Consider the following 56329-nt stretch of genomic DNA (forward strand, 5'->3'; position numbering starts at 1 on the left):
TGTCATCGACGCGATCCGCGCCGCCCAGCTGGAGACCGCCGAGGACTTCAACTTCACCCCGTACGTCGTCGCCGGCATCCTGTTCGTCGCGCTGACGATCCCACTGACCCGCCTGACCGACTGGGTCGCCCGCCGCCAAGGCTGGTACGGCGGGGGAGGAGGCCCGGTATGACCCTGCTGTCGCTGCGCGGCGTCCGCAAGACGTACGGCGCCAACGTGGTCCTCGACGACTTCGACCTGGACGTCGACGCCGGCCAGTGCGTGGTCCTGATCGGCGCCTCCGGCTCCGGCAAGTCCACGCTGCTGCGCTGCGTCAACCTCCTCGAAACCGTCGACGACGGCGTCATCGAGCTCGACGGCGAGGACATCACCGACCCCCGCGCCAACGCCGACCGCATCCGCGCCGGCATCGGCATCGTCTTCCAGTCCTACAACCTGTTCCCACACCTCTCGGTCCTCGACAACGTCACCCTCGCGCCCATCCGCGTCCACGGCGTCCCCAAATCCCAGGCCCGCACCCAGGCCCTCCAGATCCTCGACCGCGTAGGCCTGGCCGACAAAGCGAACGCCCGCCCCGACAACCTCTCCGGCGGCCAGCAACAACGCGCCGCCATCGCGCGAGCCTTGGTCAACAACCCCAAGCTCATGCTCCTCGACGAGGTCACCTCAGCCCTCGACCCCGAGCTGGTCGGCGAAGTCCTCGACCTCCTCAAGGACCTCAAGTCCGACGGCATCACCATGCTCATCTGCACCCACGAAATGACCTTCGCCCGCCAGGTCGCCGACCAAATCTGCTTCCTCGACCAAGGCCGCCTCCTCGAGTCCGGCCCACCCGCCCAAGTCCTCGGCAACCCCCGCGAACCCCGAACCCAGGAGTTCCTCAGCCGAATCACCGGCCGCCTGTGACCCGCGAGGCCAGTAGCTCCACCGGCCCACCGAACGGCACCAGCGTGCGGATCTCCGCTACGCCACCCGCCCCGACAGCAACACGAACGCCCGCTGAGACCGACACCAGCTGAGCCGACGCCGGAGCAGCACCGCGACGGCCAGCAGCGCGACGCACCCGCCCAGACCGGCTCTCGATTCAGCAGACGAGAAGCTCCGAGCGCGGACGATCAGGCAGTTGTGGACGAGCGCGTCACCGGCTGACCCGATCGTCGTCCGCAGTGGAAGCCAGCGGTCGGTCGCGAGCGTGGAGAGCCCGGTGCAGCGTGCGATGGTCGAGCACGATCGCCCGGATCGAGGAGCTGCCTGGGCGGCCGTCGTACGCCTAGGACTGCAGCGACGCCAAGTACTCCGTGACCCGGGACTGGATCTCCTCGCGGGGGACATCCCGTTCGCGCAGTTCCTGCATCCAGGCGGTGAGGATCGGGTACGGCGCCGTGAACTCCAGCGCGATCCCGTCGGGATCGCGGAAGTTCAGATGGTGCGAGAACTCCATGTCGCGAATCGGCGTGTACGTCACGCCGTACTCGTCGAAGCGGCGCTCCCACTCGACCAGTTCCTCGCGGGTCTCGGCGGTGAAACCAAGATGGTCGAGCCCGGTGCTGAGCTCACTGAACGCCCCACCGCCTGCCGCGTCATGCTGCACCACCGACAACATGAACCCACTCGCCCGGTCCACCAGCATCCGCGCGTACCCGAAGTCGAGCAACGGCATGAACCCCAGCACCTCGGCGTAGAACCGCTCACTACGCTCCAGATCAGTCACCGAGAAACTGACATGATCGACACCCCTGAACCCGAGCATCACCGCCCCCTTCCCCCGAGGGCAATGTAACCCCGGGGGACCACCACCGACAGCCCCAGCCTCAGCCCAGCGGGTTGAGCTCCTGGTAGTCGGCCTCCTCCATCACACGCCGTACGCCGATCGGCTGCTGCGTCGGCACCCCACCCGGCCCCGGCACCTGCGACACCAGCGCGGCGATCTCGATCGCCCGCTCCTCCGACTCCACGTCGATCACCTGAAAGCCGGCCAGCAGCTCCTTCGACTCCAGAAACGGCCCATCGGTGATCACCGGCGCCGACACCCCGTCCGACGTCACCGACTTCGCCAGCTCCGGCCCAGTCAGCGCCTCACCGCCGATCAGCTCCCCGGACTCCCGCAGCTCCGCGTTGAGCTTCTCGTAGTAGTCCATGTGCGCCTTCACATCCTCCGGCGCCCACTCCGTCATCGGCGTCGTGATCGCCCCACCGTTGTAGTCCACGATCAGCAGGAACTTGGTCATCGCAGTCTCCATCCGTTCAGCACCCCAGCGGTGCTCTCACCCGGGGGACGAAGCCGACGCTACGTCCTCGACATCCACGCGCGAAGTATTTTCAGGCGCGCCGTACTGGTGCTCCGAGCAGTGCGGTCAGCTCGTCCTCGACCTCGGTCAGCAGGTCGGCGCCGAAGACACACAGCGTGTGCTCCCACGGGTGACCGAAAGTGCCGAGCCGGAGATCCGCGGTGACGTTGAGGTAGTAGTCGCCGTCGGGATAGGCCAGGCCCTGCCAGTCCGGGTACTCCGGACGGCCCACTCGCGTGGGGTCGTACTCGAAGCCGGTGTGGTTCCAGTCCAGGAAGCGAAGCAGTTCACCGGGGCGGACCGCCGCGCGCAATCCACGCTCGACGATCTCCTCTAGCCTCTCCTCAGCCGCGGAGCCGATCCGGCGCGTCGGCTCACCGAGCGACCAGGTCACCGACGGGCTGGGATCGATCTTGCCCGGAAACCTCGTGGTGCTCGGCCTGAAGGCGAAGTGCGCGTCGACGGCGTCCCAGATCTCGCCGTACTCCGGCTGTGCGAGCAGCGTCCGGACCGGTCGAGTCTGCGGTCGCCAGTCGGGCGGAGACCAGTGGTAGGTCTGCACGCTCGACACCTCCTGGAACCCCGCTGATCGCAGCGCCTCGGCCGAGGGGCCGTCGACCTCGGCGACGAAGAACCGCGGGGTCGGACGCCGGCCGCCCGAGCGGCGGTGCGAAGGCCGAGGCGACCATGCGGACCAGTACGAGAGGAACTCGGGCGAGAACTCCCCGACCAGGCCCCCGATCGCGATGAACTCACCGAACTGCTGCGCCCAGCCGACATCGACGCGGTGGTCCTCGATGGCCGGCCCATCGGGGAGATCGTCGGTCCGGAGATGGTTGCGAGTGAGTACGCACAGATCGCCCGGCATTAGACCGTCCGCGTCGAGCTCGTCCAGCGGATCGCGGTGGGGGAGTGCGGTCCGCGCGATGCGCCGCGCAGCTGCGATCGCGGCGTGGGCCCCGGGGCCGGTGCGGAGATCGACGTCGGTGACGCCGCTCGAGACCGGCCCGCGAAAGCTCCCGGGCGCCGGCCCGGTCGTTCTCCCGCTCTCCGTCGGTGCGATCAGCAGCGGCCGTTCCCAGCCCGGCGAGAAACCGTGGTCGAGCAGCGTCGGTACCAGCGCGGGATCGTCGTGACCGTAGACGTTCCACTCGACGCGCTCACCGTGAGCGGTGAAGGCATCCTGGAGACGACGGATCAGCTGACCAGGATCAGCCCCGAGCGGTCCGACGAGCTTGACCTCACCGTGGGTTCCGGCGTGGACGCGGACCACCGGCCCGTCGGCGACCACTGTTTTGCCAACCCCCTCGTACGGCGGCCGGCGGCGTACGTGCTTCTCGTGTGCGGCCAGCAGGACGAGCGGGTCCATGACTAGCGCGACGACAAATACGTCAGGACGGCCATCACGCGGCGGTTGTCGTCTTCGGACGGGGGCAGGTCGAGCTTGGCGAAGATGTTGTTGGTGTGTTTGCTGACGGCCTTTTCGGTGACGAAGAGGGCGGCGGCGATGGCGGCGTTGCTGCGGCCTTCGGCCATCAGGCCGAGGACCTCGGACTCGCGGGGGGTGAGGCGGGTGACGGGGGAGTCGCGGGTGCTGCGGGCCAGGAGTTGGCCGATGACGTCGGGGTCCATGGCGGTGCCGCCGGCGGCGACGCGGCGGACGGAGTCGAGGAACTCGGCGACGTTGGAGACGCGGTCCTTGAGCAGGTAGCCGACGGCGCCGCCGCCTCCGGTGAGGAGCTCGCGGGCGTAGAGCTGCTCGACGTACTGGGACAGGACCAGGATCGGGAGGCCGGGGACCTGTTGGCGGGCCTCGATGGCGGCCTTGAGGCCCTCGTCGGTGAAAGTGGGTGGGAGCCGGACGTCGACGACGGCCACGTCCGGCCGGTGCTCGACGAGCGCCGGGACCAGGCGGGGGCCGTTGTCGACGGCTTCGACGACGGTGAAGTCGTGGGCTTCCAGCAGCCGGATCAGGCCGTCCCGGAGGAGGGCGTGATCTTCAGCGATGAGGACTCGCAAGGCAACTCCATGATCACGGTGGTCGGCCCGCCGGTCGGGCTGACCACCGTCAACGTACCGTCGAAGGCGGCCAGTCGCCGCTGGATTCCGTACAGCCCACCGCCCGGGGTCACCGCCGCCCCGCCGACGCCGTCGTCACCGACCAGGATGTGCAGCTTGTCCTGCTCGAAGCTGATCTGGACCCAGGCGTTCGTCGCCGCCGAGTACTTGACCGCGTTGGCCAGCGCCTCGGCGACCGCGAAGTACGCCGCGGACTCCACCGGGGCCGGCGGACGACCCGGTACGTCGTACGTGACGTCGACCGTGAACGGGCAGGTCAGTGCGAGCGCGCTCACCGCGCCGTCGAGTCCCCGGTCGGCGAGCACCGGCGGGTGGATGCCGCGGACCAGGTCGCGCAGCTCCGACAGCGCCGTACTGGCCGACTCGCGGGCCTCGGTGAGCAGCGCCGCGGCCTGCTCGGGGTCGCGGGCGACCATCTCCTCGGCCATCCCGAGGTTCATGCTCAGCGCGGCCAGCCGGGCCTGGGCCCCGTCGTGCAGGTCCCGCTCGATCCGGCGCAGCTCGGCGGCCTGGGTGTCGACGGTCTCCGCGCGGGACTCGGCCAGCTCGCGGACGCGGATCGCCAGCTTGGCGCTCTCGGTCGGGCCCAGCAGCGACTTGGCCAGGTACGCGTTGGCCTTGAGCAGCCGCTCGCCCGACGCCGACCAGATCAGGAACGCGACCAGCCCGAGCGGCACCATCACGAACGCGGTCACCGGGTTGAGCTGCATCCAGCCCCCGAACGGCCGGTCGAAGACACCGTCCGGCGTCACCCAGACCAGGAACGGGTAGATCAGGTAGAACACCGAAGCCAGGAACAGTACGGCGGACAGCAGCGTCAGCGTGAACCCGAGCACGGCGTTCACCAGCAGCCACGCGATGTCACGCCACGTGGCCGGGTCGGCCAGCGTGGTGCGCAGCCACATCAGCATCCCGCGCATGGGCGGCTTGCGGTACGGGCGCTCGATCGCGACGCCGAGGAAGCTGCCCATGATGGTGCGGTGGCAGTTGGCGAACCAGCGCACGCACGGCACGAAGACGAGCAGCATCGGGATCCCGACCCAGACCGCGATCAGCGGCACCGAGACCACGTTCAGCACGAAGAACGCGATCCCGATCTCGGCGAGGATCGCCAGCCCGAGCGCGACGAAGGGCTGCGCGAGCCGCGGGAACCGCAGCGGCGGCGCCTTGGCGGCGGTCTGGAGGGTCGTCATCGTGTCTCCCGTGGTGAGGTGGCCGGCCGGTGAAGGTCCGGTCCGTACTCCCACCATGATGACCGAGCGCCGGGTCCGGATCAGTGGTGCTAGACCCACCCTGACCAGCGGGTTAACCCCCAGGTCACTCGGGTGGTAGCCCGCGTGTGCCGGGCGCCCGCCGGCACCAGGGTTGATCGGGTAAGCATCCGCACCTGATGAGACGAGGAACCCGATGGCACAGCCGCTCGCAGTGGCCGACGCACCCAGACAGTCGAGGGGCAGCGATTTCGCGCCGCTGCTGCGCCAGGTCCGCGAGGCCGGCCTGCTGGAACGCCGTACGGCGTCGTACGCGGTCTCGATAGGGCTGAACGTCGCGCTGATCGCCGCCACCTGGATCGGGGTGCTGCTGCTCGGCAACTCCTGGCTGCAGCTGCTGCTGGCGGTGCCGCTCGCGATCTTCACCACCCGGGCCGCCTTCATCGGGCACGACGCCGGGCACCAGCAGATCGGCAGCTCCCGCAAGCTGCACGACCTGATCGGCCAGCTGCACGGCAACCTGGTCTGCGGGATGAGCTACGGCTGGTGGAACGACAAGCACAACCGGCACCACGCCAACCCGAACCACACCGACAAGGACCCGGACGTCGGCGAGGGCGTGTTCGTCTGGACGCTGGAGCAGGCCGAGGGCCGCAAGGGGCTGCACGGCTGGCTCACCCGGCACCAGGCCAAGGTCTTCTTCCCGCTGCTCACGCTGGAGGGCCTGAACCTGAAGGTGTCGAGCCTGAAGTTCCTGCTCTCCCGCCGGCAGCGGCACGACGCCCGGGTCGAGCTGGGCCTGATGGCCGCGCACGTCGTGCTCTACTTCAGCGCGCTGTTCCTGGTGATGTCGCCCGGTAAGGCGCTGGCCTTCGCCGCGCTGCACCACGCGCTGTTCGGCCTGCATCTGGGCAGTGTGTTCGCGCCGAACCACAAGGGCATGGAGATGCCCGACGACGACAGCAACTGGGGTCACCTGGAGAAGCAGGTGCTGACCTCGCGCAACGTCGACGGCGGCCTGGTCACCGACTGGATGATGGGCGGCCTGAACTACCAGATCGAGCACCACCTCTTCCCGAGCATGCCGCGCGCCAACCTGCGGTTCGCGCAGCCGATCGTGCGCGACTACTGCGCCAAGATCGGGATGCCGTACCTGAGCACGGGCCTGGTCGAGTCGTACCGGATGGGCCTCGGGCACATGCACGACGTCGGCAGCGAGCTGCGCGCCGCCGAGAAGTGAGCAACTCTCCACGAAGTACGGCGACCAGCGCGGGAATCGGTTAGGTTCCTGGTCTCGGGGCCGACCTTTCGCCCAAGGGAGACCTGCATGACCGAACTGAGTCGTCGAGGCCTGCTCGGAGCCGTCGCCGGTGCGACCGCCGCCTCCGCCCTGACCACAACCGCCCTGTCCACGCCCGCCTGGGCCGCTGACGACCAGCGGCCCGGTGCGGCCCGCCCACCCCAGCTGGACCGGTACGACCGGCAGATCGTCAACGGGCTCTCCTCGGAGCGGGCGCTGCAGCACCTGAAGGTCCTGTCCGAGCAGATCGGCCCGCGGATCGGCGGCACGGTCAGCGAGAAGCGGGCCGCGGACTACATCGCCGGCCAGCTGGACAGGTTCGGCTACCGGACCCGGCTGGAGCCGTTCCCGGTCGCGGACAAGTTCACCGCCCAGATTGGCGACCCGCGGAACCTGCTGCCGGACGACATCTGCTGGCAGGCGGGCGCGGCGCCGGGCGGCAAGCTCAACGTGACCGTGCAGGGTGTGGCGCGCGACGTCGGTGCTGCTGCGGCGCCGGTGTGGCCGGCGGATGTGGCGGGCGCCGTCGTACTGGCTGATGACCTGGCGGCTGCTCGGCCGGCATTCGTTGCCGAGGCTGCGGCGCGGGGTGCTGTGGCGGTGGTCCTGCTGCCGGCGGATCAGGTGTTCCCGCGGCGGGCTGCGGCGTTCCAGCCGAGCGGGCTGACGGATGCGCCGATCCCGGTGGTCGGGGTGGCGCAGGTGCAGAAGCGGTTGCTGCGGGAGGCGCTCGCGGTGGTGACGTCGCTGCCGTTGTCGATCGGTACGACGGCGCACCGCAGCCTCGTGTCGAACAACGTGATCGGCGAGCGGCGTGGGCGCGGCAGCAACTCGCCGATCGTGATGGTGTGTGGGCACTACGACACGGTGATCGGTGCGCCCGGCGCGAACGACGACGGATCCGGGACGGTGCTGACGCTCGAGCTTGCCCGGGTGCTGGCGAAGCTGCCGACCGATGCGACGCTGCGGTTCGCGCTGTGGGGGTCGGAGGAGCAGGGGCTGATCGGGTCGCGGTACCACGTGGCGCAGCTCGCGCAGGACCAGCGCGATCGGTACCGGGCGGTGTTCCAGAACGACATGGTGGCGACGAGCTGGGATCCGGCGATCGTGTACTGGTTGCTGTCGTTCGACGGGCTGGCGAACGCGGCGACCGACGCCGTACGGGCCTCCGGTCAGCGCCTCGGGTACGACGCGCAGCTGGTCGGGCCGGTGACGCGTGGGGCTTCGGACCACCAGTCGTTCCAGGAGGTCGGGATCGCGGCAGCGAACTTCTCGTGGCGTGGAGAGTCGTCGCCGGCGCTGCTCGAACCGCCGTACCACTCGCCGGAGGACACGATCGCGAAGAACGTGAGCCTGGAACGGTTGCAGGTGTCGATGGAGCTGATCGGTACCGCGGCGTACGCCGTGGCGCGGCGGCGCTGAGTCGGGCCGTGCGCGGAGGGTTGCCCGGCGGCGGATAGGCTTCAGGGCGACATGTCACCCCGTCGGCGCAAGCCCTCCAAGCACACGCGGCCCGTCAGCGACCGGCCGCTGCTCGGCGGTACTCAGGAGCGGCAGAGCCGCGGCGACGGCGACTGGATCGTCCGCCGCGTCAGCGGTACGGCGTCGACCAAGGCGTACCGCTGCCCGGGGTGCGACCAGACGATCCTGCCGAACACGCCGCACGTGGTGGTCTGGCCGGAGAACCCGAGCCTGCTCGCGGCGATCGGCGGCGCCCAGTCGCTCGACGAGCGCCGCCACTGGCACACCGCCTGCTGGCAACGCCGCCGCTAGAAAGGCCTTCCGCATGAAGCTTCCCGTCACGTCGTACGGCGAGAGTGGTACGCCGGTCGTGGTGATGCACGGCCTGTTCGGCTCCGGCCGGAACTGGATGACCGCGGCCCGCCGGCTCGCGGCGTCGCACCGGGTCTACGCGCTCGACCTGCGCAACCACGGCAACTCCGAGCACGTGCCGGCGATGAGCTACCCCGAGATGGCCGAGGACGTCCGCGAGACGGTCGAGTCGCTCGGCGTCGGCCCGGTCGCGCTGGTCGGGCACTCGATGGGCGGCAAGACCGCGATGCTGACCGCGCTCACCCACCCCGAGGTGGTCGAACGGCTGGTCGTCGTCGACGCGGCGCCGGTCTCGTACCCGCCGCAGTTCGAGCAGTACTCGCAGGCGATGCGGAACGCCGACCTGTCGAACATCCAGCGCCGCGCGGAGGTCGACGCGCAGCTGCAGGCCGCCGTACCGACGCCTGGGACGCGGGCGTTCCTGCTGCAGAACCTGATCCTCGACGAGGACGGCGCCCGCTGGCGGCCGAACCTCGAGGTGATCGAGGCGTCGCTGCCCGAGATCTCCGGCTGGCCCGACGGCATCACCGGCTCGTACGCCGGTCCGACGCTGTTCGTCTACGGCGGCAAGTCCGACTACGTCCAGCAGGATCACCGGGCCGCGATCGAGGCGCTGTTCCCGCAGGTCCGGTACGAGGTGGTCGCCGAGGCCGGGCACTGGGTGCACGCCGAGCGGCTCGACGACTTCCTCGCGGTGCTGACGCCCTTCCTGGCGTGATTCGTTGACCGCTCGCGTAGGGTCTAGGTAACTTTCTACCCAAGACGCGAGCGGGAGGTACCGGTGAACCGATCAGTCCTGGCCGTCGGTGGCCACATCGGGGACATGGACCTGTCGGCCGGGCCGACGCTGGCCAAGCTCGTGCTCGAGGGCGCGAACGCGACGATCGTCGCGCTGACGCCGGGGGAGCGCGGGCACCCGCGGCTGTCGCCGGCCGAGTACCGGCGGCAGAAGGTCGCCGAGGGCGAGGCGTTCGCGACCGCGATCGGCGCCGACTTCATGGTGCTCGGCTACAGCGAAGGCTTCCTGCCCGACACCGACGACGTCGCGCTGGAGCTGGCCACCATCATCCGCGACCAGCAGCCGGACACGGTGATCACGCACTGGCGGCACAGCTCGCAGCGCGACCACGAGCACACCGCGCGGATCACCGAACGGGCGATCTACCTGGCCGACCTGCCGATGGACCACGAGCTGCCGCGGCACGCCGTCCGGACGTTGCTGCACACCGAGCACGCCGAGGACCTGCGCAACTTCGCGCCGACGGCGTACGTGCCGATCCCCGACGACGCGTTCTACCGCTGGGTGAGCGCGATCCGGCACCAGGCGTTCGCGCGCGGCGAGACCGACGGGTTCCGGCACATCGACTACTACACCGCGCTGATGACGATGCGCGGGTGCCAGGCCGGATATCCGCGCGCGTGCGCTGTGCTCGACCCTTCCGGGCCTGAAGTGAGCAAGCTGTCTGCCTAGAGCGGGACCTGGAACCAGCCGCCGACGTCGATCCGCCCGGAGGCGTTGGCGGCCTCCAAAGCCGAGCGGTTGTCCGCGTGGATGACGCCGAGCAGGATCGGGCGGTCGTCCGGCAGAGCCTCGGCGAGCAGGGCCGGGAGGTGGCGGCCGTAGCCGCGGCCGCGGTACGCCGGGTCGAGGATGAACTCCTGGACGACGTACGCGGGCAGGCCGAGGGTCTCGTCGTTGACGTGCGCGCCGACGTAGCCGGCCCATTCGTTGTCGACCAGTACGTCGTACAGCAGGCCGGCCGCGACGGACTCGGCGAGGTCTTCGGCGGTCTCGATCTTGGCCTGGTCGGGGTGATCGGGATGTGCCGCATCGATGGCGGCATAGGCCGCGACAGCCCGCGGGTAGTTGTCGAGGTTCTTCGCGGTCGCGAAGCTCAGTTCGGGCGGGGTCTCGCGGCCGCGGAGGGATGCGGTCGGCGCCGCGAGGAAGCGGCGGTCGACCTGCGTGCCCTCGAAGGCGTTCAGCGGCTCAGCGCTCCACAGTCTGAGATACCTCGGCGCGAGTACGCCGTACGCCGCCCGCGCGGCCGTTGCCAGCGGCACCAGATCCTCCGCGCGCACCGCCCGCGTCAGCGGCGTCGCGTCCACGAACGGCTTCGTCGCGTCGCCGCCTTCGTACCGCATGCTCAGCATCGCGTGCAGGTCGCCGACCGGCGTCCAGCGGTTGAGCAGCAGCTCCGCCGGCTGACCCGGCGCGTACACCTCCGCCCGCTGGCGAGCGATCTCCAGGTCGTTCGCCAGCTTCACGTCCAGCTCGTGCTGCTCAGCCAGCAGCACGAGGCGGACGTCGTCGGCGACCCAGGAGCGCGTCAACGGGTGCTGCCGCAGCAGGCTGTACGCGGCCAGGTCGGTTGCCGTGGGCACCTTCAGGATGCGTCCGCCTTACGGACCCAGACCTCGCGGATGATCAGCAGCACCGCGGCCGCGGTCGGGATCGCCAGCAGCGCCCCGACCACACCGAGCAGCGCGCCGCCGAGCAGCGCCGCGATCACCGTCACCGCACCCGGGATGTCGACCGCGCGGCGCATGATCCGCGGCGCGACGACGTAGTTCTCGATCTGCTGGTAGATGATCCCGTAGGCCAGGCAGGCGACGCCGACCCACAGCCCGTCGGTGAACCCGATCGCCGCGACCAGCACCACACCGATCAGGCCACCGACCATCGGGATGAACGCGGTGAACATCACCACGATCGCCAGCGCCACGGCGTACTGGTTGAGCCCGACGATCTCCAGGAACACGAACATGAAGAACCCGGCGCACAGCGCGACCAGGAACTGACCGCTCACGTAACCGCCGACCCGGCCGAGGACCTCGTCGCCGAGGATCGAGACCCGCTTGCGGCGGCTCGACGGGACCAGGCTGTACGCCGCCCGCTTGACCGTCGGCAGCGAGGCGAGGAAGTACAGGGTCAGGATCAGGATCGTGAAGCCCGAGAACAGGGCGTTCGCGACGACCTTGCCGACCCCGAGAATCCCGCCGAACGCGCGCTGCGCGAGCGCCGGGTCCTGGATGTAGTCCTGGGCCTTCTGGATGAACTGGTAACGGTCGTTCAGCTCGTTCAGCGTCTTCGACTTGGTCAGCAGGTCGAGCCACTCGGGGGCGTTCTTGATCAGCCCGTTGATCTGGTCGGTGACCACCGGCACGATCGCGAACCCGACGCCGGCCACCGCGAGGATCATCAGGATGAAGACGACGCCGACCGACAGGCCGCGCTTCAGGCCGCGGCGCATGAACCACTCGACCAGCGGGTTCAGACCGACCGCGATGAACATCGAGACGACCAGCAGGATCAGGACGGACTTGGCCTGGCCGAGCGCGTTCCACAGCCCCCACGCGACCAGGACGCCGAGGGCGGCGAAGAAGCCGAACACGAAGGGATTCGAGCGGCGCAGGGGAGGGCCGGGGCGACCCATACCGTCGTCGGGGTGGCGCTCGTCCATCAGGAGCTGGCCGGCGAGGTTGTCGTCGGTGTCTGCTTCGGCGGCTGAGCGCTCGGCGACCGCTGCCGATTCGCGGGCCGCGTCGGCGGAGACCTCGGCCTCGTCGGCGGACTCGTCCGCTTCGTCGGCCGAGACGTCGGCTTTCTGCGCGGCGCGCTCGGCGTCAGCTGCCGCGGCCTTGGCTTCCGCGGCAGCAGCTTCTACCGCCGCGACCTGCTGGGGCTGCGTGCCCGACTCCGCTGCTACCTGCTCGGTGTCGGCGGGTTGCGCGTCGGGCGCGGCCTGCTCCGCGTCAGCGGATTGTGCGCGCGGCTCCGCGGGGACCTCTGTGGCCCCCGCGGTCTGTGCCTCTTGGTCCGGGCCGCCCTGCTGCGGGCGGCCCGGGGTCTTGCTGTCTTCGGTGGAGTTGTCGTCGCCGGCTGGCGTCACTTCTCATCCTTGTCGGCGGCGTCGTTCTTGCTGTTCTTCGGCGCGAACGGGCTCTCCCCGGTGATCCGGGTCTCCTCCGCGGCCAGGTCCTCGAGCCGGAACTCGTCGATCTTCGTCGAGTCCTTCGGCTCGTCCAGCTCCTTCTCCTTGGCCAGCACGTCCGGGTCGACCCGCAGCCCGGTGTCGATCCGCGTCTCGTCCACCCGCGCCGACCCCGCGTCCGGCCCCGAGAACGGGCTGCTGCCGGTGAACACCTCGTCCTTCGCGTCCACCGGGTAGTTGTTGTCGCCCGGAGCCGTGTACGACGAGTCCACCGGGTACGCCGTGTCGCCCGCCGGGACCGCGAACGGGTTGTTCTTCGCGTCGTCGGCGAACGGGTTCGCGGAAGCCTTCGCGTCGGAGGCGCTGTCGTCCTTCGCGAACGGGCTCGCGCTCGTGCTGCTCGCCGGAGCGTCGTACGAGCCCGAGCTCGCCTCGGTCTCCTTCGCGAACGGGCTGGCCGAGGAGCCGGCGTCCGTGCCGCTGTCCTTCGCGAACGGGCTCCCCGACGAGCCGACGTCCGTGCCGCTGTCCTTGGCGAACGGGCTGGCCGAGGCGTCGGAGTCCGTTCCGCCCTCGGTCGCGAACGGGCTGGTGCTCGCGGGCGCGTCGTACGAGTTGGTCGACTTCTCCGACTCGGTCGCGAACGGCCGGGCCGACGTGGTGCTCCCGCTCGGGGCGTCGCCCGACTCGGTCTCCTTCGCGAACGGGCTCGCGGCCGGGGCGTCGTACGAGTTGGCCTCAGCGCGCGGCGCGTCGTACGAACTCGGCTCGCTGCTCGGCGCGTCGAACGAGGGCGCCGGCGGCGAGTACGAGAACGGGCTCGCCGACGAACCGCCCGGCGCGCTCGACGGCGCCGAGAACGGGTTGTACGACGGCGCCGCCGTCTCCGAATCCAGCTCCGCCGCCTGCCGCGCGATGTTGCTCGCGATGTCGTTCAGCCCGGCGATCTGCGCCAGGATCCCGTCCCGCCGCTTCGCCAGCCGCTCGGTCTCACGCGCCACGATCGTCCGCGACCGCTCCGCCTCGTCGGCCGCGCTCGCCAGCTCCGCCTCGGCGCGCGTCCGCGCAGCCGTCAGCACCTGCTCCGCCTCGCGTCGCGCCCGGGTCAGCGTGCGCTCCGCCGACTCCTCCGCCTCCGCCCGGATCTTCCGCGCCTGCTCGGTCGCCTCCGCGACCCGCCGCTCGGAAGCCTCCGCGGCCTCCTTCATCTGCGTCGTCAGGTTCTCCGTGTCGGCCGCGATCTGCTGGTGCTTGTCCGCCAGCTCCTTCGCCTGCTGCTCCCGCTCGTCGGCCAGCCGCGCCCGCAGCGCCGCCGACTCCCGCTGGATCGCCGTCCGGATCTTCTCCGCCTCGTGCAGCGCACCGTTCTTCAACGTGCTCGACTGCGACTCCGCCGTCAGCTGCAGCTGCTCGGCCTTCCGCCGCGCCGCCGCCAGCACCTCGGCACCCTCGGTCTCCGCCGTACGGCGAATCTCCGCCGAATCACCCTCGGCCGTCCGGCGCATCGAGTCGGCCTCGTTCAACGCGACCGTACGGATGTCCTGCGCCTCGCGCTCACCCGTCGCCCGGGACGCCAAGGCCTCCTTGTTCGCCGTCGACCGCAGTTCCTCGGCCTCGCGCCGGGCCTCCTCGAGCGCCTCCGACGCCTGATCCTGGGCCAGCCGCAGGATCTGCGCGGCCCGGTCACCGAGCCCCGCGTACGACGGGTTCGCGCTCGCCTCCAGCTGCCGCTTCGCCTCGTCCAGCTGCTTCTGCAACGGCGCGGACCCGGCCTGCAACTCCTCGGCCTTGCTCCGCGCCTCGCCCAGCTGCGCCTCGAGCGCGCGGACGTAGTCGTCCACCGCGTGTTTGTCGTACCCACGGCGTGCGACGGGGAATCCCCCGGCCGCGGTCGCCGTACGGTCGAAGAACGGCAGGCTCGACTCGTCGCCCATCCCTGAGTGTCCCTTCTGGCGGAGCGGATGAAACCCCCAGCGTAAGCCTGTCAGAGACCGGCCTCACACACCTAACCGGCGGTGCTCCGGGCGGTGGTGCGGCCGGTTGGTGTCGCCCCCACGGCCGATTTGTGGGCTCCTTGTCTGGCCCACCCGCCCCCTCTGTGGTGAGGGGGTGAGGCGTTGGCGCCGGGTGGGGGTGGGGGCCGCTGGCGGGTTAGCTGGTGCTGCGGTGGTGGTTGGCGCCTGCTGACCCGGCTGGTAGTCGCCCGAACGGCCGATCCGTGCGCGGCCCGGCGCGGCCCACGAGCCCCCTCTGTGGGGAGGGGGCTCGCGGTGTCGGGTGGGACGAGGCCGAGCGCTGGGGCCAGGTGGCGTGGCCGGGTGGCCGGGTGGCCGACGGGTCGCCCGGGGTGGACGCGGTGGTGACGGCGGCTGTGTGGGGAGCGGTGGCTGCTGGCGGGTTCGGTGCTGCGGTGGGGTGGTTGTCGCCGGGGAGCCGGCTGGTGGTCGCCCGGAGTTTGGTGATGCTGCACTCGGCAGTTGTCCGTAACCTGGCAGCTGAAACCGCCCAGCCGCCACCGCCCCGCGAGAAGGGACCGCACCATCCCCAAGTCCCGTCGCCGCAAGCGGAAGCCGCCCTCCGGGCCGGCCTTCGAGGACCCCTCGGCCGCAGCCTGGCGCAGCCTTCCGTCCGGCATCCGTCGGGCGCCGGACCCTTACCCAGACCTCCCCTCGCTCGACGAGCTCAAGCATCAGACCGATCGCCCGCCCAGGACCACCGATCGCGCGCAGTTCAAGAGCGCCTGGAAGGTCGCGAGCAGACGCGCCGACGAGGCTCGGGACGAACTTCAGCCTGCCGTCGAGCGGCTGCGCAAAAGGTTGCGCTGGACTCTGAGGGGCACGGTCCGCGAGCAGGTTGGCTCGCCGGGGCCGGATCATCGCGACACCTACCTGGTCGTGCGGGAGTTCGACGTACCGGACGGCAAGTACCGCGGGCTGCGGCGGGTCAGTGAGTCCACGCCGGGGTACGTCTGGCTGGTGACCGATCGCGTTGGCGGCAACAGGTCGATCCAGCTCACCGTCGACGCGGAAGGGGTCGTCCAGCTCCGCAGTGAGGACAGGCGACTGACCGCGACCCCGGAGCACTGGACCCAGCTCGCGACCGAGCGGCCCGAGCGCTCCGAGCGGGCGCCGGGCGGCCGGACGAGAGAACTCGCCCGGCTGCCGCTCGGTGTGCTGCGGTTCCTCTTCTCCTACGACTTCCTGTTCCTCGCGCTGATCGTCTCGGTCGTCGTCGCGATCGTCCTGGCGATCCGCGGAACCTGACCTACTTGTCCCGGAAGCGGTTGATCGCCTCCAGGTGCCGCGCCCGCAGCTCTTCGTCGCGGACGCCGAGGCCTTCGGTCGGTGCCAGTGTCAGCACTCCGACCTTCCCCTGGTGCAGGTTCCGGTGTACGTCGTACGCCGCCTGCGCCGTCTCCTCCAGCGGGTACACCCGGCTCAGCGTGGGATGCACCATTCCCTTCGCGATCAGCCGGTTCGCTTCCCAGGCCTCGCGGTAGTTGGCGAAGTGCGAGCCGATGATCCGCTTCAGGTTCATCCACAGGTAGCGGTTGTCGTACTCGTGCATGTAGCCGGACGTCGACGCGCAGGTGACGATCGTGCCGCCGCGGCGGGCGACGTACGTGGAGGCTCCGAAGGTTTCGCGGCCGGGGTGCTCGAAGACGATGTCGGGGTCGTCGCCGCCGGTCAGTTCGCGGATTCGGGCGCCGAAGCGCTTCCACTCCTTCGGGTCCTGGGTGGTCGGGTCGGACCAGAAGCGGTAGCCCTCGGCGTTGCGGTCGATGATCAGCTCGGCGCCCATCGCGCGGCAGATCTCGGCCTTCTCGGGCGACGAGACGACGCAGACGGGGATCGCGCCGCCGTTCAGCGCGAACTGTGTCGCGTAGGAACCGAGCCCACCCGAAGCACCCCAGACCAGGACGACGTCGCCCTGTTTCATGTTCGCGCCGTTGGCGGAGACGAGCTGGCGGTACGCCGTACTGTTCACCAGCCCGGGCGATGCGGCCTCTTCCCAAGTGAGATGCGAGGGCTTCGGCATCAGCTGGTTCGACTTGACCAGTGCGAGTTCGGCGAGGCCACCGAAGTTGGTCTCGAAACCCCAGATGCGTTGCTGATCGTCGAGCATCGTGTCGTTGTGGCCGTCGGGGGACTCCAGCTCGACGGACAGGCAGTGCGCGACGACCTCGTCGCCGGGCTTCCAGGCGTTGACGCCGGGGCCGGTGCGCAGGACGACGCCGGCCAGGTCAGAGCCGACGACGTGGTACGGGAGGTCGTGGCGGGCGGTCAGCGGCGACAGCTTGCCGTAGCGCTTGAGGAACGAGAACGTCGAGACCGGCTCGAAGATCGACGTCCAGACCGTGTTGTAGTTGATCGCGCTGGCCATCACCGCGACCAGTGCCTCCCCGGGGCCGAGCTCCGGCGTCGGGACGTCGTCCAGGTGAAGGCTCTTCCGCGGATCCTTCTCCTTCGTCTCCAGGCCCTCGAACAGACCGGCCTCGTCGGCGTGCACGGTGATGCCCCGGTAGTGGTCCGGGACGTCCAGCCCGCCGACGGCTGCGCTGTCGCCGGCAAGGATCGCGTCGAGGATCTGCTTCACGTCATACCTCCTGGAGCGGCGGTCGGGTGAGCGGAACTTACCGTCGAGTATGCCCGGGTGGCTGTGCTGCGTGACACAGTTCGGGCCGGGTGAGACCACCGTCACTTTTCCAGTCCACCGGCGGCAGTGGTCTTATCGCCGCGCTGTCCTTCGATGTCAGTACGGCGTCAGCGGGCGCTGGTGTGCAGCCGGACCTGCGTACCGTCCGCGCCGGACCGGACCTGCACCAGGTCGCAGAGCTGGTTGGCCAGCCAGACGCCGCGGCCGCCGAGGCCGTCGACCGGCGGCAGCACCCGGCCGATCAGCAGGTTGTCGATGCGGCCGTCGTCGGCGACGTCGCAGATCAGCTGGTCGTCGGTGGTCCACCACGACAGGGTGCCGTGGCCGCCGCCGAAGCGGACGCTGTTGGTGCAGATCTCGTGCAGCGCCAGCTCGAGGTCGTCGAACCGGTCGTCGCTGAGGCCGAGCGACCCGGCCGCGCCGTTCAGGCGGCGGCGTACGGCGGTCAGGTCGCTGAGGCCGAACTTCTGCTGCTCCGCACCGGCCGGTACGGCGGACAGTGGGCGCCGGAACCGCGCGTCGGCTCCCTGCTCCGGCTGGGGTGGGTGCAGCGCCGCCGGGTCGACGCCGAGCTCGGCGGCGTACGGGCAGCGGAGTTGGAAGCGGCCGGCGTACCCGCCGAAGGCGACGCCGAGCAGGTGCTCGTGCAGGGCCGACTCGTCCAGCTCGGCGCCGGAGCGGCCCGGGTACGCCGGCTCGCCGAGGCCGCGCAGCGGGATGTCGGGGGCCTGGTCGAGGAGGCGCCGCCAGAGCGGGATGATCCGGGCCGGGTTGCGGCCGACCTGGGTCATGTCGAGCCAGATCACCTGGTCGGCGACGCCCTCGAGCGCTTTGCGCAGCAGGCTGTTGCGGTCCTCGGGAAGCAACGCGACCACGGTCTCGCCGGCGTTCAGGCCGTCGTGCACGTACGCGGCGGTCTGCCGGACGAAGTCTTCCTCATCGGTGTAGACGAAGGCGTCGTGCCGGAACCCCGCTGCGACGGGGCGATGTCGATCCGGAGCGCTGTCCATCAGCACCTCACCAGGCTAACTCCGTACTCACCGGTTGTGACCGTCGGGCGCGCGTCTTGAACAGAACTTCACGCAGCGTCAGCAGACGGAGACGATCGGGTCGGCGGACGGGCAGCACACAGGTCGGCGGACGGGCAGCACTCAGGTCGGCGGACGTGCAGCACTCAGTAAGTGTCGCGTCGCCGGTCGGCCCACGCTCAGGTGGGCGCGGATCAGCGGGGTGGACGGGGGTTGGTGAGTGGTGGAGTGACGCCGACCGACACCCACCACTGTCCAAGCAGCCGCAGGCGAACTCGGCCCCGCCTGGAGGAGGCGAATCCGTCGGGTGCGAAGGGGTTGATCAGTGGTGGGCGTCGGCCGCGGGCTCGACCAGCTCGACCAGGATGCCGCCGGCGGACTTCGGGTGGATGAAGTTGACCCGGGAACCGGCGGTGCCACGGCGCGGCTCGTCGTAGAGAAGCCGCGCGCCCCGCTCGCGCAGGATCGCGGAGACCTCGTCGATGTTCCCGACCCGGTAGGCGAGCTGCTGGATGCCGGGGCCGTTGCGGTCCAGGAACTTGGCGATCGGGGAGCTGTCCGACAGCGGTGCGAGCAGCTGGATCGACGAGCCCGAGTCGCCGACCGACAGCATCGCCTCGCGGACGCCCTGCTCCTCGTTGACCTCCTCGTGCGCGACCGTCATCCCGTAGGTGTCGGCGTAGAACCGGACGGCCTCGTCGAAGTCGGCGACCGCGACCCCCACGTGGTCGATCGCGTCGAACAGCGTCTTGGTCAAGGGCTCCATCCGACCACGATCGCCCGCGGATCGGCCCGCCGCCAACAAAAGGTGGCGGATGCGACACTGAATGATGGGTGTGATCCACGCCGGCTACCGGCTGCTGCTCGGCCCGTCCTGGTCGCGCGTCGCACCGGCCCGCCTCGAGGCCGCGGTCGGCGACCGGGTCGTGCTCATCACGGGCGCGTCGTCGGGGATCGGCGCCGGTACGGCGGAACTGCTGGCGGGCGCCGGGGCTCACGTGCTGATCGCCGCGCGGCGGCTGGATCGCCTGCAGGGGTTGGCGGATCGGATCACGGCGAGCGGCGGGCGGGCGACGGCGTACGGCGTGGATCTTGCGGATCCGGAGGCTGTGGATCGGTTGGTCGCGGACGTACTGGCCGATCACGGGCGGGTGGATGTCGTGGTCAGCAACGCGGGCAAGTCGATCCGGCGGTCGCTTTCGGCGACCGAGGGACGGTTCCATGATGTGACGCGGACGGACTCGGTGAACTACCTCGGGCCGGCGCGACTGCTGTCCGGGTTGTTGCCGGGGATGCGGGCTCGGGGGTCAGGGCATGTCGTGAACGTGAGCAGCCTGAACGTCGACCTGCCGGTCGCGCAGTGGGCGGGGTACAGCGCGTCGAAGGCGGCGTTCGAGACGTGGTTGCGGTGTGTCGCGCCGGAGATCCGGCGGGACGGGGTGCGGGTGACGTCGATTCATTTCCCGTTGGTGCACACGGAGATGAGTGCGCCGACGTACGACGCTCGGCTGCCGGGTTTGACTGTCGAGGCTGCGGCTGAGGTGATCGGGCGGGCGTTGGTGGACCGGCCGCGGTTGCTGGTGCCTTGGTGGGTGCGGCCGGTTGCGCTTGCGGCATCCGTTGCTCAGGGCCCCTGTGAGGCGGTGCAGGCGAAGGTGCTGCGATGGTCACGCTGATCGGGTTGGTGAGGTTGCTGCGGGCTGTTCCGTTCTGGCGGCCGCGGGTGGTGCGGGTGTTGTGGGTGCAGGGGCTGACGCTGGGTGCGTTGGTGAGGGTGGCGGCGCTAAAGGATCCGGGTGGGGTCGCGTTGGTCGACGAGGATGGTTCGCTGACGTATGCCGAGCTCGACCGCCTGGTTGAAGAGGCCGAGGTGCGCGGGGCGCGCGTTCATGTTCGGGAGCCGAATCACAGGAGCTTCGTCGTGGCTGTCGCGGCGGCGCTGCGCAGGGGCTCGGATGTGGTGTTGCACGCGCCGGTGCCTGCCGAGCCCGGGCTGCGGAGTGATCCCGGCGACGCCGGCGGCCCGGCCGGCGGACCAAGCACTCGGCGGCGGGGCCAGATCATCCTGCTGACCTCCGGCAGCACCGGCGTCCCGAAGGAGGTCGAGCGTGGGGGAGTACGGATCGCCCAGAGCCTGCCGATCGCCACGCTGCTCGGCCTCCTGCCGGTGCACGGGCCGGTGATGCTGACCGTGCCGCTCTTCCACGGGTTCGGTCTCGGGTTCCTCGCGCTCGGGCTGGCGTTCGGCATGCCGGTGGTGCTGTGGCGCAAGGTCGACGCCGATGCCGTCGCTGGGTTTCTCCAGGCGCACCCGGGATGCGTGCTCGTCGGCGTACCACCTGTCCTGGCTCGGATTGCCCGTGGACAAGGGCCTGCGCGCCCAGCCGCGGTGATCAGCGGCGCGGGGCAGCTGCACCCGGTCGTCGCCGAGCGCCTGCGCACGACGTACGGCGACGTCGTCCACAACCTCTACGGCTCCAGCGAGGAAGGCTGGTCGACGATCGCGACGCCCACCGACCTTCGAACAGCACCGGGGACGATCGGGCGGCCCGCCGCCGGCGTGAAGGTCGCGATCCTCGACGACGCGGGAAACCGCGTGCCGGACGGCGAGGCCGGGCATCTGTGCGTCGCCGGGCGGCTCGAGTTCCGGCAGTACGCCGACGGCGGGCGGCGCCGGCGGCTCGGTGGGATGAGCGACTCCGGCGACCTCGGGCACCGCGACGCGGCCGGGCGGTTCTTCGTCGACGGCCGCGCCGACGACATGGTGGTGACCGGTGGCGAGAACGTCTTCCCGGCCGAGGTGGAGAACGTGCTGCTCGAGCACCCGGCGGTCGCCGAGGTGCGCGTCGACGGCGTACCGGACGAGGAGTACGGGATGCGCCTGGAGGCGACCGTCGTACGACGTGCGCCGGCGTCGCGCGCGTCCGGCGTACCGACTGGAGAGTTGACGCCGGCGGAGCTGATCGCCTGGGCCCGTACCAGGCTGCCGAAGGCGAAAGTCCCACGGACAGTGCGATTCGCGACCGAACTACCGACCACCGCGAGCGGCAAGTACCGGCGGCGTGTGACCTGATCGACACCGTCGTACCAGTGTCCCCGCAGGTATCGTGACAATCATGTCTGACACCACCAGCGCGCAGAACGCCAGCGTCATCGTCGCCGGAGCCAGGACCCCGATCGGGCGGCTGCTGGGCGGCCTCAAGGGCTTCACCGGAGCCGACCTCGGTGGGTTCGCCATCAAGGGTGCGCTCGACAAGGCCGGGATCACCGGCGACCAGGTCGAGTACGTGATCATGGGCCAGGTGCTGCAGGCCGGCGCCGGCCAGATCGCTGCCCGGCAGGCCGCGGTCAAGGGCGGCATCCCGATGAACGTCCCGGCGATCACCATCAACAAGGTCTGCCTGTCCGGGCTGAACGCGATCGCGCTCGCCGCGCAGCTGATCAAGGCCGGCGAGTACGACGTCGTCGTCGCGGGCGGCATGGAGTCGATGACGAACGCGCCGCACCTGCTGCCGAAGTCCCGCGAGGGCTTCAAGTACGGCGACACGACGCTGGTCGACTCGATGGCCTACGACGGCCTCTGGGACGCGTTCACCGACCAGGCGATGGGTGCGCTGACCGAGCAGTGCAACACCGAGGGCCTCAAGCTGACCCGCGAGGAGCAGGACCAGTTCAGCGCCCGGTCGCACCAGCTGGCCGCGGAGAGCTGGAAGAACGGCGTCTTCGCCGACGAGGTGGTCCCGGTCGAGGTGCCGCAGCGCAAGGGCGACCCGCTGGTCGTCGACACCGACGAAGGTGTCCGCGGCGACACCACCGTCGAGACGCTGTCCCGGCTGCGCCCGGCGTTCGGCAAGGAAGGCACGATCACCGCGGGCTCGGCCTCGCAGATCTCCGACGGCGGCTGCGCGGTCGTCGTGATGAGCAAGCGCAAGGCCGAGGAGCTCGGCCTGACCTGGATCGCCGAGATCGGCGCCCACGGCTCGGTCGCCGGCCCGGACTCGACGCTGCAGAGCCAGCCGGCGAACGCGATCGCCAAGGCCTGCTCGAAGCAGGGCATCGACCCGGCGTCGCTCGACCTGATCGAGATCAACGAGGCCTTCGCCGCGGTCGGCATCGCCAGCGCCCGCGAGCTGAACGTCGACGTCGACAAGGTCAACGTCAACGGCGGCGCGATCGCTCTGGGGCACCCGATCGGGATGTCCGGCGCGCGTCTCGTCCTGCACTTGGCGCTGGAGCTCCAGCGCCGCGGCGGCGGCACGGGCGCTGCCGCCCTGTGCGGTGGTGGCGGCCAGGGTGACGCGCTGATCGTCAGCGCCCCGGTTGCTGGCTGACGTTCAACCGGTGAAACCAAGCCACGCGACGCTCCGCCTCGCGACGACCGGTTTGTCGTCGCGGGGTCGGGGCTCGGCTCAACCATCGGTAGTGCACTCGCCGACCCAAATACGCTTCGCCCTTCCGACTCAGCTGATACTGATCTGATGCCACGACGTACGCCGCCTGTCTCCGAACTGGTCGAACGTGCTCGCGCCGGGGAGTCCCGCGCGGTCGCGCGGCTCATCTCGCTGGTCGAGGACGAGTCGCCGTTGCTGCGGGAGGTGATGGCGGCGCTGGCGCCGCACGCCGGGCAGGCGCACATCGTCGGGATCACCGGGTCGCCGGGCGTCGGCAAGTCGACGTCGACCTCGGCGCTCGTCTCGGCGTACCGGGCGACCGGCAAGCGGGTCGGCGTACTGGCGGTGGATCCGTCGTCGCCGTTCTCCGGCGGCGCGCTGCTCGGCGACCGGGTGCGGATGCAGGACCACGCGACGGACTCCGGGGTGTTCATCCGCTCGATGGCGTCGCGCGGGCATCTCGGCGGGCTCGCCTGGTCGACGCCGCAGGCGCTGCGCGTGCTCGACGCGGCGGGCTTCGACGTCGTACTGGTGGAGACCGTCGGCGTCGGGCAGTCCGAGGTGGAGATCGCCGGGATGGCGGACACGACGCTGATCCTGCTCGCGCCCGGGATGGGCGACGGGATCCAGGCCGCCAAGGCCGGCATCCTCGAGGTCGGCGACATTTACGTGGTGAACAAGGCCGACCGCGACGGCGTCCAGAACGTCACCCGCGACCTGCGCGCGATGCTCGCCCTGGCCGAACGCGGCGAGGACGCCTGGACCCCGCCGATCCTGAAGACCGTCGCCAGCCGCAACGAGGGCGTCGACGAGGTCGTCGCCGCCATCGAGCAGCGCCTGGACTGGATGCGCGCCTCCGGCGTCCTGGAGGACCGCCGCCGCAGCCGCGCCCGCGACGAGATCGAGGCGATCGCGATGACCGCCCTCCGCTCGCGGTTCGCCCACCTGCACGGCGACGCGCGCCTGGACGTCCTCGCGGCCAAGGTGGCCACCGGCGCCACCGATCCGTACTCGGCGGCGGACGAACTGATCTCGGCCCTCTGAGCGGGCGGTACGCCGACTGCATGCTCCGCGAGGGGCGAGGGGGCACCAGCTCTCCGGCCGCCCAAGCAGTCCGATTCCTACACCAGACCCCGCCCGCGGCAGGCGAGTACGCCTCACCGAGGTTGCTGAGTGCTGCTCCGCTGGCCCGACGTCTACCACCCACCAACTCGCCGGTGTGCGGTGGCCGCACGCTCGCGGCCGGTGGCACATCGATGGCCGGCGAGGGTTGGTGGGTGGTGGGCGTCGCGCCGCACCGACGGCTGCTGACGGAAGCCGCCGGGGCCGCCGCCGACGGACGCTGCCGAAAGCTCCGGCGAGAGACAGCCGCCGTAGCCCCGCCGCACCAACCCGCCGCTGCGACATCTGATGACTCTGTGTCACAGCCTCGGCAGGATAGGGTGTGATCGACCTGAATACGGGCAGGTAACCCCGGCGTTGCGGGCGGTGAGCGATCTGCGTCTCACGGCGGCGCGCCGGTGGCTGCCATGCCCCCCGATCCGTAACACAATGGTGCTTGTAGCTGGTGAGCATGATGCTGTGGGCTGTGTTCAGTCAGTGACAGATGGTGACTATCCGTGATAGAAACACAGTCGACCGAATTGGTTGCGAACGAGGAGTGGTGACATGCCGAAGAAGCTGCTGATCTGGCTGGTCATCGCCTTTGCGGCGTTCTACCTGTTCACCCAGCCAGAGGGTGCTGCGGACGCCGTAGGAGGTGCGTTCTCGGCCGTCGGTGATGCGTTCGGGAGCGTGATCACGTTCCTGTCCGCGCTGTTCAACTGATCGTCGCGTCAAGTGTCCCGTCACGAGCGTTCGTGCGGGACACTTGGCTGTGAAGGTCGTGGCCGAGTGGCCGACAGCGGGGTGGACAGGGGAGTGAGTGGATGGCCGGAATAGGCCTGTTCCGGATCTTCGACCCGAAGGTCCGGCGCCATCTCATCTCGGACGAGGGCGAAGTCGTCATCGACGAGGTGCGGCACCACTGGGTGGTGTTCGCGGTGCCGATGCTCGAGGTGGCCCTGGCGACGGTGCTGCTGCTCGTGGTGCTCTGGAAGACCCCGGGCAACTTCTCGATCGCGCTGCTGGCGATCGTGCTGATCCTGCTGCTGCACGCGTTCTGGCGTTTCCTCACCGAGCACCGGGACCGGTTCGTGGTCACGAACATGCGCGTGATGCGGATCCGGGGCGTGTTCTCGCAGACCGTCGCGACCACCCCGATCGCGCGGATCCTCGATATCACGCTGCAGAAACCGTTCGTCGGCCGGTTCCTCGGCTACGGGCACTTCGTCTTCGAGTCGGCGGCCCAGGACCAGGGCTTCCGCGAGATCAGGTTCGTCAGCCGCCCCGACGACCGTGACCTGACGATCCAGCGCGTCATCCAGCGCACCGGCCTGCGCGCGTCGGCCAGCGTCGACGTCGTCCAGTCCGACGACGACGACTCCGACGACGACGGTACCGGCCCGATCGGGATGGACTCGGCGCAGGAGGTCACCACGACCGTCCCGCGTCAGGCGCCCGCCGCCTCGTCGTCCACCCGGATGGCCGGCAGCAGCTCCAAGTCGATCTTCAACAGCGAGCAGGCGAACTGGTCCGACCAGGACCGCGACGACTGACCCGTACGCCGGTACGCCGTACGCGCATGTCAAAGTCGCCCGGTCCGCTCCGACCAGCCTCCGTAGATACCCGATCTCCGGAGGACCAAGTGACCCAGCTCCTGCGCGTGCAGAACTTCAACGTGTCCCGCGACGGCATCGCCGCGGGCGCGAGCGGCGACCAGTCGCTCGACAGCCCGTTCGGCCTGCCCGGCGCCGAGCGCCTGTTCTCGTGGGCCGGCGCGACCGCGAGCTGGCCGAACCGCACCGAGCCCGGCGGCAGCCGCGGCCTCGACGACTACCTGACCCGCGACTTCACCCACAACATCGGCGCCGAGATCATGGGCCGCAACAAGTTCGGCCCGCAGCGCGGCCCGTGGCCGGACCACGAGTGGCTCGGCTGGTGGGGTGACGAGCCGCCGTTCCGGACGCCGGTGTTCGTGATGACGCACCACCCGCGGCCGTCGTACCGGCTGTCCGACACCACCTTCCACTTCGTCGACGGCGAACCGGCCGCGGTGCTCGCGCAGGCGCGTGAAGCCGCTCAGGGCAAGGACGTTCGGCTCGGCGGTGGGGTGAGCACGATCCGCGAGTTCCTCGCCGCGGATCTCGTCGACACGTTGCACGTCGCGGTCGCTCCGGTCGAGTTCGGCACCGGCGTACGGCTGTGGGAATCGCCGGACGAGCTTCTCGACCGGTTCCACTGCGACGTCGTGCCGAGCCCGAGCGGCATCACGCACCACCTCTTCTGGCGCAGGTGAGCGACGGCCCGGACGCCGGGGTCACGCCGGCGCGGGACAGCTGACAGAAAGTTGCCATCGGCCCCTGAAATGACCGGTTCGGCCATCCTGACCGGCCTACCGTAGGGAGGTTCGAGCACGAGCGGATCCGATCAAGACCCGTAGAGGAAGAACAGCATGACGAACCGAACTGCCGGCTCATCGGTCGTGACCCCGGAGGCGGTCGAAGTGCTCCGCCGGGAGGTCGGCGGACCGGTCCTCGTCCCGGAGTCGCCCGGATATCAGGACGAGTGCGCTCCCTACAACCGTGCCACCGCGTTACGGCCCGCGGTCGTCGTCGGTGCGGCGAGCGTGCGCGACGTCCAGGCCGCTGTCCGGTTCGCTGCCGCGCACGGCCTTCCGGTCGCGGTCAAGAACACCGGCCACCAGGTGGTCTCGCCCGCGCACGCCGGTGTTCTGATCTCCATGCACCGGCTGCGGAACTACTCCGTCGACGGTCCCGGACGCCGAGCCCGTGTCGAAGCCGGACTCGTCTGGCGGGACGTGCTGGGTGAGATGGCACGGCACGGGTTGGCGCCGTTGAGCGGTTCGTCGCCGGACGTCGGAGTGGCCGGCTACACACTGGGCGGAGGCATCGGGCCGGTCCTCGGCCGGACCCAGGGCTACGCGGCCGACCATGTTCTGTCACTTGACGTGGTCACCGCGGACGGAGAGCTGCGCACGGTCACCGCCGACAGCGATCCCGATCTCTTCTGGGCCCTGCGAGGCTGCAAGGGCAACTTCGGCGTCGTGACGGCGCTGGAGTTCGGTCTCTTCCCCGTACGCCGGTTCTACGGCGGGTCGCTGTACTTCGCCGGTGAGCACCTGGCCGCGCTCCTGCACGCCTGGCGTTCGTGGCTGCCGGGGCTGCCGGACGAGGCGACCACGTCCATCGCTGTTCAGCGGCTGGAGGACCTGCCCGAGCTGGCGCCCGCGTTGCGCGGAGCGAACGTCGTACACCTTCGCTACGCCTACCTGGGGCCGGCCGAGGAGGGGGAGCGGCTCCTCGCGCCGCTGCGGTCCGTCGCCCCGGCGATCGTCGACGACGTGTCCGACTTGCCGTACACGGAGGCGGGCCGGATCCACAACGACCCGGTGAATCCGCTGTCGTACTTCGACGCGACGATCTCCCTGCGGGACTTTCCGGCCGAGGCCGCTGACGCCTTCGACCGCGTCCTCGGCCCCGGCTCCGGCTCGACCGTCACTTCGGTCGAGGTCCGGCACCTGGCCGGCGCCTTCGACCGGGAGCCGGCGGTTCCCAACTCGGTGGCGACCCGGGGCGTTCCGTTCCTGGTGTTCGGCCTGGGAGTCGGCGCAGCCGATCAGGCCGACGGGATTCGCCGCACCCTGGGCGCGCTGGCCGATGCGTTGGCTCCCTGGGCGGATCCGCGGCTGATGGCCAACTTCATGGCGAAGGATCAGGGCACCACAGCGGCAGCGATGGAGCAGGCGTTCGGCGCGGAACGGTACGCCCGCCTGAGCGCGCTCAAGAAGACGTACGATCCAGCCAACATGTTCCGCTTCAACCACAACATCCCAGTCGATTGAGCCAAACCCACCAGATCGAGGTCGGCGCCGGCGTCGTGACCAAGACGTACGTCGACTGGCGGCGGGGCGAGCATCTGCGCGAGTGGGCGGCGTTGCGGGTGTTGTCGGCGGCGACGGTGGATCTGGTGCCGGAACCGTTGGAGTTCGATGCTGCACGGCCGGCGGTGGTGATGAGCCGGGTGCCGGGGCGGGCGTTGGGTGGGTGCCTGAGCGCTCGGGAGATGGCGGGGCTTCGGGTCGCGTTGGGGCAGTTGTGGGCGGTTCCGGCGGTGGGGCTGGAGGCGATCGATCTCAGCGGTTTGATCGAGCGGGTACGGCGGGAGCTCGGCGGCTGGGTGGGCGTCGGGGTGGTTGGCGAGGCTCAGGCCGCGGCGGTCTCGTGGATGCGTGGCCCGGCGGTGGAGGAGCTGGTCGAGCCGCAGGTGCCGGTGGTCGGGCACGGGGACCCGAATCTGGCGAACTACCTGTGGGACGGCGAACGGGTGCGGATCGTCGACTTCGAGGACGCCGGGCGGAGCGATCTCGCGGTCGAGCTGGCGAACCTCGTCGAGCACCTGGCGTCGAGGGCGACCGACTGGGCGGGGTTTCTCGCCCTGCATGCGGTGGACGCCGGGCACCGGGTGGACGCCCTGCAACCGGTCGACGCTCGGCATCCGGCCGAGGCTCGGCACGCGGTGGACGCCGCGCGGCTGCTCGACGCGCGGAGGCTCTGGGCGGCGTTCTGGCTGACGTTGATCCGGCCGGGCGGCCCGTCGGCGGATCGCAACCCGCCGGGCACCGCCGAGTTGCAGGCCGAGCGGCTGCTGCGGCTGCTGAAAACTGTCCCCGGCGTAGGACAGACTGCGGTGCATGGCTGAGTTTGTGGAGAGTGACCAGTTCAAGGGCGGGCGGATCCACCTGTCCGAGCTCGGTGGGCTCGAGATCCGGGACTGCGAGGTGTCGGGGCTCAAGGTCGTCGACTGCTACGGGAGCGACGTCTATCTCGGTGGGGACTTCGGCCGGGTGGTGGTGAACGACGTCGACGTCACGGCGTACGTGCAGGCGGAGCTCGACCGGGTGTACCCGGAGCGGGTGATGGCTCGGGACGCGACGACCGTCGCGGAGTACCAGGCGGCTTGGGAGAAGGTCGAGGGGTTGTGGACCGAGACCCTCGCCAGAGCGAAACGGTTGCCTGAGGCAACACTGCAGGAGCGGGTGGACGGCGAGTGGTCGTTCGTCGAGACGCACCGGCACCTGCTGTTCGCGAGCGGGGCCTGGGTGGGGAACGCGGTGCTGGAGGAGGACGCGCCGTACCACCCACTGGGGTATCCGGCCGGTGGGATGCCGGCGGAGGAGTCGGCGAAGCTCGGGCTGACGCTGGACGCGACGCCGACGCTCGACGAGGTGCTGGCGGCGCGGCGGGAGCGGATGGAGACGGTGCGGCGGGTGATCGAGGGGCTGACCGAGGCCGAGCTCGACCGGGTCTGCGCGCGCAAGCCCGCCGACCCGTACCCGGACCAGGACTACGTCGTACGCCGGTGCCTCAAGGTCGTGCTGAAGGAGGAGGCCGAGCACCACCGGTACGCCGTGCGCGATCTCGCGACTCTCGAAGGTGTCGGATCCGGGGCGCCTGCTTCGTAGAAGGAGTAACCGACCGGAGGAGTCACCATGACCGCGACCTACACCTTCGACATCTTCGCCACCCTCGACGGCTTCGCATCGTACGACGCCCCCGGCGACTGGGGCGGGTACTGGAGCAAGCAGGGCCCCGAGTTCCTCGACCGCCGCCTGCAGCTGTACGGCGAGCAGCAGCGGCTGGTGCTCGGCGCGACCACCTACCGCCAGATGTCGGAGATCCTCGGCCCCGACACCTCGGCCCTCGACCCGGTGAACGCCCGCATGCTCAGCCTGCCCACCACGGTCGTCTCGACGACCATCGAGGCCCCACTCAGCTGGCCCAACGCCACCCTCGCGCCCGGCGACGCCGTCGAGACCATCACTCGCCTCAAGCAGGAGTCCGACGTCCCGCTGCGCTCGAACGGCAGCCTCTCGCTCAACCGCTCGCTGCTGGCCGCCGGTCTCGTCGATCGCCTCCAACTCACGATCTTCCCGGTGATCACAGGCCAGACCGGCGCCGAACCAGTCTTCGCCGACGCCTCCGACCTCGACCTGCAACTCCTGGAATCCCGAACCCTCGACGGCAACATCCAGGAGCTGATCTACAAGCCGACCCTGCACATCTGATCAGCGCGGCCGATAGGCCTCGTACCGCCGAAGCCACTCGGCCCGCACCGCCGGCGGGTGCGCGTCCTGCACGCAGAACTCGTTGCCCTCCGGATCGGCCATCACCACCCACGGCTGGTCGCCCTGCCCGACGTCGACCCGGGTGGCACCGAGCGCCTCCAGTCGAGCGATCTCCACAGCCTGGTCGTCAGGGCGCAGGTCGAGATGCAGCCGGTTCTTGCCGACCTTCGCCGACGACGACTTGATGAACAACAGGTCGGCGACCACGCAGTCCTCGCGGCTGCCCTCGGCCGGCTCGACGACCCACTCGGGATCCTCGGCATGGCTGATCACCCAGCCGAGTGCGGCGGCCCAGAACCTGGCAACCCGGCCAGGCTCCTGGCAGTCGACGATCAGTGCACCGATGCGCAAGCCCATGGGTTCACCGTACGGAAGGGCGGCGGCGCCGGCCGTTCACCGGGCGGGAGCGTTCCGCCGTTCACCCGACGGGTACGCCCGGCCGTTCACCGCAGGTGCTTGATCACCTCGGCGAACGCCGCCATGTGGGGCTCCAGCACGCTGATGTAGTTCACGTTCCACTGCTCGCGGTAGCGCTGGAGACGATCGGCGATCTCGTCGGGGGCGCCGACCAGTACGCCGGGAAGCTGCACGAGCTGCTCGTCAGAGAGACCGCTGGCGTTGCGGATGATGCTGAGGTCGACCTTCTCCACCGCGTCGCCAACAGCGGCGACGAACAGGTTCAGCTCGATGTCGCGGTCGCCGGCGGCGTCGCTGAGCTTGGCGATGCGTTCGGCGAACGCGTCCTCCGGCGCCATCCCGGGCGTCAGGCCGGCCATGATCGAGAAGCTGAAGATGTCGGCCTCGCGGCCGCCGAGCTTCAGCATCTTGTCGCCGGCGCCGGACAGCATGATCGGCGGGGCCGGCTGGTCCGGCTCCGCCGCGAGCAGCGGCCGCAGCCCGGCGAGCAGTGCTTCGAGCTTGCGCAGCCGCTCACCGCCGGTCCCGAACGGAACGCCGTACGCCGCGAACTCGGCCTCGACGTACCCGGTGCCGAGCCCTAGCTCGAGCCGGCCGTTGGTGAGCCGGTGCACGTCGACGACGTCCCGGGCCAGGTACGCCGGGTTCGCGATCCCGCCGTTCAGCACGTAGGTGCCGACGCGCAGGTTCGACACCTCGGCCGCCGACACCAGCGACGGGAACGGCGCGGCCGTCCCGAGGTGGTCGGGGACCTGCAGCACGTCGTACCCGAGGGACTCCGCCTCGCGGACCCGCGAGTGCCACGCGGACCGCGACCCGACGTTGAGCAGCGAAACACCGAACCGGAACGGCCGAGTACCCATGAGACCTCATCTGACGAAATCGAACCCCCGCTGACAGGTCAAAACGGTACTGTCGCGGCTCGCGTCAATCCGTCAGCTGCCGAACACTCGGCGAGTTCGTGCCAGGCCCCGACGCCGGCACGAGGTCAGGTCGTGCACTCCGCAACCCGCGCCCGGAACGCCTTCACCGCATCGTCATCACCCACAGTCTGTACGGCGGACGTCTCGACGCGCCCCCACAACCACAGCAGCACCGCCGTCGGATCCCCGTAGATCTCCGCCGCGACCTCCGCGTCCGTGTCCCGCGTGACCTCAGCGCTCGTCGCGTTCAGAGCAATCGTCCACGAATGCCCGTCGGCGGTCACCCGCACCGTCGCGTCGACCGGCGACGACGTGTCACCCTCGGCCCACCAAGGCCCGCCGAGCATCAGCGTCAGCACCTCGTCGATCCCGTCCAGCGCCAGCTCGCGATCCACCGGCGTCGCCACCTCGTGCGCCAGCTCGGCATCGACCCGGTGCACAGCGGTCTCCAGCGCCATCCGCCGGTACCAGAACCCCGACGTCGAGTCCCACGGCGAGAACGTCCAGGTCTCCGACGCCGTGCCAGCCTTGTCGAGCGCGGTCAGCAGCGCCGCGAAAGCCTCGTCGTACAAGGCGAACGGCTCGCGGTCGTCCAGGTTCGGCGGCCAGGGCTCGGGGCGCTTGCCGAGGCGGAGGATCTCGACCTTGTGCAGGTAGACCTGCGCGGTGTGCCGGACGACCGAGTCGACGGTCCAGCCGGGGCACGGCGGAACCTCGGCAGCCAGGCCGAGGCGGGCGACCTCGGCCAGCCGCGCGGCGTCCGCGCGCAGGCAGTCGAGGTAGAAGGTGGCACGTTCGGGCGACAACGTCATGCGCGCATCATGGCAGGCTCCGCCGACAGTTTCAGCTGCTGCGTTCCCGCACCGCCGAGGCCCATCCGGCGGTCTCCGCGTTGCTCAGCTCGACGACCCGCTCGGCCAGCAACCGGGCCGGGTCCTCGACCCCGGCGTACCGGCCGGCGAGCCCGGCGTACAGCCAGGCTTCGTTCCGCAGCTCTTCGGCCGTACGCCGGTACGTCGGGTAGGTGTCGCGCAGCCCGAACAACGTCCGCGCCCCCTCGGCCAGCGCGATCACGCCACCGAGCGCGGGCGCGAACCAGACCGGCGGATCGAACGCGACCGACACCGCGATCAGCAGCGCGGCGGCGAGCTGGACGATGCCTAGCCAGATGTAGCCGAGCCGGTGCCGCTGGGCCTGCTGCGCGTACCAGCGGAAGCGGATACCGATCAGCTCTTCCGCGGGAGACTCGGTGCCCAGCACGGGGAAGTCGGGGTCCATGGCCAGCACAGTACGGTTAGTGTTTCGTGCATGGCGAGGAAGAAACCGTTGCCGTTCGACCCGATCGACGAGGCTTCGCGGCAGTGGGGACGGCGTTGGGGCGCGGTCGAGCAGATGCGCGCGGTGACCTCGCTGATGCGGGCCCAGCAGATCGTGATCGGTGAGCTGGACGAGATCCTGCGCGCGCACAACCTGAGTTTCGCCCGGTTCGAGGCGCTGGTGCTGCTGACGTTCTCGCGGCGAGGGTCGCTGCCGCTGGGCAAGATGGGCGAGCGGCTGCAGGTGCATCCGACCTCGGTGACGTCGATCGTCCGGCGGCTCGAAGCGGCCGGGCTGGTCACCCGGACGCCGCACCCGGACGACGGGCGCGCGGTGCTCTGCGAGATCACGCCGGAGGGCCGTGAGCTGGTCGAGAAGGCGACCGACGACCTGGTCAAGGCCGACTTCGCGCTGCGCGGGCTGACCGACGAGCAGCTCAAGGTGCTCTGGTCGGTGCTGGAGCCGCTGCGGCACAACGCCGGCGACTTCTGAGGTATCAAACACAAACCCGAGAACCGCCCCGCGCTGGGAATTAGTTGGACGTCCTAGTATTTTGGTGCCCATGGACGCTGAGCAGATCGGGGCCGGCCGGAGCCGGTGGCAGGCACGGTACGACGCCTCGCGGCGCCGGGAGGCCGACTTCACCACCCTGTCCGGCAGCGAGGTCGAGCCGGTCTACGGCCCGCCCGAGGGGTACGACGACCCGCGGATGGAGCGGATCGGCTGGCCGGGGGAGTACCCGTTCACCCGCGGCCTCTACGCGACCGGGTACCGCGGCCGGACCTGGACGATCCGGCAGTTCGCCGGGTTCGGCAACGCCGAGGACACCAACACCCGGTACAAGATGATCCTGAACGGCGGTGGCGGCGGCCTGAGCGTCGCCTTCGACATGCCGACGCTGATGGGCCGCGACTCCGACGACCCGAAGTCGCTCGGCGAGGTCGGTCACTGCGGCGTCGCGATCGACTCCGCGACCGACATGGACCGGCTGTTCAAGGACATCCCGCTGCAGGACGTCACCACCTCGATGACGATCAGCGGTCCCGCGGTCCCGGCGTTCGTGATGTACCTGGTCGCCGCCGAGCGCCAGGGTGCCGACATCACCAAGCTCAACGGCACGCTGCAGACCGACATCTTCAAGGAGTACATCGCCCAGAAGGAGTGGCTGTTCCCGCCGGAGCCGCACCTGCGCCTGATCGGCGACCTGATGGAGTACTGCGCGCACAACATCCCGGCGTACAAGCCGCTCAGCGTCTCCGGCTACCACATCCGCGAGGCCGGTTCGACGGCCGCGCAGGAGCTCGCCTACACGCTGGCCGACGGCTTCGGGTACGTCGAACTGGGGCTCTCGAGAGGGCTCGACGTCGACGTCTTCGCGCCCGGCCTGTCCTTCTTCTTCGACTCCCACCTGGACTTCTTCGAGGAGATCGCGAAGTTCCGCGCGGGCCGCCGGATCTGGGCCCGCTGGCTGCGGGACGTGTACGGCGCGAAGACCGACAAGGCGCAGTGGCTGCGGTTCCACACCCAGACCGCCGGTGTCTCGCTGACCGCCCAGCAGCCGCACTTGAACGTCGTACGGACCGCTGTCGAGGCCCTGGCCGCGATCCTCGGCGGCACCAACTCGCTGCACACCAACGCGCTCGACGAGACGCTGGCGCTGCCGACCGAGGAGTCGGCCGAGATCGCGTTGCGGACCCAGTCGGTGCTGATGGAGGAGATCGGGGTCACCAACGTCGCCGACCCGCTCGGTGGGTCCTGGTACGTCGAGGCGCTGACCGACCAGATCGAGGCCGAGGCCGAGGCGATTTTCGCCCGGATCAAGGAGATGAGCCCGGACGGCTCGATGACGGCAGGCATCCTGCACGGCATCGAGGAGGGCTGGTTCATGGCCGAGATCGCCGACGCCGCCTTCGAGTACCAGCAGAAGCTGGAGAAGGGCGAGAAGAAGATCGTCGGCGTGAACACGCTCACCGACACCGTCTCCGGCGAGCTGGAGATCCTCCGGGTCAGCCACGAGGTCGAGATCGAGCAGTGCCGGGTGCTCGCGGCACGCAAGGGGCAACGCGACGAGGACCGCGTGCGTCGTACGCTAACGGCGCTGGTCGAGGCGGCCAGGGGGACCGGCGGTCTGATCGAACCCATGCTGGAGGCGGCGCGTGCGGAGGCCACGATGGGGGAAATCTGTGACGTTCTTCGGGACGAGTGGGGCGAGTACCGAGAGCCCGCCCGGTTCTGAGGAAGGGAACGGACAACCCACCGCGACGGAGGTCCCGCCGTCCACCGGACGCCGGCGGGGCCGGGCCTCGGCCCAGAACGACAAGACCCCGACCCCGGACAGCCGCGGTGTGGTGGTCTGCGGCTCGGACCGGACGATGCTGCGCGTCGTCACCGAGCTGGTCAGCTCCGGCGAGCAGGTCACCGCGATCGTCAACCCGGCGTCGCGGCACATCGAGCGGATCGGTGAGCTCGGCGCGCAGGTGATGGGCGTGCGCGTCGTCCGCGAGTCCGTGCTCCGGCGGGCCGGGATCGACACCGACGGGACCAAACCGTCCACCGCCCGCGCGCTGGTGCTGCTCGACGCCGACGACGTGCACAACGTGCACACCGCGCTGACCGCTCGCGACATGGACGAGAACCTCCGGATCGTCGTCCAGATGGTCAACCCGCGGATCGGCGCCCAGCTGCACCAGCTGCTCGGCGACTGCGTGGTGATCTCCGGGCCGTCGCTGGCCGCGCCCGCGTTCGTCGCGGACGCGCTGGAGGACGACGAGCTGACCTGGCTCGAGCTCGGCGGCCGCCGGATGGTCGCCGGCCCGGCCCAGCTGATCCGCGAGCACGTGACCGTGCTGGCCGACACGACCTCGTCGGCGACACCCGACCTGCTGCCGCAGTCCAGCTCCGACCCGGCCGAGGACATCGTGCTCGGGACCGGCGTACGGCACCTGCGGCGCAAGCGCGACGTCCGGCGTACGGGCTGGGTGATGGCGACCCGGGACGTGCTCGACCGGCGGGTGCGGGTGATCGCCGCCGTGATGGCCTCGCTGGTCGTCATCGGTACGGCGCTGACGCACTGGATCACCGGTGTGGAGTGGTTGCGGGCGCTGTACCTGGTGATGGGCGCGGTGACGTCGGCCGGGATCGAGGACGACGTGTTCGCCGACGCCCCGCCGTACGCGAAGGTGGCGGCGGTGGTCGTGCAGCTGACGGGGATCGTGCTGGTCGCGCTGCTGACCGCGGTCATCGTCGACTCGCTGATCGGGGCGCGGCTGTCGCGGGTGATCGGCGGGGTGCGCGGCCGGCCACGGAACCACGTGATCGTCTGCGGGCTCGGGACGGTCGGGGCGCGGGTGCTGGAGATCCTGAGCGAGCGCGGGGTCGCGGTGGTCGGCGTGGAGCAGGACGAGGAGGCTCCCGGCGTACAGACTGCTCATCGGTTGCGGATCCCGGTGGTGATGGGCGACAGCAGCCAGGAGGAGACGCTGCGGCTCGCCGGTGCGCCGCAGGCGCAGGCCGTGCTGGCGCTGACCGACGGCGACATCACCAACCTGGAGACCGCGATGGTGGTCCGGGACCTCAACGACGACGTCCGGATCACGATGCGGATGTTCGACCACGACCTGGCGCACAAGGTCGAGCGGATGCTCGGGCTCGGGCACAGCCGGTCGGTGTCGATGCTGGTCGCGCCGGCCATCGCGGCCGCGGTCGCGAACCGGCGCAGCCAGGCGACCGTCCCGGCCGGACGCCGGGTGCTGCTGCTGACCGAGGTGACCGTCGAACCGGACTCCGTCGCGGTCGGCCGGCGGCTCGGCGAGCTCGACGAACCCGGTGGGCTGCGGGTGCTGGCCCGGGCCGACGGCGCCGAGTGGGACTGGTCGCCGACCTTCGAACGAAGCCTGCGCGCAGGCACCCGGCTGGCCGTCGCCGGGACCCGGAGCGGGCTGGCCAGACTGCTGCTGGTGACCCGCGCTCCCCATCGACCGGACCGGTCGGGGAGGATAGGACCATGAACCGAGACGTAACGACCGGAGGGCAGCGGTGAGCCAGCCGAACTTCTCCCGACCTGGAGCGATCGACCTGTCGGCCCTGCGGCAGCCTGCGCGTCCCGGCGGCCCTGGACCTGGTGGACCTGGCGGCCCCGGTGCTGGTGGACCCGGCCCTGGCGGCCCCGGCGCTGGTGGGCCTGGCGGTGTGAGCGGGCCGTACGTGCTGAACGTGTCCGAGCCGACCTTCCAGTCGGATGTGCTCGAGCGGTCCGTGCAGCACCCCGTGGTGGTCGAGTTCTGGTCGCCGCGGTCCGAGGCGTCGGTGGCGCTGAGCCCGGTGCTGGCCCGGCTGTCCACCGAGTACGACGGCAAGTTCGTGCTCGCCCGCGTCGACGTCGACGCGAACCCGCAGCTGGCCCAGGCGGTCGGCGTCCAGAGCATCCCGCTGGTGATCGCGGTGCTGCGCGGGCAGGTCGTGCCGCTGTTCCAGGGCGCGCTGGGTGAGCCGGAAGCGCGGCAGTACCTGGACCAGCTGTTCACGGTCGCGGTGGCGAACGGGATCACGGGTCGGGCTGAGCCGGTTGGGCCGGCCGCTGCCGAGGCTCCGGAGCCGGAGGCTGATCCGCGGTACGAGGCTGCGGAGGACGCGGTCGCTTCCGGTGACCTCGACGGCGCGATCGCGGCGTACGAGGCGCTGCTGAAGGAGACGCCGGCCGACGCCGAGGCGAAGGCCGGGCTCGCTCGGGTGCAGCTGGTGAAGCGGACGCGCGACGTACCGGCTGAGGTGCGGACGCGGGCGGCGGAGAACGCCGGCGACATCGAGGCGCAGATGCTGGTCGCCGACGTGGACCTGATGGGCGGGCACGTCGAGGATGCGTTCTCGCGGTTGATCCGGACGATCCAGGGGACCGCCGGGGACGAGCGGAACACGGTGCGGCTGCACCTGCTGGAGCTGTTCGAGGTCGTCGGCGGAGATGACGAGCGGGTGGTTCGGGCGCGCAAGCAGCTGATGACCGCGCTGTTCTGAGCTTGTGGGGTGGGTGGCGCCTTTCGAGGTGCCACCCATTCTTTTGTCTGATGCTGTGAACTATTGACAGCTGCCATGCGGGCTTCTGAGAATCATTCACATGTCTCTGGAGGCGCGGATCCACGGGTTGCTGCCGTCGTTGTCGCCGGCGCAGACGCTGGTCGCCGAGGAGGTCCTGCGGGACCCGGCGGCGGTCGCCTCCTCCACGATCGGTGAGCTGGCGGCGCGCTGCGGAACGTCGCTGCCGAGCGTGACGCGCTTCTGCCTCGCGCTCGGGCTGCCCGGGTACGCCGAGCTACGGCTGGCGCTCGCCGCCGAGGGCGGGCGCAGCTGGGAGCGGGGGACCGGCACCTCAGTCGGTCCGGACGACTCGCTCGACGCCGTACTGCGGACCCTGCTGCGCGCCGACACGAAGGCGCTCGAGGACACTGTCGCGCAGCTCGACGTCTCGGCGCTCGGTTCGGCGGTGGAGGCGCTCGCTGGTGCGCGGCGAATCGATCTGTACGCCGTGGGCGGGTCCGCGACTGTTGCCGAGGATCTGCGGTTGCGGCTGCATCGGATCGGGCTGGCCGCCAACAGTTGGAGCGACGTGCACACAGCGCTGACGAGTGCGGCGTTGCTCGGGGCGGGGGATGTTGCTCTCGGCATCTCCCACACGGGCGAGACCAACGAGGTCCTGGAGCCGTTGCGCCGGGCCCGCGCTCTCGGGGCGACGACTGTTGCTGTGACCAACTATCCGCGCTCACCGCTCGCCCGTGCCGCCGATCTGGTGCTGGTGACCGCTGCGCGCGACATCACCTTTCGAACCGGCGGGATGGCGGGTCGGCACGCGCAGATGATCGTGCTCGACGCGCTGTACGTCGGGGTCGCCCAGCGCGACTACCAGCGCTCCACCCAAGCCTTCGACCGCACCGCCGAGGCGGTTGCCGACCACCGAACCCCGCACCGCTGAACTCCACGACCCGCTCCCGCTCCACCTTTCCGCCACCGACCGCTGTTGCCCGCCGCCGACGCCGCACCTTTCCCCGCCCGATCACTTCTCTCGACCCGAACCCTGAGCTCCACCGCCCTGGAGGAACCATGCAGAGCCCGCACCAGAAGCTAGGCCCGACCCGCCGCACCCTCCTGCTCGGCGCCGGCGCCGCAGCCGCCACGGCAGCCACCGCCGGTCCCGCCCTCGCCGCACCCGCCGCCGACTCCACCTCGCCGACAGGCCTGCCCCCTCGAACCTCCCAAGTCGGCACCACCACTCAAGTTGCCCAAGGCAACCAGGCCGACGTACCGATCCCTTCCCCCGACGACCTTCCCCTGACCGGCGGCCCCGACTTCCCGATCGGCCTCTTCTGGCCCCCGCACCCCTACGAGTCGACCGCCAAGCGCTTCACCGAGATCGCCGACGCCGGCTTCGACTTCGTCATCTCCGGCAACTACGCCGGCGACGGCAACATCTTCATGCACCAGCTCGACCTGGCCCGCACCGCCGGCCTGCAGATGCTGATCTCCGACGACATCCAGATCCGCAACATGTCCCGCTGGTTCTCGATCTCCGACCAGCCGACCGACTTCCTCAGCATCACCCCCGCCGAGGCCCGCGAGTTCTACACCCGCGCCCGCGACGCGTACGGCCCGTTCTCCTCCCTGGCCGGCTTCAACTTCTACGACGAGCCCGGCGCCGGCTGGTTCGCGACGCTGGCGAAGGCGCTCGCCGTCTCCCGCGAGCTCGCGCCACAGCTCCTCCCGTACGTGAACCTGCTCCCGTCCGACGATCCGGCGTACTACAACGCCTTCGTCGACGTCGTGAAGCCGTCCCTGGTCAGCTTCGACCGCTACCCGCTGCTCTCCGACGGCCGCGAGGACGGCAACTACTTCCACAACTGGGCGATCGTCCGCGACGCGGCGCTGCGCGGCAACGTGCCGGCCTGGGTCTTCATCCAGACCCTCGCCTACAACGGCCACCGCGAACCGACCGCCGCCGAGCTGCTCTGGCAGATCAACATCAGCCTCGCGTACGGCGCGAAGGGCATCCAGTACTTCACCTACTGGACTCCCGAGGCGGCCCGCGGCGAAGGCTTCGGCCCGGCCCTGATCACCGTCGACGGCAAACGCACTCCCCGCTACGCCGCCGCGAAGAACATCAACAACTCCTGGCTTCACCCCGTCGGCCGCGAACTCAAGCCCCTCGTCTCGGAGTCGGTCGTCCACGCCAACGAGACCCCGCTGCCCAACGGAACCGTCGGCTTCACCCCGACGGACCTCGTCACCGCGGTCGCCGGTTCCGCGGCGGTGATCGGCACGTTCCGCTCCCGCGACGCCGCGGCGACCGACCGCTGGCTCCTGGTCGCCAACCGCTCCCACTCCACCGCGTCCCGCACCACGCTGACGTTCAACCCGGCCAAGGTGACGGGCGTAGACGTCTTCCACCCCATCTCGGCGAAGTTCAACGCCAACCGAGGCCCCGGATTCCAGGTCAACCTGCCTGCGGGAGGTGCGCAGCTGCTCCACCTCCACGTCCGCTGACGCATCCGCCGGACCTGCACAGAACCTTCACGAGTCGTCCCCGGTTCCTGACCGATCGGGCTCCTAGGCTCGCAGCATGCCAGTCAACGGAGCGGGCCCCCGGATCCTCGTCGTCGAGGACGAGCCGGTCATCAACCAGGCGGTCGCTGACCGGCTGCGGGGATCCGGGTACGACGTCGTACAGGCCTGGGACGGACCAGGTGCGGTGACGCAGTACGACGCGTCGCAGCCCGATCTCGTGGTGCTGGACGTGATGCTGCCTGGGTTCGACGGCCATGAGGTCTGCCGCCGGATCCAGGCAGCGCGCCCGGTCCCGGTCCTGATGCTGACCGCCCGCGACGACGAGGTCGACATCCTGATCGGCCTCGGGGTGGGCGCCGACGACTACCTCACCAAGCCGTTTCGCATGCGCGAGCTGGTCGCCCGGGTCGCCGCCCTGCTCCGCCGCGTTGAACGCGCCGCCGAACTGGCGAGCCGCCCCGACGACACCCCCGACCTGGGCGACCTCCGCATCGACGCCGCCGCCCGTCGCGTCTGGGTCGCCGACTCCGAGGTTCATCTGACACCGACCGAGTTCGACCTGCTGATCTGCCTGGCGCGAACCCCTGGCGCCGTCCTCACCCGAGACAATCTGTACGCCGAAGTCTGGGGCTGGCCCGGCGCCTCCGGCACCCGCACGGTCGACAGCCACGTCAAGGCCCTCAGATCCAAGATCGGCACCGAGAAGATCCGCACGGTCCACGGAACGGGCTACGCCCTCGAACCAGGTGGTACGCCGTGAGCCGCACCGAGCACTCCGAAGCTCCCTTGCGCAACGCGCCTCTCGATCAGATCCGTTCCGTCAAAACCAAACTCGGCCTCCTCGTCGCCGTCAGCACGATCCTCGCCTCCGTCCTCGCCGCGGTCGGCGCGGTCGGCAGCGTCCCCGTCTGGCTCAGCATCCCCGTCACCGTCGCGCTCGCCCTCGCGGTCACCCAACTCCTAGCCGTCGGCATGACCTCCCCCCTCCGCGAGATGACTGCCGCCGCCCGCAGCATGGCCCGCGGCGACTACTCGACCCGCGTCACCGCCTCCTCCAGCGACGAGGTCGGCGAACTCGGCCGGGCCTTCAACCGCATGGCCGAGGACCTCGCGGCCGTCGACCGCCAGCGCCGCGAGCTCGTCGCCAACGTCAGCCACGAACTCCGCACCCCCCTCGCCGCACTCTGCGCCGTACTGGAGAACCTCGTCGACGGCGTAGCCGAGCCCGACCCGGTCGCCCTCCGCACAGCCCTCGACCAGGCCGAACGCCTCTCCGCGCTGGCCTCCGACCTCCTCGACCTGGCCCGAGTCGACGCCGGCAAAGCGCCCCTCACCACCACCCAGATCCCCATCCAAACCCTTCTCGACAAGGCCGTTGCCGAGGCGCGAGTCACCGGCCGCCAGGTCCGGTACGCCGTACAAGTGACCCCCACGACCCTCACCGTCGCCGCCGACCCCGCCCGCCTCCAGCAACTGATCGCCAACCTCCTCGACAACGCCTCCCGGCACAGCCCCGCAGGCGGCGAGGTCCGCATCACCGCCGAGCAGCTGCCGACCGCCGGCGCCGCCGGACCGCGTCGTGACGAGGCCTGGCGCCTGGAGGTCGCCGACGACGGCCCCGGCATCCCCGCCGCCGACCGCGACCGCGTCTTCGAACGCTTCGGCACCCTCGCCGAAACCGACGGCGGCGGCGGCACCGGCCTCGGCTTGGCGATCGCCCGCTGGGTCACCGACCTCCACGGCGGCACCATCCATTTCGTCGACCCCGACCCCACCCACCCCGGCGCCCGAGTCCGCGCCGACCTCCCCACCAACCCGAGACCCGCAGGAAAGGCCCAGGCCCGCCCAATGCCCACCGACCCGAAGAAGCCCGCAGACAAACCGAGTACCCCGCCCGCGACTGCCGCTGGTACGCCGCCTGCAGCTTCCGCCAGTACGCCGCCCGCTGCATCTGCTGGTACGCCGTCCATCTCCTCCGCGGCTACCTCGTCTGGTTCCTCAGCTGTCGTCACAGCCCCACGCCCGAAACCCACCAATCCCACGGCCCGCCCCCCGGAGTCCGGCATGGACCTCCTCTTCGGCAAGTTCTGGCCCGACAAGAACCTCCCCGGCAACCTCCCCGCCCTCCTCTGGTGCCTCGGCGTCGGCCTGCTCGCCGGCGTCATCCTCCCCTTCCGCGATCTCGGCCTCGGGACCTTCCTCGTCCTCATCGCCGCCGGCGCCGTCATCCTCACCTTCAGCGTCAACCGCCGCTCGCGCTTCACCCTCACCTGCGCCGCCCTCTGCTTGTTGCTCGCAGCAACAGTCATGATCCGCGACGCCGAGTGGATCACCGTCCTCTGCCTGCTCGCCGGCGGCGCCCTCTGCATGACCGCACTCGTAAACGGCCGCAGCGTCCCCGCGTTCGTGCTCGCCGGCATCTCCTGGCCCCTCGCCGGCCTCCGCGGCCTCCCATGGCTCGGCCGCTCGGCCCGCACAGTCGGCAGCGTCCGCGCCAACGCCGCACTCGTCCGCACCATCGCGATCTCCGCCCTCGGCGTACTCGTCTTCGGTCTGCTCTTCTCCTCCGCCGACGCGGTGTTCGGCGAGTGGGCCGGCGCGCTCGTCCCCGACCTCGAGCTCGACACCTTCGTCCTCCGCGCCTTCATCACGATCGCCGTCGGCGGCGTAGTCCTGGCAGCGACGTACCTCGGCCTCAACCCCCCGAACGTCGAAGCCAACGCCGGCACCCCCCGCCCGGTCGCCCGCCGCTACGAGTGGCTCGCCCCCGTCCTGCTCGTCGACGGCGTCTTCCTCGTCTTCCTCGCCGCGCAGGCCACCGTCATCTTCGGCGGCCACGACTACCTCGAACGCATCACCGGCCTCACGTACGCCGAGTACGTCCACCAGGGCTTCGGGCAACTGACCGTCGCCACCGCCCTCACCCTCCTGGTCGTCTGGGCCGCCGCCCGCAAAGCCCCCCGTACGACGCCCGCCGACGTCGCCTGGCTCCGCGCCTCCCTCGGCCTGCTCTGCGCGCTCACCCTCGTCGTCGTCGCCTCGGCGCTCTACCGCATGCACGTGTACCAGCAGGCCTACGGTTTCACCGAGCTCCGCCTCCTCGTCGACGTCTTCGAAGGCTGGCTCGGCCTGCTAGTCATCGGCGTGATGATCAGCGGCGTCGTCCGCAAGACCGGCTGGCTCCCACGCGCCGCGATCCTCAGCGGCGCGACCGCCCTGCTGTTGCTAGCAGCAATCAACCCCGACGCCTGGATCGCCAAGCACAACGTCGACCGCTACACCACCACCGGCAAGGTCGACTGGTGGTACCTGCAAAGCCTGTCCGACGACGCCGTCCCGGTCCTCGCCGAACTCCCCACCCCAGTAGCCCACTGCGCCCTCTCCGGCTACGACCGCACCAAGAACGACTGGCTCGAATGGAACCTCGGCCGCCACCGGGCCCAGCAACACCTCAGCCCGACCTCCACCGGCAACAGAACCCCCGACCCCACCTGTCCCACCGGCTGACCGGTGCGCTGCTGCCGATGGCTCGAGTGGAACCTCGGCCGGCACCAGGCCCAGCCTCACGTCCACCGGCAACAGCCGCTGGATGAGGGATGTCACGGCGGGATGCTCCTCGGGTCAGTCTGACGACCGGATTCGTATGGTGGTGTTCATTTGGGCCGTCGCTGATGTGCAAGGTCGGAGCCGCTCGGCGGATGGCAATCAGTACGCCGTCGCGGAGGCGTTGGCGCGTAGCGCGTCTTAGGTGGTTTCGGGGCCGGTGTAGACGCCCAGGGCTCGGAAGCGGAGGGGTGGGGCGGCGTACTCCTCCAGGGCGTGGGCGGTCCAGCCGATCATGCGGGCTATGGCGAAGAGGGCCTCGCCGGCTTCGGCGGGGAGGTCGTACGCGTGGAGGATCGCCGCCAGGGCGAGATCCGAGTTGGGGAAGCTGGGGACTTGGGCTGTGAGGTGCTCGATGGTTTCGATCACTGGGTGGTCGCCGAGCATCTGCAGGAGGGCCTCGGCGCGTGGGTCGCGTTGTTGGTAGATCTTGTGGCCGAAGCCGGGGGTGGGGTCGCCGGAGCGGAGTTGGTCGGAGAGGGCCTTCGTCGGGTCGTCGAGGGCTCGGGCGAGGAACTCGTACGCGAGGGTGGGGGCGGCGCCGTGGAGGTGGCCGTCGAGTGCGCCGAGGCCGGCGGAGATGACGGCGTACAGGTTGGCGCGGCTGCTGGCGGCGACGCGGGCGGCGATGGTGGAGACGGCGAGGCCGTGGTCGGCGAGGAGGATGACGGCCGCGTCGAGCAGGTCGGGGAGTGATGCCGCTGGGCTCTGCGCTGCCGCGCGGGAGGTGGGGGCCGGCGAGGCGGACGCGGGCAGTTGTGGGGAGACGATCTGAGAGAGCTTTGGGGCCAGGCGGGCACCGAAGGTTCGAGGGGCCTCGGGGTCGGGGCCGGGGAGGGCAGCGGTCAGGGTGCCCAGGAGGTTTCGGGCGGTGCGGGTGACTGATTCGGGGGAGAGGTCGTAGCGAAGGGGGTCGCCGGCGCCCAGTACGGCGACCGCGATGCGCAGCTTGTCGGTGAGGCGGGCGGTCGGGGGTGCGGCGGCGATGGCCTGGCGGGCCAGGCTGACCTGGTCGGGCGGGGTGGGGAAGGGAGCGGGTGTGGAAGGCGAGGAGCGGCCCGGCTGCACCGCAGAGCTGCCCGGCATGTCGGGCTGGGAGGTGCCTGTCCAGAGGAGGGTGGCTACCGATTCGACGGTGTGGGTCTTCAGGAGGCCTCTGACTTGGTGGCCTCGGTAGTAGAGGTCGTTGTCGGTGATGTGGGTCAGCTGGGTTTCGATGCGTTCGATGGCGCCGGGGTGGTCGACGGTGCGGTCGGCCAGGCGGGCTACGTCGGCGGCGAGGAAGAGGCTGCCGCGGCGGCCTCGGGCTCGGGTGCTGGTCAGGAGGCCTCGGCTGACGTAGGCGTAGATGGTCTCGGGTTTCACCTTCAGGCGGGCGGCGACCTCGGCGGTGGTGAGGTAATGCTCGTCACTCGGATCCGGCACGGTGCGCTCCCGGTGCGGCTCATGTTGACTTGATCAACGTTGACAATAGTGGATCCAGAGATCAATTTGAATCTATGTCTATCAATGTGGATCAACTCTTCGAGGTGCCGCCGGGGTTGCGGAACGTTGTGGTGACCGAGACCGAGCTGGGGGATGTTCGGGGGGACGAGGGGTTCTATCACTACCGGGAGTACTCCGCGGTGGAGTTGGCGCGGAGCAAGACCGTCGAGGACGTCTGGTTCTTGATGCTCGAGGGGCGGTTGCCGTCGACGGAGGAGCGGGCTCGATTCGTGGGTGAGGTGGCGCCGCTGCGGGTGTTGCCGGATGAGGTGCGGGGGATTCTGCCGGCGGTCGCGGCCGCGGGGGTGGTGGAGAAGCCGTTGGCTGGGCTGCGGACTGCCTTGTCGGTGCTGGCGGCGGCTCGGGATCTACCGGCGTTGTGGGACGTCGATCCGGTACGGCGTAAGGCTGACGCGATGCTGGTCTGCGCGGTGACACCGACGATTCTGGCGGCGCTGCACCGGCTGCGGCAGGGGGAGGAGCCGCTGGAGCCGCGGGACGATCTGGGGGCGGCGGCGAACTGGCTGTACCTGGTGACCGGGGTGGAGCCGTCGGCGCAGCAGGTGGCGGCGATCGAGAGCTATTTGATCGCGACGGTTGATCACGGGTTCAACGCGTCGACGTTCACTGCGCGGGTGATCGCGTCGACCGGCGCGGATGTGGTGTCGGCGGTCGCGGGGGCGTTGGGCGCGTTCTCGGGGCCGTTGCACGGTGGGGCGCCGGATCGGGCGCTCGCGAGCTTGGACGAGATCGGGACGCCGGAGCGAGCGGACGCGTGGGTTCGCGAGAGGGTCGCCAAAGGGGATCGGATCATGGGGTTCGGGCATGCGGTGTACCGGACGGATGATCCGCGGTCGTTGATGCTGCGGGAGATCGCGCGGGGGATGGGTGGGGAGCTGGTCGACTTCGCGGTGACCGTCGAGCAGACGGTAGTCGACGTGCTGGCCGAGCTGAAGCCCGGGCGGAATCTGTACGCGAACGTGGAGTTCTACGCGGGGGTGGTGATGGAGTTGTGCGGGTTGCCGCGGTCGATGTTCACGCCGACGTTCGCGACCAGCCGGGTGATCGGGTGGACCGCGAACATCCTGGAGCAGGCCGAGGAGGGCAAGGTCATTCGGCCTGCTGCAAGGTACGTGGGTCCAGCTCCTAGGTGAAGTGCAGATCTGGGTTGGTCAGGCGACCGAAGCGGAGGGAAACGAGGTCGCGGGGGTAGTTCTGGCGGAGGCGCCACGGGCCGGTGGTGCCCTGCCGGGGTAACAGATCGGCAGCCCGGCGGATGTAGCCGGAGGTCAGGTCCACCACCGGGCGAGCCGGCTTCGTCAGCTCCTCGGCGGGGATCTCCGGCCGGCAGATCCGTGTCCCCGTCCGGGCCATGTGGTTGAGCAACCGGCAGACGTACTGCGACGTGAGATCCGAGCGCAGTGTCCACGAGTTGTTCGTGTAGCCGATGCACCAGGCCAGGTTCGGGACGCCGCTGAGCATCATGCCGCGGTAGACGAACGTCTCGCCGACCGACACTGCCCGCCCGTCGACGGTCACCGCGATCTTGCCTAGGGCAACCATCTGGAGCCCGGTGGCGGTGACCACGACGTCGGCGGGCAGGTGCTCGCCGGAGCGGAGCTGAATGCCGTCGGGCGTGAAGGTCTCGATCTCGTCCGTCGCGATCGAGGCACCACCGGAGCGGAGCGCGCGGAACAGGTCGGAGTCAGGGACGAGGCACAGCCGCTGGTCCCACGGCTTGTACCGGGGCACGAAATGCGGATCAGCAGGAATCGAGGCAGGCAGCTGCCGAGCGGCCGCCTGGTTCAGGAACCGCGTCGCCTGCGCGGGAAACCGCCGGAACGCGCCGTACGCCAGAGAACTGAACGCGACGTTCTTCCCCCGGATCACCCGATGCGCCAGCCGCTCCGGCAGCAGCGAACGCAACCGGTCCGACACCGCGTCATGCGCCGGCCGCGAGGCGATGTACGACGGCGACCGCTGCAGCATCGTCACGTGCTCGGCCTGTCCGGCCATGGCGGGGACCAGCGTCACCGCGGTCGCCCCGCTGCCGATCACGACGACGCGTTTGCCGGTGTAGTCGAGATCGTCCGGCCAGTGCTGCGGATGCACCACGCGACCCGCGAAAGCCGAAAGGCCCGGGAAGTCGACGACGTACCCGCGGTCGTAGTCGTAGTACCCGCTGCAGACGTACAGGAAGTTGCACGTGTACGACTCGCCGGACGTCTCGACCGTCCAGCGCGCCTCGTCGCTCGACCACGACGCCGACACCACCCGCCGCCCGAAGCGGATCTTCTCGGTGATCCCGTACGCCGACGCCGTCTCGTGCAGGTAGGAGAGGATCGACGGCCCGTCCGCGATCGCCTTCGCCGCGGTCCACGGGTGGAACGGGAAGCCGAGCGTGAACATGTCGGAGTCCGACCGGATCCCGGGGTAGCGGAACAGGTCCCAGGTGCCGCCGAGGTCGTCGCGCGCCTCCAGTACGGCGTACGAGCGGTCGGGGCTCTGGGTCTGCAGGCGGTACGCCGCGCCGATGCCGGACAGGCCGGCGCCGACGATCAGGACGTCCAGGTGCTCCACGGGCGGTACCTCCTGGGGCTTGTTGAGTACCTCGTCAACAATAGGCCACCCGGCGCGGCGGCGCAGTACGGCGGGTCACGTGATCCGCACGCAAAGTTGCCGGATCGGTTTGTCGATTCCGCCCGGGCGCGATCGTCAGCAAGATGTCAGCAGAAGCCCTAGACGAGGGAGCCCGTGATGGCGCAGTACATGTTCATGCTCTTCGACTCCGAGGAGTGGTACGACCAGGTGACGCCCGAGGAGTGGCAGAGCCAGATGAAGCTGCACAACGAGTTCGCCGCGGCGGTCGAGGCGGCCGGTGCGTCGATCGTCGGCGGTGCCGCGCTGCTGCCGTCGTCGACGGCGAGCACGGTGAAGAAGGGGGAGGGGGAGCCGCTCGTCACCGACGGGCCGTTCATCGAGACCAAGGAGGCGCTCGGCGGGTTCTACCTGGTCGACGCCAAGGACCTGGACCAGGCGCTCGCGCTGGCCAAGCTGGTCCCGTCGGGCAACATCGAGGTGCGTCCGGTGATGGACACCTCGGACGGCGCCGAGCCGCCGGCGTAGTTCGGTGGGTGGGGTCTCCGGGAGGAGACCCCACCAGCCGGGGCGGGAGCGGGAGCGAGGCCGGGAGAGCGGGAGCGGGCCGGGGGGAGCGGCAGCGAGACGGCGTACGGCGTACGGGAGGAGGTCGAGCGTGGGAGCAAGTGCTCGGGTGGTCGCCGAGCGGGTCGAGGCAGCGCACCGGGAGTGCTGGTCGGTGGTGCTGGCCTCGACCGTGCGTGTCACCCGGGACCTCGATCTCGCCGAGGACTGCGCCCAGGAAGCGTTCCTCCGGGCGCTCAGGACCTGGCCCGAGCAGATCCCCGACAACCCGGCCGGCTGGCTCACCACCGTCAGCAAGCGCCTCGCCCTCGACAAGCTGCGCCGCGAGACGACGCTCAGGCGCAAGCTCCCGCTGCTCATCGAGGAGCCCGGCGAACAACCGACCGACCCGCTCCGGCTGGTCTTCACCTGCTGCCACCCAGCCCTGGCCCGCGACTCGCAGGTCGCGCTGACGCTCCGCCTGATCTGCGGACTGACGACGAGAGAGGTCGCCGCCGGCCTCCTGATCAGCGAGGCGACAGCAGCAGCGCGCATCACCCGCGCCAAGAAGAAGATCGCCGCCGCAGGCATCCCGTACCGCATCCCCGCCGACGACGAGCTCGCGAGCCGTCTGGACGTCGTACTGACCGTCGTGCAACTGGTCTACACCGCCGGCCACGTCGCAGCCGGGCCGGAGTTGACGCGCGCCGATCTCACCGGCCGGGCGATCGAGCTGGCGCAGCTACTCGTGCGCTTGATGCCGGACGAGCCCGAGCCGGAGGCACTGCTCGCGCTGCTGCTCATGACCCAGGCCCGCGGTGACGCGCGGGTGAGCGAGGACGGCGAGCTGGTCCTGCTCGCCGATCAGGACCGCTCGCGCTGGGACATCAAGATGCTGGCCGAGGGCGTCAGCCGCGCGACCGCAGCGCTCAGACAACGAGCGCGACCGGGCAGATTCGCCTTGCAGGCGGCGGTTGCCGGCCTGCACGTGACGGCGGCGAGCTGGGAGCGGACCGACTGGGTGCAGGTCGTACGGATGTACGACGCGATGCTGGTCGACTGGCCGTCGCCGATCGTCGCGCTCAACCGCGCGGCGGCGCAGAGCCTGGTCCCGGGCGCCGACCTGGCCGAGGTGCTCGGCGAGTTGGATGCCCTGGGCAAGGAATCGGCGCTGAAGGCGTACGCCTACCTGCCCGCGACCCGCGCGGACGTGCTGGCCCGCCTGGGCCGCCGCGAGGAGGCGGTCACGGCGTACGACGCGGCGATCGCCCTGACCGCGAACGGTGCCGAGCAACGCTTCCTGCTCCGGAAGAAGTCCGCACTGTCGTTGCCGCGCCCACAGCCCGGTGCTTGACTGGGGTATGAGCTATTCGCAGGGGCAGGGCGTGCCGCTGTCGCCGTCGGAGGAGAAGACGTGGAGCATGCTCGCCCACGTCGGCGTGTTCATCGCGGCCTGGTTCGCGATGGGGTTCCTCTGCCCGCTGGTGATCTGGCTGATCTTCCGGTACCGCTCGGAAGTGGTCCGCCGGCACGCGGTCGAGTCGCTGAACTTCCAGCTGTCGCTGCTGATCTACGGCGTCGTCGCCGGGATCCTGATCCTGATCACCTTCGGCCTCGGCGTTCTGATAGTGCTCCCGATCGTCGCGATCGGCGCGGTCGCGGCCGTGGTCGTGATCATCCGCGCCACGATGGCCGCCTCGGACGGCCGTGACTACCGCTACCCCCTCAGCCTGCGCATGGTGAAGTGAAGCGCGCGTTCACCGGCCGGTCGGTCGCGGCCGGTCTGCTCGGCGTACTGGCGACGCTCGCCGTCGTACTGCTGCTGATCGTCACCAGCGACCAGGATCGCGACCACCTGTTCGTCGACCTGCTGCCGCCGCTGGCGATCTTCCTGGCGCTGTGCACGTTCGTGCTGGGCATCGTGGTGACCGGTGACACCCGCTGGACGGGCCTGCGGACGTACCTCGGCGAGCTGGCCACGGCCGGCCTGGTCGCGCTCGCCGTGACGGTCCCGGTGGTGGCCGGCACGTTCGCGCTCGGCGGGCTGCTGCCCGAGGACGACGGCATCGTCCCCAGCACGGACCAGTACCTGTGGGGAGACGTCCAGCTCCTCGCCTTCTGGACGATCGTCATCGCCGTACTGACCGCCTGGCTCGGCGTCGCGACCACGCTGCTGCTCGAGAAGGGCCTGATCGCGCTCCTGCTCGGCGGGCTCGTCGTCGGTGTCGGCAGCCCGATCCTCGGCTACGACAAGGAAGCGGTCGGGGTCGGCGCCTTCCTCCTGGTCATCGCCGCGATCATCCTGCTCCCCGCGGCGGCCGTGGTCACCCGCCGACGGGCGATGCTCGACCGCTGATCAGTACGCCGAACCGTCGCGCAGGTTGTGCAGCCGGTCCGGCTCCGCCAGCAGCACCGGCAGCCGCCGCGCGTTGAGCGGCGACACCAGCCCGGCCAGCTCCTCGGCGGCGTACCAGTCCAGCCCGAGGATCTCGAAACCGTCAGGCTGCAGCGAGGAAATCAGCGACGCATCGACCACCCCGCCGTCGTACAGGATCTCGATCGCGTCGCCCCAGCCCTCCCAGCGCGGCAGCCAGTCGATCGCGAGCACCCCGTGCACCGGCAGCGCGGTCCCGAGCTCCTCCTCCATCTCGCGCCGGGCGCCGGTCAGCGGGTCCTCGTCCGGCTCGATGACGCCGCCGGGCAGCTCGAGGTCCTTCTTGTAGCTCACCTTGCACAACAGCACGCGCCCAGCCGGATCCCGGACGACGACGTGCGCGATCACCCGCTTCTTCGGCAGCACCGAGTCCATCAGCGCGGTCCAGCCCGACAGCGTGTCCGCCCGCGGGTCGTCGCGGCGCAGCCCGTAGACAGCCAGATCCCGCCGCTCACCCTGCAGTACGCCGCCGCCGCGCAGCAGCCCCTCGCGCCGGAAACCGGAGCGGATCGCGACCCGCGCCGCGGCCCGGTTCTCCGGGTCGACCTGCACCTGCAGCCGGTCCAGCCCGAGCTCGCCGAACGCGTAGACCACCAGCACCCGGACCGCGCGGCGCGCGACCTGCCGCCCGCGGTACGGCTTGTACGTCGTCCAGGTGACCGCGCCGACCCCCGGCGAGACCCGCCGGACCTCGACGGTGCCGACCGGGCCACGCTCACCCGCGAGCTCGACCACGAAGCTGACCACCGACCGGTCGTCGGCGTACGCCCGGCGGGACGCCTCGACGGCGTCGGCCAGATCGGACCGCGGCGGCGTCCCGGCGAGGTCGAACCAGCGGACCATCTGGTCGTCGGCCAGGCCGTGCGCGACGTCGATGTCCTCCTCGCGCCACGGCCGCAGCGTCAGGTCCCCGTCGGTCAGCGTCGGTTGCGGCGGCACACCAGTCACGTCCGGAACGGTACCCGACGCAACTTCATCGGCATCCGATGCATCGAGCTGTACGTGAACAGAACCCTCCCCACCGCTGCCGTCCTGCTCGCGGCCTCCTGGATGCTCCCCACGACAGCTTCCGCCGCGGCACCGATCAGCGACGTGAAGATCGCCTGGTCCGACGCCACCCACACCAAGGTCCGGATCACCTGGACCGAATCCACCCCGGTCGCCAACACCGTCGACCTGGCGACCTGGATCGACAACCCGATCGGCACGACGACCGCGGCCCAGCCCGACGAGGTCCTGGTGCCGGTCGACCGCTTCCCGCAGACGAATGCCGACGGCAAGCACTACGTCACCGTCAGCGGCCCGGGTGGTGTCACGGCGCGATCGGTCGACTTCGACGCCTACGTCTACGCGCCTCAGCGGGCGGCGCTGAGCTTCCCGTCGTACGACCGCCTGGCGTGGTCCGTACCGGGCGACACCAGCGTCGACGGTACGCCGAACGACCCGCTCGACCTGCCCCCGAACTACACCTACCGGGTCGAGACGCGTTTCGACGACCCGGAGCACTACGACGCGGAGTGCACGCCGCTCCCGACCACGACCAGCCCGGTCCCGAACGGTGTGCTCGCCCGGCCGAGCACACCGATCTCGCTCTCGATCCACGCCCAGAACGAGTGGGGTTCCTCGACGAACGGCACCTGGGACCTGATCGACCTCACCAGCGGCGTCACGATCGCGGCGCCCGCCACCTCGCCGCTGGGCGGAACCACCACCCTGGCCGGACAGGTGAAGGTCAGCGGCCTGGACGTGAGCGGGCACCCGCCGAGCTGCACGGCGTACGAGAACGCGGCGGCGCTCACGCCCGTCATCGTCCATCAGCGCACGTCACCGACGGCGCCGTGGACCGTGGTCGGCAGCACCAGGACCGACAACACCGGTAGGTACTCGGCGACCTTCCGGAACCCCGGGCACCGTGAGTACCGCGTGGTCGTTGCCGGTCAGGCCGTCGCCGGCCACACTCTGTTCGGCGGCGACAGCGCCACCAAGGCGGTCCGCGCCACGACGCGGGTGGTGTCGGCGAAGTTCATCCAGCCGGTCGTCGACCTCGGCACCCAGCCGCAGGCGTACCTGTGGGTCGACCCGGCGGGTTCGCAGCAGGCGGCGCTGCAGTTCAAGAACGCTTCGGGTGCGTGGCAGGGGCTGACGTACAAGACCCTGTACGCCGGCCGCGGGCTGGTCGCCTTCCCGTGGAACAAGCGCGGCGCGACCCAGTTCCGCTGGTGGGTCCCGGCGACGGCGACCGCCGACGCGACGTACAGCGGGATCTTCACGCTCACCGTGCGCTGAACCTTTCGGCCGGGTCACGCATCGTGCTTGGTGAGACCACCCTGGGGGACAGATGCTGAAACGAACGCTCGGCCTGGCGCTGCTGCTGGCCGCACCCGTCGCCGTCCCCGTCCCGGCGTACGCCGCCGGGACGGGGATCGGGCCGGTCACGATCGCCTGGTCCGACGCCACGCACACCAAGGTCCGGATCACCTGGACCGAGACGACCGCGATGGCCAACACCGTCTCGATCGAGACCGCTGAGCTGGGGAGGACGACCGCCGCGCAGCCCAACCAGCTGGTCCTGAACGCCGTCGACTTTCCCAAAACCTCGGCCGGGCAGAGTCTGCACGTCACGGTCACCGGAACCGACGGCACCGAAGCGGTCTCGGTCGCATTCGACACCTACGTTTATCCCGGCCGTGGGATCGAGATGTCGTTCCCGGCGTACGACCAGCTGCGGTGGACGCTGCGGCCCGACACCAGCGTCGACACCACGCCGAACGATCCGCTGGACCTGCCGGACCGGTACAGCTACGTGGTCAGCCGGGCGATCGACCCGGCACCCGAGGTGTGGAGCTCGACCTGCACCGAGACCTCGACCGCGGACAGCGCGGAGCCGACCGGTGTGATCTCGAAGCCCGGCGCGCCGTTCGAGCTGAGGGTCAGGCCGAAGAACGAGTGGGGGACGTGGCAGTTCGACTACGCCTCGCGAGCCGTCAACGTCGTCCCCGACCTTCAGGTGACCGCTCCGGCCGCGACGCCGTACGGCGGAACGACCACGCTGACCGGGCACGTCGACGAGCACGGGATGTTCATCGAGTGGATGCCGCAGACCTGTGACTCGCGCCGCTGGCCCCTCGCACAGACCGCCCTCCTCGTCCACCAGCGCACGTCCCCGACCGCGCCCTGGACGGTCGTCGGGACGACCCGGACCGGCAACGACGGCAACTACGTCGCGACCTTCCGCAACCCGGGCCCGCGGGAGTACCGCGTGGTGGCGGTCAGCGGCCCGGACCCCGGGAAGCAGTCGATGTTCGGCGCCGACAGTTTCATCCAGTCCGTCGGCTCCACCACGCGCGTCGTCTCGGCCGAGTTCGTCAACCCGGTGGTTGCCCTGGGCACCCAGCCGCAGGCTTACCTCTGGGTCGATCCGGCCGGCTCGCAGAAGGCGGCGCTGCAGTTCAAGAACGCGTCGGGCGCCTGGCAGGGCGTCAGCTACAAGACCTTGTACGCCGGTCGCGGGCTGATCGCCTTCCCGTGGAACAAGCGCGGTGTCACCCAGTTCCGCTGGGTGGTGCCGGCCTCCGGGCCGATCGCGGGGACTGCCAGCAGCACCTTCACCCTCACCGTCCGCTGAACCAGGGGATCACCGATGCTGAAACGAACGCTGGCTCTCACCCTGCTGCTCTCGATGCAGGCCTTACCCGCGCCCGCGGCGCCGGCCGCGGTCGGGCCGGTCACGATCGCCTGGGCCGACGCGCAGCACGACACCATCAAGATCACGTGGACCGAGACCACGCCCGCCGCGAACACGCTGACGCTGACCAACGGCAGCGGCGGGAACGTCTTCGGGACGACCACGGCCGCACAGCCGAACGAGTATCTGGTCAGGTCGGACAGCATCTTCAACAGCACCGACCCGAACGACAAGGTCTGGATCGAGGTCGCGGACGCCTCCGGCGCGAAGGGCCGGTCGGTGGACTTCGACCGGTTCAACTACGGCGGGGGATCGGTGCGGCTCGCCTTCACCGCCGACGGCAGGCTGCAGTGGACGATGGCGCCCGACACGAGTGTCGACGGTACGCCGAACGATCCGCTCGACCTGCCGAAGGCCTACACCTACGCGCCGCGTCAGCGGGTCGACAACGACCCGGTCGGCACCTACGACTGCGAGGACACCGAGCTGCCGAGGTCCAGCGCCCCGACCGGAACGGCGCCGAACCCGGGCCAGGCGTACGACCTGTTCCTCGACGTCGTCAACGAGTGGGGCAAGGCGTCGTACAGCTACGTGCCGGTCGGGTACACCAAGTCCATCTCGATCGGAGGTCCGGCCGCGACGCCGTTCGGCGGGACCACCACGCTCACCGGGCTGATGACCGGGTCCTACCTGTACGAGTCGGGCCATCCGCCGGCCTGTGAAGAGGTCACCGAGCCGGTCTTGAACCAGCCCGTGGTGATCCAGCAACGCACGGCACCGACCGCGCCGTGGACCACGGTCGGTACGACCAGGACCGGCAACGACGGCAAGTACACCGCCGTCGTGAAGAACCCCGGTCACCGCGAGTATCGGGTGATCCGGCTCGACACGATCCAGGCCGACTCGGCGGCCTACGGCCTGGTCGGTGGCAGCGAGTCCGTCCGCGCGACCACCCGCGTGGTGTCGGCGAAGTTCATCCAGTCGACCGTCAACCTCGGCACCCAACCGCAGGCCTACCTCTGGGTCGATCCGGCCGGCACGCAGAAGGCGGCGCTGCAGTTCAAGAACGCGTCCGGCGCCTGGCAGGGCGTCTCGTACAACACCTTGTACGCCGGCCGAGGCATCCTCGCCTTCCCCTGGAACAAGCGCGGCACGACCCAGTTCCGCTGGTGGGTTCCCGCGACGCCGGCCGCCGACGCGACGTACAGCGGGACGTTCTCGCTCACCGTGCGGTGAGCCGCAACTTTCCGTCCCGGGCGTGCATCGTGCCTGGTACAGAGAGAGGACGAGCATGCTGAAGAGATCGATCGCGCTCGCCGGGGCGGCGGTGCTGGTCACCGGGCTGGGCGGGCAGGTGGCGTCGGCCGCGCCGGTGCGGGCCGCCGCGGTCACGAACGTGCAGGTCGCCTGGGTGAACTCCGAGCACACGAATCTCAGGATCACCTGGAACGAGTCGGCGCCGGCGGCCAACACGATCGTGCTGCGTACCGATGCCAACGAAGGTGGCAACGAGTTCGGGCACACCACGGCGGCGCAGCCGAACGAATACATCGTCGACTCGGCGGACCTGGGGGTCAGCGGCGACCCGAACGACAAGGTGTTCATCGAGGTCAGCGACGGCTCCGGGACGAGCGGCCGGACGGACTACTTCGACCGGTTCAACTACGGCGGCCGCCCGACCACGACGTCGTTCGAGGCCAACGGGTCGCTGCGCTGGACAGCCGGGCCGGACACCTCGATCGACGGTACGCCGGGCGACCCGCTCGATCTGCCGAAGGTCTACAGCTACGCGCCGCAGCGGCGGGA

Annotated in this window: 54 protein-coding genes (2 of these 54 running past the window's edge); 36 read left to right on the forward strand and 18 right to left on the reverse strand. The window is 70.2% G+C overall.

The features are described 5' to 3' along the window. Positions 1-172: the end of an amino acid ABC transporter permease gene (locus tag ACZ6Z4_RS32075; RefSeq protein ID WP_465572981.1), read on the forward strand. The gene continues 680 nt to the left of window position 1, outside the view; the window shows 172 of its 852 coding nt (coding positions 681-852); the start codon falls outside the window, past its left edge; the stop codon is at positions 170-172. After that, positions 169-906: an amino acid ABC transporter ATP-binding protein gene (locus tag ACZ6Z4_RS32080; RefSeq protein WP_465572986.1), complete on the forward strand. Its 738-nt coding sequence runs from the start codon at positions 169-171 to the stop codon at positions 904-906. Before ACZ6Z4_RS32075 ends, ACZ6Z4_RS32080 begins: the two co-directional genes overlap by 4 nt. A 364-nt stretch (positions 907-1270) precedes the next feature. Here the strand turns inward: ACZ6Z4_RS32080 and ACZ6Z4_RS32085 are convergent, their stop codons facing one another. From ACZ6Z4_RS32085 to ACZ6Z4_RS32105, 5 genes are all read right to left on the reverse strand, one after another. Then, positions 1271-1750: a VOC family protein gene (locus tag ACZ6Z4_RS32085; protein ID WP_465572991.1), complete on the reverse strand. Its 480-nt coding sequence runs from the start codon at positions 1748-1750 to the stop codon at positions 1271-1273. A 61-nt stretch (positions 1751-1811) separates the two neighbouring features. Beyond that, on the reverse strand, positions 1812-2228 hold the full coding sequence (locus ACZ6Z4_RS32090; protein ID WP_465572994.1) for a YciI family protein: 417 nt from the start codon (positions 2226-2228) through the stop codon (positions 1812-1814). Positions 2229-2319: 91 nt separating this feature from the next. Further along, a complete protein-coding gene (locus tag ACZ6Z4_RS32095; protein ID WP_465572997.1) occupies positions 2320-3657 on the reverse strand; it encodes a DUF2716 domain-containing protein in 1338 nt (445 codons plus the stop codon). 2 nt (positions 3658-3659) lie between these two features. Continuing rightward, positions 3660-4307 carry a response regulator gene (locus tag ACZ6Z4_RS32100; RefSeq protein ID WP_465572999.1) on the reverse strand — a complete coding sequence of 216 codons (648 nt, stop codon included), beginning with the start codon at positions 4305-4307 and terminating at the stop codon, positions 3660-3662. Continuing rightward, positions 4259-5560, reverse strand: coding sequence for a sensor histidine kinase (locus ACZ6Z4_RS32105; RefSeq protein ID WP_465573001.1), 1302 nt, complete (start codon positions 5558-5560; stop codon positions 4259-4261). The genes ACZ6Z4_RS32100 and ACZ6Z4_RS32105 overlap by 49 nt, the downstream gene beginning before the upstream one ends. 214 nt (positions 5561-5774) lie before the next feature. On the opposite strand from ACZ6Z4_RS32105, the gene ACZ6Z4_RS32110 reads away from it, so the two are divergent. From ACZ6Z4_RS32110 to ACZ6Z4_RS32130, 5 genes are all read left to right on the forward strand, one after another. After that, positions 5775-6818, forward strand: a complete 1044-nt coding sequence (locus ACZ6Z4_RS32110) for a fatty acid desaturase family protein (RefSeq protein WP_465573003.1) — start codon at positions 5775-5777, stop codon at positions 6816-6818. A gap of 87 nt (positions 6819-6905) precedes the next feature. Further along, positions 6906-8300, forward strand: a complete 1395-nt coding sequence (locus tag ACZ6Z4_RS32115) for a M28 family peptidase (protein ID WP_465573005.1) — start codon at positions 6906-6908, stop codon at positions 8298-8300. Between the two features lie 51 nt (positions 8301-8351). Next, positions 8352-8651 (forward strand): hypothetical protein, encoded by a 300-nt coding sequence (locus tag ACZ6Z4_RS32120; RefSeq protein WP_363664648.1) that lies wholly within the window; start codon positions 8352-8354, stop codon positions 8649-8651. Between the two features lie 13 nt (positions 8652-8664). After that, on the forward strand, positions 8665-9429 hold the full coding sequence (locus ACZ6Z4_RS32125; RefSeq protein WP_465573007.1) for an alpha/beta fold hydrolase: 765 nt from the start codon (positions 8665-8667) through the stop codon (positions 9427-9429). 63 nt (positions 9430-9492) lie between these two features. Then, positions 9493-10182 (forward strand): PIG-L deacetylase family protein, encoded by a 690-nt coding sequence (locus ACZ6Z4_RS32130; protein ID WP_465573014.1) that lies wholly within the window; start codon positions 9493-9495, stop codon positions 10180-10182. Here the strand turns inward: ACZ6Z4_RS32130 and ACZ6Z4_RS32135 are convergent. Genes ACZ6Z4_RS32135 through ACZ6Z4_RS32145 form a run of 3 tightly spaced genes read right to left on the reverse strand, consistent with a single transcriptional unit; the run spans position 10179 to position 14580 of the window. Continuing rightward, entirely contained in the window at positions 10179-11096 is a 918-nt protein-coding gene (locus ACZ6Z4_RS32135; protein ID WP_465573103.1) for a GNAT family N-acetyltransferase, read from the reverse strand. The two genes, ACZ6Z4_RS32130 and ACZ6Z4_RS32135, sit on opposite strands and share 4 nt — an antisense overlap. A 2-nt stretch (positions 11097-11098) precedes the next feature. Then, entirely contained in the window at positions 11099-12604 is a 1506-nt protein-coding gene (locus ACZ6Z4_RS32140; RefSeq protein WP_465573110.1) for an AI-2E family transporter, read from the reverse strand. Next, the gene (locus ACZ6Z4_RS32145; RefSeq protein ID WP_465573116.1) at positions 12601-14580 is read right to left on the reverse strand and encodes a transposase; all 1980 of its coding nucleotides are present in this window, start codon (positions 14578-14580) and stop codon (positions 12601-12603) included. The genes ACZ6Z4_RS32140 and ACZ6Z4_RS32145 overlap by 4 nt, the downstream gene beginning before the upstream one ends. A 543-nt stretch (positions 14581-15123) precedes the next feature. On the opposite strand from ACZ6Z4_RS32145, the gene ACZ6Z4_RS32150 reads away from it, so the two are divergent. Further along, positions 15124-15909 (forward strand): hypothetical protein, encoded by a 786-nt coding sequence (locus ACZ6Z4_RS32150; RefSeq protein WP_465573121.1) that lies wholly within the window; start codon positions 15124-15126, stop codon positions 15907-15909. 1 nt (position 15910) lies between these two features. Here the strand turns inward: ACZ6Z4_RS32150 and ccrA are convergent, their stop codons facing one another. The 3 genes from ccrA to mce form a co-directional block, all read right to left on the reverse strand. Next, positions 15911-17242 (reverse strand): crotonyl-CoA carboxylase/reductase, encoded by a 1332-nt coding sequence (ccrA, locus tag ACZ6Z4_RS32155; protein WP_465573125.1) that lies wholly within the window; start codon positions 17240-17242, stop codon positions 15911-15913. 167 nt (positions 17243-17409) lie between these two features. Next, positions 17410-18312: an anti-sigma factor RsbA family regulatory protein gene (locus tag ACZ6Z4_RS32160; protein ID WP_465573416.1), complete on the reverse strand. Its 903-nt coding sequence runs from the start codon at positions 18310-18312 to the stop codon at positions 17410-17412. Between the two features lie 340 nt (positions 18313-18652). Then, a complete protein-coding gene (mce, locus tag ACZ6Z4_RS32165; RefSeq protein WP_465573128.1) occupies positions 18653-19096 on the reverse strand; it encodes a methylmalonyl-CoA epimerase in 444 nt (147 codons plus the stop codon). A gap of 64 nt (positions 19097-19160) precedes the next feature. Between mce and ACZ6Z4_RS32170 the strand changes: the two genes are divergently transcribed. The 11 genes from ACZ6Z4_RS32170 (at position 19161) to ACZ6Z4_RS32220 (ending at position 29907) form a co-directional block, all read left to right on the forward strand. After that, positions 19161-20006, forward strand: coding sequence for an SDR family NAD(P)-dependent oxidoreductase (locus ACZ6Z4_RS32170; protein WP_465573132.1), 846 nt, complete (start codon positions 19161-19163; stop codon positions 20004-20006). Then, positions 19994-21403: an AMP-binding protein gene (locus ACZ6Z4_RS32175; protein ID WP_465573135.1), complete on the forward strand. Its 1410-nt coding sequence runs from the start codon at positions 19994-19996 to the stop codon at positions 21401-21403. The genes ACZ6Z4_RS32170 and ACZ6Z4_RS32175 overlap by 13 nt, the downstream gene beginning before the upstream one ends. A 43-nt stretch (positions 21404-21446) precedes the next feature. Further along, positions 21447-22661: an acetyl-CoA C-acetyltransferase gene (locus ACZ6Z4_RS32180; RefSeq protein ID WP_465573138.1), complete on the forward strand. Its 1215-nt coding sequence runs from the start codon at positions 21447-21449 to the stop codon at positions 22659-22661. 147 nt (positions 22662-22808) lie between these two features. Then, positions 22809-23765, forward strand: a complete 957-nt coding sequence (gene meaB, locus ACZ6Z4_RS32185; protein ID WP_465573141.1) for a methylmalonyl Co-A mutase-associated GTPase MeaB — start codon at positions 22809-22811, stop codon at positions 23763-23765. Positions 23766-24389: 624 nt separating this feature from the next. After that, positions 24390-24548, forward strand: coding sequence for a hypothetical protein (locus ACZ6Z4_RS32190; protein ID WP_184796222.1), 159 nt, complete (start codon positions 24390-24392; stop codon positions 24546-24548). 101 nt (positions 24549-24649) lie between these two features. Further along, positions 24650-25378, forward strand: coding sequence for a PH domain-containing protein (locus ACZ6Z4_RS32195; RefSeq protein WP_363664622.1), 729 nt, complete (start codon positions 24650-24652; stop codon positions 25376-25378). Positions 25379-25467: 89 nt separating this feature from the next. Then, the gene (locus ACZ6Z4_RS32200) at positions 25468-26118 is read left to right on the forward strand and encodes a dihydrofolate reductase family protein (RefSeq protein ID WP_465573146.1); all 651 of its coding nucleotides are present in this window, start codon (positions 25468-25470) and stop codon (positions 26116-26118) included. A gap of 156 nt (positions 26119-26274) precedes the next feature. After that, positions 26275-27684, forward strand: a complete 1410-nt coding sequence (locus tag ACZ6Z4_RS32205) for an FAD-binding protein (protein WP_465573151.1) — start codon at positions 26275-26277, stop codon at positions 27682-27684. Then, positions 27681-28541, forward strand: coding sequence for a phosphotransferase family protein (locus tag ACZ6Z4_RS32210; RefSeq protein WP_465573154.1), 861 nt, complete (start codon positions 27681-27683; stop codon positions 28539-28541). The genes ACZ6Z4_RS32205 and ACZ6Z4_RS32210 overlap by 4 nt, the downstream gene beginning before the upstream one ends. Further along, positions 28534-29304, forward strand: a complete 771-nt coding sequence (locus tag ACZ6Z4_RS32215; protein ID WP_465573158.1) for a DinB family protein — start codon at positions 28534-28536, stop codon at positions 29302-29304. The genes ACZ6Z4_RS32210 and ACZ6Z4_RS32215 overlap by 8 nt, the downstream gene beginning before the upstream one ends. A 27-nt stretch (positions 29305-29331) precedes the next feature. Continuing rightward, positions 29332-29907 carry a dihydrofolate reductase family protein gene (locus tag ACZ6Z4_RS32220; RefSeq protein ID WP_465573162.1) on the forward strand — a complete coding sequence of 192 codons (576 nt, stop codon included), beginning with the start codon at positions 29332-29334 and terminating at the stop codon, positions 29905-29907. Here the strand turns inward: ACZ6Z4_RS32220 and ACZ6Z4_RS32225 are convergent, their stop codons facing one another. The 4 genes from ACZ6Z4_RS32225 to ACZ6Z4_RS32240 form a co-directional block, all read right to left on the reverse strand. Further along, a complete protein-coding gene (locus ACZ6Z4_RS32225) occupies positions 29908-30324 on the reverse strand; it encodes a VOC family protein (protein WP_465573165.1) in 417 nt (138 codons plus the stop codon). An 86-nt stretch (positions 30325-30410) separates the two neighbouring features. Beyond that, positions 30411-31247: a TIGR03621 family F420-dependent LLM class oxidoreductase gene (locus ACZ6Z4_RS32230; RefSeq protein ID WP_465573168.1), complete on the reverse strand. Its 837-nt coding sequence runs from the start codon at positions 31245-31247 to the stop codon at positions 30411-30413. A 125-nt stretch (positions 31248-31372) separates the two neighbouring features. Then, entirely contained in the window at positions 31373-32119 is a 747-nt protein-coding gene (locus ACZ6Z4_RS32235; protein ID WP_465573171.1) for a maleylpyruvate isomerase family mycothiol-dependent enzyme, read from the reverse strand. Between the two features lie 31 nt (positions 32120-32150). After that, positions 32151-32585, reverse strand: a complete 435-nt coding sequence (locus ACZ6Z4_RS32240; RefSeq protein ID WP_465573174.1) for a DUF4231 domain-containing protein — start codon at positions 32583-32585, stop codon at positions 32151-32153. A 30-nt stretch (positions 32586-32615) separates the two neighbouring features. Here ACZ6Z4_RS32240 and ACZ6Z4_RS32245 point away from each other — a divergent pair, with 30 nt between their 5' ends. The 8 genes from ACZ6Z4_RS32245 (at position 32616) to ACZ6Z4_RS32280 (ending at position 43679) form a co-directional block, all read left to right on the forward strand. Further along, entirely contained in the window at positions 32616-33116 is a 501-nt protein-coding gene (locus tag ACZ6Z4_RS32245) for a MarR family winged helix-turn-helix transcriptional regulator (protein ID WP_363664606.1), read from the forward strand. Between the two features lie 70 nt (positions 33117-33186). Further along, positions 33187-34860 (forward strand): acyl-CoA mutase large subunit family protein, encoded by a 1674-nt coding sequence (locus ACZ6Z4_RS32250; protein WP_465573177.1) that lies wholly within the window; start codon positions 33187-33189, stop codon positions 34858-34860. Continuing rightward, a complete protein-coding gene (locus ACZ6Z4_RS32255; protein WP_465573180.1) occupies positions 34808-36631 on the forward strand; it encodes an NAD-binding protein in 1824 nt (607 codons plus the stop codon). Before ACZ6Z4_RS32250 ends, ACZ6Z4_RS32255 begins: the two co-directional genes overlap by 53 nt. A 181-nt stretch (positions 36632-36812) precedes the next feature. Continuing rightward, a complete protein-coding gene (locus tag ACZ6Z4_RS32260; RefSeq protein ID WP_465573182.1) occupies positions 36813-37634 on the forward strand; it encodes a co-chaperone YbbN in 822 nt (273 codons plus the stop codon). 100 nt (positions 37635-37734) lie between these two features. Beyond that, on the forward strand, positions 37735-38586 hold the full coding sequence (locus ACZ6Z4_RS32265; protein WP_465573185.1) for a MurR/RpiR family transcriptional regulator: 852 nt from the start codon (positions 37735-37737) through the stop codon (positions 38584-38586). A 128-nt stretch (positions 38587-38714) separates the two neighbouring features. Further along, entirely contained in the window at positions 38715-40151 is a 1437-nt protein-coding gene (locus ACZ6Z4_RS32270) for a hypothetical protein (RefSeq protein WP_465573188.1), read from the forward strand. A 76-nt stretch (positions 40152-40227) separates the two neighbouring features. Further along, positions 40228-40932, forward strand: a complete 705-nt coding sequence (locus tag ACZ6Z4_RS32275; RefSeq protein ID WP_465573192.1) for a response regulator transcription factor — start codon at positions 40228-40230, stop codon at positions 40930-40932. Next, positions 40929-43679 (forward strand): DUF4153 domain-containing protein, encoded by a 2751-nt coding sequence (locus ACZ6Z4_RS32280; protein ID WP_465573195.1) that lies wholly within the window; start codon positions 40929-40931, stop codon positions 43677-43679. Before ACZ6Z4_RS32275 ends, ACZ6Z4_RS32280 begins: the two co-directional genes overlap by 4 nt. A 237-nt stretch (positions 43680-43916) precedes the next feature. Here ACZ6Z4_RS32280 and ACZ6Z4_RS32285 read toward each other — a convergent pair whose 3' ends face one another. Continuing rightward, on the reverse strand, positions 43917-45200 hold the full coding sequence (locus ACZ6Z4_RS32285) for a citrate/2-methylcitrate synthase (protein WP_465573200.1): 1284 nt from the start codon (positions 45198-45200) through the stop codon (positions 43917-43919). A 74-nt stretch (positions 45201-45274) separates the two neighbouring features. Here ACZ6Z4_RS32285 and ACZ6Z4_RS32290 point away from each other — a divergent pair, with 74 nt between their 5' ends. Further along, positions 45275-46414 (forward strand): citrate/2-methylcitrate synthase, encoded by a 1140-nt coding sequence (locus ACZ6Z4_RS32290; RefSeq protein ID WP_465573202.1) that lies wholly within the window; start codon positions 45275-45277, stop codon positions 46412-46414. Here the strand turns inward: ACZ6Z4_RS32290 and ACZ6Z4_RS32295 are convergent. Further along, on the reverse strand, positions 46407-47840 hold the full coding sequence (locus ACZ6Z4_RS32295; protein WP_465573208.1) for a flavin-containing monooxygenase: 1434 nt from the start codon (positions 47838-47840) through the stop codon (positions 46407-46409). The two genes, ACZ6Z4_RS32290 and ACZ6Z4_RS32295, sit on opposite strands and share 8 nt — an antisense overlap. A gap of 177 nt (positions 47841-48017) precedes the next feature. Between ACZ6Z4_RS32295 and ACZ6Z4_RS32300 the strand changes: the two genes are divergently transcribed. The 4 genes from ACZ6Z4_RS32300 to ACZ6Z4_RS32315 all read left to right on the forward strand — a co-directional run bounded on the left by ACZ6Z4_RS32300 (position 48018) and on the right by ACZ6Z4_RS32315 (position 50760). Then, positions 48018-48386, forward strand: coding sequence for a YciI family protein (locus ACZ6Z4_RS32300; protein WP_363664587.1), 369 nt, complete (start codon positions 48018-48020; stop codon positions 48384-48386). Positions 48387-48516: 130 nt separating this feature from the next. Continuing rightward, positions 48517-49758: an RNA polymerase sigma factor gene (locus tag ACZ6Z4_RS32305; protein WP_465573212.1), complete on the forward strand. Its 1242-nt coding sequence runs from the start codon at positions 48517-48519 to the stop codon at positions 49756-49758. A 7-nt stretch (positions 49759-49765) separates the two neighbouring features. Further along, positions 49766-50152, forward strand: coding sequence for a DUF4870 domain-containing protein (locus ACZ6Z4_RS32310; RefSeq protein WP_465573215.1), 387 nt, complete (start codon positions 49766-49768; stop codon positions 50150-50152). Further along, positions 50149-50760 (forward strand): hypothetical protein, encoded by a 612-nt coding sequence (locus ACZ6Z4_RS32315; RefSeq protein ID WP_465573219.1) that lies wholly within the window; start codon positions 50149-50151, stop codon positions 50758-50760. Before ACZ6Z4_RS32310 ends, ACZ6Z4_RS32315 begins: the two co-directional genes overlap by 4 nt. On the opposite strand, the gene ACZ6Z4_RS32320 is transcribed toward ACZ6Z4_RS32315, so the two are convergent. Beyond that, positions 50761-51786, reverse strand: coding sequence for an NUDIX hydrolase (locus tag ACZ6Z4_RS32320; protein WP_465573223.1), 1026 nt, complete (start codon positions 51784-51786; stop codon positions 50761-50763). It lies immediately after the preceding gene. 54 nt (positions 51787-51840) lie between these two features. Here ACZ6Z4_RS32320 and ACZ6Z4_RS32325 point away from each other — a divergent pair, with 54 nt between their 5' ends. The 4 genes in view from ACZ6Z4_RS32325 to ACZ6Z4_RS32340 are tightly spaced (at most 55 nt apart) and all read left to right on the forward strand, a layout consistent with a single transcriptional unit that may run on beyond the window. After that, positions 51841-53124 (forward strand): hypothetical protein, encoded by a 1284-nt coding sequence (locus ACZ6Z4_RS32325; RefSeq protein ID WP_465573227.1) that lies wholly within the window; start codon positions 51841-51843, stop codon positions 53122-53124. A gap of 52 nt (positions 53125-53176) precedes the next feature. After that, positions 53177-54463, forward strand: a complete 1287-nt coding sequence (locus ACZ6Z4_RS32330) for a hypothetical protein (RefSeq protein ID WP_465573230.1) — start codon at positions 53177-53179, stop codon at positions 54461-54463. Positions 54464-54478: 15 nt separating this feature from the next. Continuing rightward, complete coding sequence (locus tag ACZ6Z4_RS32335) at positions 54479-55759, forward strand: hypothetical protein (RefSeq protein ID WP_465573233.1); 1281 nt, start codon at positions 54479-54481, stop codon at positions 55757-55759. Positions 55760-55814: 55 nt separating this feature from the next. Further along, positions 55815-56329: the start of a hypothetical protein gene (locus tag ACZ6Z4_RS32340; protein ID WP_465573236.1), read on the forward strand. The gene runs 793 nt beyond the window's last position; only the first 515 of its 1308 coding nucleotides appear in the window; it begins with the start codon at positions 55815-55817; its stop codon lies beyond the right edge, outside the window.

The sequence above is a fragment of the Kribbella sp. NPDC104740 genome (assembly GCF_055583505.1).

What these genes read in the sequence shown, in the direction of transcription:
- ACZ6Z4_RS32080 (WP_465572986.1), top strand. Translation starts at nt 169, where the DNA reads ATGACCCTGCTGTCGCTGCGCGGCGTCCGCAAGACGTACGGCGCCAAC.
- ACZ6Z4_RS32085 (WP_465572991.1), bottom strand. Translation starts at nt 1,750, where the DNA reads ATGCTCGGGTTCAGGGGTGTCGATCATGTCAGTTTCTCGGTGACTGAT.
- ACZ6Z4_RS32090 (WP_465572994.1), bottom strand. Translation starts at nt 2,228, where the DNA reads ATGACCAAGTTCCTGCTGATCGTGGACTACAACGGTGGGGCGATCACG.
- ACZ6Z4_RS32095 (WP_465572997.1), bottom strand. Translation starts at nt 3,657, where the DNA reads ATGGACCCGCTCGTCCTGCTGGCCGCACACGAGAAGCACGTACGCCGC.
- ACZ6Z4_RS32105 (WP_465573001.1), bottom strand. Translation starts at nt 5,560, where the DNA reads ATGACGACCCTCCAGACCGCCGCCAAGGCGCCGCCGCTGCGGTTCCCG.
- ACZ6Z4_RS32110 (WP_465573003.1), top strand. Translation starts at nt 5,775, where the DNA reads ATGGCACAGCCGCTCGCAGTGGCCGACGCACCCAGACAGTCGAGGGGC.
- ACZ6Z4_RS32115 (WP_465573005.1), top strand. Translation starts at nt 6,906, where the DNA reads ATGACCGAACTGAGTCGTCGAGGCCTGCTCGGAGCCGTCGCCGGTGCG.
- ACZ6Z4_RS32120 (WP_363664648.1), top strand. Translation starts at nt 8,352, where the DNA reads ATGTCACCCCGTCGGCGCAAGCCCTCCAAGCACACGCGGCCCGTCAGC.
- ACZ6Z4_RS32125 (WP_465573007.1), top strand. Translation starts at nt 8,665, where the DNA reads ATGAAGCTTCCCGTCACGTCGTACGGCGAGAGTGGTACGCCGGTCGTG.
- ACZ6Z4_RS32145 (WP_465573116.1), bottom strand. Translation starts at nt 14,580, where the DNA reads ATGGGCGACGAGTCGAGCCTGCCGTTCTTCGACCGTACGGCGACCGCG.
- ACZ6Z4_RS32160 (WP_465573416.1), bottom strand. Translation starts at nt 18,312, where the DNA reads ATGGACAGCGCTCCGGATCGACATCGCCCCGTCGCAGCGGGGTTCCGG.
- mce (WP_465573128.1), bottom strand. Translation starts at nt 19,096, where the DNA reads ATGGAGCCCTTGACCAAGACGCTGTTCGACGCGATCGACCACGTGGGG.
- ACZ6Z4_RS32170 (WP_465573132.1), top strand. Translation starts at nt 19,161, where the DNA reads ATGGGTGTGATCCACGCCGGCTACCGGCTGCTGCTCGGCCCGTCCTGG.
- ACZ6Z4_RS32175 (WP_465573135.1), top strand. Translation starts at nt 19,994, where the DNA reads ATGGTCACGCTGATCGGGTTGGTGAGGTTGCTGCGGGCTGTTCCGTTC.
- ACZ6Z4_RS32180 (WP_465573138.1), top strand. Translation starts at nt 21,447, where the DNA reads ATGTCTGACACCACCAGCGCGCAGAACGCCAGCGTCATCGTCGCCGGA.
- meaB (WP_465573141.1), top strand. Translation starts at nt 22,809, where the DNA reads ATGCCACGACGTACGCCGCCTGTCTCCGAACTGGTCGAACGTGCTCGC.
- ACZ6Z4_RS32190 (WP_184796222.1), top strand. Translation starts at nt 24,390, where the DNA reads ATGCCGAAGAAGCTGCTGATCTGGCTGGTCATCGCCTTTGCGGCGTTC.
- ACZ6Z4_RS32195 (WP_363664622.1), top strand. Translation starts at nt 24,650, where the DNA reads ATGGCCGGAATAGGCCTGTTCCGGATCTTCGACCCGAAGGTCCGGCGC.
- ACZ6Z4_RS32205 (WP_465573151.1), top strand. Translation starts at nt 26,275, where the DNA reads ATGACGAACCGAACTGCCGGCTCATCGGTCGTGACCCCGGAGGCGGTC.
- ACZ6Z4_RS32215 (WP_465573158.1), top strand. Translation starts at nt 28,534, where the DNA reads ATGGCTGAGTTTGTGGAGAGTGACCAGTTCAAGGGCGGGCGGATCCAC.
- ACZ6Z4_RS32220 (WP_465573162.1), top strand. Translation starts at nt 29,332, where the DNA reads ATGACCGCGACCTACACCTTCGACATCTTCGCCACCCTCGACGGCTTC.
- ACZ6Z4_RS32225 (WP_465573165.1), bottom strand. Translation starts at nt 30,324, where the DNA reads ATGGGCTTGCGCATCGGTGCACTGATCGTCGACTGCCAGGAGCCTGGC.
- ACZ6Z4_RS32230 (WP_465573168.1), bottom strand. Translation starts at nt 31,247, where the DNA reads ATGGGTACTCGGCCGTTCCGGTTCGGTGTTTCGCTGCTCAACGTCGGG.
- ACZ6Z4_RS32235 (WP_465573171.1), bottom strand. Translation starts at nt 32,119, where the DNA reads ATGACGTTGTCGCCCGAACGTGCCACCTTCTACCTCGACTGCCTGCGC.
- ACZ6Z4_RS32240 (WP_465573174.1), bottom strand. Translation starts at nt 32,585, where the DNA reads ATGGACCCCGACTTCCCCGTGCTGGGCACCGAGTCTCCCGCGGAAGAG.
- ACZ6Z4_RS32245 (WP_363664606.1), top strand. Translation starts at nt 32,616, where the DNA reads ATGGCGAGGAAGAAACCGTTGCCGTTCGACCCGATCGACGAGGCTTCG.
- ACZ6Z4_RS32250 (WP_465573177.1), top strand. Translation starts at nt 33,187, where the DNA reads ATGGACGCTGAGCAGATCGGGGCCGGCCGGAGCCGGTGGCAGGCACGG.
- ACZ6Z4_RS32265 (WP_465573185.1), top strand. Translation starts at nt 37,735, where the DNA reads ATGTCTCTGGAGGCGCGGATCCACGGGTTGCTGCCGTCGTTGTCGCCG.
- ACZ6Z4_RS32270 (WP_465573188.1), top strand. Translation starts at nt 38,715, where the DNA reads ATGCAGAGCCCGCACCAGAAGCTAGGCCCGACCCGCCGCACCCTCCTG.
- ACZ6Z4_RS32275 (WP_465573192.1), top strand. Translation starts at nt 40,228, where the DNA reads ATGCCAGTCAACGGAGCGGGCCCCCGGATCCTCGTCGTCGAGGACGAG.
- ACZ6Z4_RS32290 (WP_465573202.1), top strand. Translation starts at nt 45,275, where the DNA reads ATGTCTATCAATGTGGATCAACTCTTCGAGGTGCCGCCGGGGTTGCGG.
- ACZ6Z4_RS32300 (WP_363664587.1), top strand. Translation starts at nt 48,018, where the DNA reads ATGGCGCAGTACATGTTCATGCTCTTCGACTCCGAGGAGTGGTACGAC.
- ACZ6Z4_RS32310 (WP_465573215.1), top strand. Translation starts at nt 49,766, where the DNA reads ATGAGCTATTCGCAGGGGCAGGGCGTGCCGCTGTCGCCGTCGGAGGAG.
- ACZ6Z4_RS32330 (WP_465573230.1), top strand. Translation starts at nt 53,177, where the DNA reads ATGCTGAAACGAACGCTCGGCCTGGCGCTGCTGCTGGCCGCACCCGTC.
- ACZ6Z4_RS32335 (WP_465573233.1), top strand. Translation starts at nt 54,479, where the DNA reads ATGCTGAAACGAACGCTGGCTCTCACCCTGCTGCTCTCGATGCAGGCC.